50 protein-coding genes, 3 tRNA genes and 1 pseudogene (2 of these 54 cut by a window edge) are annotated in these 57,671 nt (G+C 69.9%); 45 read left to right on the top strand and 9 right to left on the bottom strand.

All coding sequences use genetic code 11. The features are described from left to right. From EUA06_RS19320 to EUA06_RS19270, 11 genes are all read left to right on the top strand, one after another. Positions 1–863, top strand: partial view of a pirin family protein gene (locus EUA06_RS19320; protein ID WP_129478830.1) — the 3' portion only. It extends 79 nt beyond the left edge of the window; the window shows 863 of its 942 coding nt (coding positions 80–942); its start codon lies off the left edge, out of view; it ends in the stop codon at positions 861–863. 62 nt (positions 864–925) lie between these two features. After that, positions 926–2,599, top strand: coding sequence for an MFS transporter (locus EUA06_RS19315; RefSeq protein WP_129478828.1), 1,674 nt, complete (start codon positions 926–928; stop codon positions 2,597–2,599). Between the two features lie 47 nt (positions 2,600–2,646). Next, positions 2,647–3,366 (top strand): DUF2652 domain-containing protein, encoded by a 720-nt coding sequence (locus EUA06_RS19310; RefSeq protein ID WP_129478826.1) that lies wholly within the window; start codon positions 2,647–2,649, stop codon positions 3,364–3,366. 32 nt (positions 3,367–3,398) lie between these two features. Next, positions 3,399–3,998 carry a DNA-3-methyladenine glycosylase I gene (locus tag EUA06_RS19305; protein ID WP_129478824.1) on the top strand — a complete coding sequence of 200 codons (600 nt, stop codon included), beginning with the start codon at positions 3,399–3,401 and terminating at the stop codon, positions 3,996–3,998. Further along, the gene (locus tag EUA06_RS19300; RefSeq protein WP_129478822.1) at positions 3,998–5,440 is read left to right on the top strand and encodes an amidase; all 1,443 of its coding nucleotides are present in this window, start codon (positions 3,998–4,000) and stop codon (positions 5,438–5,440) included. The genes EUA06_RS19305 and EUA06_RS19300 overlap by 1 nt, the downstream gene beginning before the upstream one ends. Positions 5,441–5,487: 47 nt before the next feature. After that, positions 5,488–5,560: transfer RNA gene (locus EUA06_RS19295), tRNA-Thr, on the top strand. 38 nt (positions 5,561–5,598) lie between these two features. Further along, a tRNA-Met gene (locus tag EUA06_RS19290) sits at positions 5,599–5,675 on the top strand. A gap of 40 nt (positions 5,676–5,715) precedes the next feature. Further along, positions 5,716–5,886 carry a 50S ribosomal protein L33 gene (gene rpmG, locus EUA06_RS19285; RefSeq protein WP_090969093.1) on the top strand — a complete coding sequence of 57 codons (171 nt, stop codon included), beginning with the start codon at positions 5,716–5,718 and terminating at the stop codon, positions 5,884–5,886. A 92-nt stretch (positions 5,887–5,978) separates the two neighbouring features. After that, positions 5,979–6,371, top strand: a complete 393-nt coding sequence (locus tag EUA06_RS19280; protein WP_129478820.1) for an FAS1-like dehydratase domain-containing protein — start codon at positions 5,979–5,981, stop codon at positions 6,369–6,371. Beyond that, a complete protein-coding gene (locus EUA06_RS19275) occupies positions 6,368–6,778 on the top strand; it encodes a MaoC/PaaZ C-terminal domain-containing protein (RefSeq protein WP_129478819.1) in 411 nt (136 codons plus the stop codon). Before EUA06_RS19280 ends, EUA06_RS19275 begins: the two co-directional genes overlap by 4 nt. Next, complete coding sequence (locus EUA06_RS19270) at positions 6,765–7,829, top strand: UDP-N-acetylmuramate dehydrogenase (protein WP_129478817.1); 1,065 nt, start codon at positions 6,765–6,767, stop codon at positions 7,827–7,829. Before EUA06_RS19275 ends, EUA06_RS19270 begins: the two co-directional genes overlap by 14 nt. Here the strand turns inward: EUA06_RS19270 and EUA06_RS19265 are convergent. Beyond that, positions 7,826–8,854 carry an adenosine deaminase gene (locus EUA06_RS19265; RefSeq protein ID WP_129478815.1) on the bottom strand — a complete coding sequence of 343 codons (1,029 nt, stop codon included), beginning with the start codon at positions 8,852–8,854 and terminating at the stop codon, positions 7,826–7,828. The genes EUA06_RS19270 and EUA06_RS19265 overlap by 4 nt on opposite strands. Positions 8,855–8,967: 113 nt before the next feature. Between EUA06_RS19265 and EUA06_RS19260 the strand changes: the two genes are divergently transcribed. From EUA06_RS19260 to EUA06_RS19235, 6 genes are all read left to right on the top strand, one after another. Next, positions 8,968–9,040, top strand: a tRNA-Trp gene (locus EUA06_RS19260). A gap of 30 nt (positions 9,041–9,070) precedes the next feature. Beyond that, positions 9,071–9,337, top strand: a complete 267-nt coding sequence (gene secE / locus EUA06_RS19255) for a preprotein translocase subunit SecE (RefSeq protein WP_340640799.1) — start codon at positions 9,071–9,073, stop codon at positions 9,335–9,337. A 101-nt stretch (positions 9,338–9,438) separates the two neighbouring features. Next, entirely contained in the window at positions 9,439–10,245 is an 807-nt protein-coding gene (gene nusG / locus EUA06_RS19250) for a transcription termination/antitermination protein NusG (protein ID WP_422879776.1), read from the top strand. Between the two features lie 107 nt (positions 10,246–10,352). Then, positions 10,353–10,781 (top strand): 50S ribosomal protein L11, encoded by a 429-nt coding sequence (gene rplK, locus EUA06_RS19245; RefSeq protein ID WP_129478813.1) that lies wholly within the window; start codon positions 10,353–10,355, stop codon positions 10,779–10,781. Between the two features lie 63 nt (positions 10,782–10,844). Continuing rightward, a complete protein-coding gene (gene rplA / locus EUA06_RS19240; protein WP_129478811.1) occupies positions 10,845–11,567 on the top strand; it encodes a 50S ribosomal protein L1 in 723 nt (240 codons plus the stop codon). 172 nt (positions 11,568–11,739) lie between these two features. Further along, a complete protein-coding gene (locus EUA06_RS19235; protein ID WP_129478809.1) occupies positions 11,740–12,606 on the top strand; it encodes an SCO4651 family lipoprotein in 867 nt (288 codons plus the stop codon). 78 nt (positions 12,607–12,684) lie between these two features. Here EUA06_RS19235 and EUA06_RS19230 read toward each other — a convergent pair whose 3' ends face one another. Continuing rightward, positions 12,685–13,674, bottom strand: a complete 990-nt coding sequence (locus tag EUA06_RS19230) for a DnaB-like helicase C-terminal domain-containing protein (RefSeq protein ID WP_165354450.1) — start codon at positions 13,672–13,674, stop codon at positions 12,685–12,687. 292 nt (positions 13,675–13,966) lie between these two features. Here EUA06_RS19230 and rplJ point away from each other — a divergent pair, with 292 nt between their 5' ends. The 3 genes from rplJ (at position 13,967) to EUA06_RS19215 (ending at position 16,093) form a co-directional block, all read left to right on the top strand. Beyond that, on the top strand, positions 13,967–14,632 hold the full coding sequence (gene rplJ / locus EUA06_RS19225) for a 50S ribosomal protein L10 (RefSeq protein ID WP_129478805.1): 666 nt from the start codon (positions 13,967–13,969) through the stop codon (positions 14,630–14,632). 77 nt (positions 14,633–14,709) lie between these two features. Next, positions 14,710–15,099, top strand: a complete 390-nt coding sequence (gene rplL, locus EUA06_RS19220; RefSeq protein WP_129478803.1) for a 50S ribosomal protein L7/L12 — start codon at positions 14,710–14,712, stop codon at positions 15,097–15,099. A gap of 145 nt (positions 15,100–15,244) precedes the next feature. Next, positions 15,245–16,093 (top strand): methylenetetrahydrofolate reductase, encoded by an 849-nt coding sequence (locus tag EUA06_RS19215; protein WP_129478802.1) that lies wholly within the window; start codon positions 15,245–15,247, stop codon positions 16,091–16,093. On the opposite strand, the gene EUA06_RS19210 is transcribed toward EUA06_RS19215, so the two are convergent. The 5 genes from EUA06_RS19210 to EUA06_RS19190 all read right to left on the bottom strand — a co-directional run bounded on the left by EUA06_RS19210 (position 16,090) and on the right by EUA06_RS19190 (position 21,025). Further along, on the bottom strand, positions 16,090–16,629 hold the full coding sequence (locus tag EUA06_RS19210) for a DUF1638 domain-containing protein (RefSeq protein WP_207208438.1): 540 nt from the start codon (positions 16,627–16,629) through the stop codon (positions 16,090–16,092). The two genes, EUA06_RS19215 and EUA06_RS19210, sit on opposite strands and share 4 nt — an antisense overlap. Before the next feature lie 61 nt (positions 16,630–16,690). Next, positions 16,691–18,679, bottom strand: a complete 1,989-nt coding sequence (locus tag EUA06_RS19205) for an ASKHA domain-containing protein (protein WP_129478800.1) — start codon at positions 18,677–18,679, stop codon at positions 16,691–16,693. Next, positions 18,676–19,560: a dihydropteroate synthase gene (locus EUA06_RS19200; RefSeq protein WP_129478798.1), complete on the bottom strand. Its 885-nt coding sequence runs from the start codon at positions 19,558–19,560 to the stop codon at positions 18,676–18,678. Before EUA06_RS19200 ends, EUA06_RS19205 begins: the two co-directional genes overlap by 4 nt. After that, entirely contained in the window at positions 19,560–20,225 is a 666-nt protein-coding gene (locus EUA06_RS19195) for a corrinoid protein (RefSeq protein ID WP_129478796.1), read from the bottom strand. The genes EUA06_RS19200 and EUA06_RS19195 overlap by 1 nt, the downstream gene beginning before the upstream one ends. Further along, on the bottom strand, positions 20,222–21,025 hold the full coding sequence (locus EUA06_RS19190) for an IclR family transcriptional regulator (RefSeq protein ID WP_129478794.1): 804 nt from the start codon (positions 21,023–21,025) through the stop codon (positions 20,222–20,224). Before EUA06_RS19190 ends, EUA06_RS19195 begins: the two co-directional genes overlap by 4 nt. Before the next feature lie 116 nt (positions 21,026–21,141). Between EUA06_RS19190 and EUA06_RS19185 the strand changes: the two genes are divergently transcribed. Together EUA06_RS19185 and EUA06_RS19180 are read left to right on the top strand one after the other, a co-directional pair. Beyond that, entirely contained in the window at positions 21,142–22,581 is a 1,440-nt protein-coding gene (locus EUA06_RS19185) for a trimethylamine methyltransferase family protein (RefSeq protein WP_129478792.1), read from the top strand. A gap of 63 nt (positions 22,582–22,644) precedes the next feature. Then, the gene (locus EUA06_RS19180) at positions 22,645–23,664 is read left to right on the top strand and encodes a hypothetical protein (protein WP_129478790.1); all 1,020 of its coding nucleotides are present in this window, start codon (positions 22,645–22,647) and stop codon (positions 23,662–23,664) included. A gap of 10 nt (positions 23,665–23,674) precedes the next feature. Here the strand turns inward: EUA06_RS19180 and EUA06_RS19175 are convergent, their stop codons facing one another. Both EUA06_RS19175 and purU read right to left on the bottom strand, forming a co-directional pair. Beyond that, a complete protein-coding gene (locus EUA06_RS19175; RefSeq protein ID WP_129478788.1) occupies positions 23,675–25,354 on the bottom strand; it encodes a formate--tetrahydrofolate ligase in 1,680 nt (559 codons plus the stop codon). Positions 25,355–25,522: 168 nt separating this feature from the next. Next, positions 25,523–26,302 carry a formyltetrahydrofolate deformylase gene (gene purU / locus EUA06_RS19170; protein ID WP_340640798.1) on the bottom strand — a complete coding sequence of 260 codons (780 nt, stop codon included), beginning with the start codon at positions 26,300–26,302 and terminating at the stop codon, positions 25,523–25,525. An 80-nt stretch (positions 26,303–26,382) separates the two neighbouring features. Here purU and EUA06_RS19165 point away from each other — a divergent pair, with 80 nt between their 5' ends. From EUA06_RS19165 to EUA06_RS19055, 23 genes and pseudogenes are all read left to right on the top strand, one after another. Next, a complete protein-coding gene (locus EUA06_RS19165) occupies positions 26,383–27,198 on the top strand; it encodes an IclR family transcriptional regulator (RefSeq protein WP_129478786.1) in 816 nt (271 codons plus the stop codon). A gap of 126 nt (positions 27,199–27,324) precedes the next feature. Next, positions 27,325–28,659: pseudogene (locus tag EUA06_RS19160) on the top strand (aldehyde dehydrogenase family protein); the annotation flags it as partial. A 151-nt stretch (positions 28,660–28,810) separates the two neighbouring features. Beyond that, positions 28,811–30,562, top strand: a complete 1,752-nt coding sequence (gene betA, locus EUA06_RS19155; RefSeq protein WP_129478784.1) for a choline dehydrogenase — start codon at positions 28,811–28,813, stop codon at positions 30,560–30,562. Then, a complete protein-coding gene (locus EUA06_RS19150; protein WP_129478783.1) occupies positions 30,559–31,584 on the top strand; it encodes a quaternary amine ABC transporter ATP-binding protein in 1,026 nt (341 codons plus the stop codon). The genes betA and EUA06_RS19150 overlap by 4 nt, the downstream gene beginning before the upstream one ends. Beyond that, complete coding sequence (locus tag EUA06_RS19145; RefSeq protein ID WP_129478781.1) at positions 31,581–33,635, top strand: ABC transporter permease; 2,055 nt, start codon at positions 31,581–31,583, stop codon at positions 33,633–33,635. The genes EUA06_RS19150 and EUA06_RS19145 overlap by 4 nt, the downstream gene beginning before the upstream one ends. A gap of 54 nt (positions 33,636–33,689) precedes the next feature. Continuing rightward, on the top strand, positions 33,690–34,682 hold the full coding sequence (locus EUA06_RS19140; protein WP_129478780.1) for an ABC transporter substrate-binding protein: 993 nt from the start codon (positions 33,690–33,692) through the stop codon (positions 34,680–34,682). Positions 34,683–34,842: 160 nt separating this feature from the next. Then, positions 34,843–36,531: a BCCT family transporter gene (locus tag EUA06_RS19135; RefSeq protein ID WP_207208437.1), complete on the top strand. Its 1,689-nt coding sequence runs from the start codon at positions 34,843–34,845 to the stop codon at positions 36,529–36,531. Positions 36,532–36,678: 147 nt separating this feature from the next. After that, positions 36,679–39,204 carry a GcvT family protein gene (locus EUA06_RS19130; protein ID WP_129478778.1) on the top strand — a complete coding sequence of 842 codons (2,526 nt, stop codon included), beginning with the start codon at positions 36,679–36,681 and terminating at the stop codon, positions 39,202–39,204. A gap of 88 nt (positions 39,205–39,292) precedes the next feature. Continuing rightward, positions 39,293–40,069 carry an electron transfer flavoprotein subunit beta/FixA family protein gene (locus EUA06_RS19125; protein ID WP_129478776.1) on the top strand — a complete coding sequence of 259 codons (777 nt, stop codon included), beginning with the start codon at positions 39,293–39,295 and terminating at the stop codon, positions 40,067–40,069. Continuing rightward, positions 40,066–41,046 (top strand): electron transfer flavoprotein subunit alpha/FixB family protein, encoded by a 981-nt coding sequence (locus EUA06_RS19120; protein ID WP_129478774.1) that lies wholly within the window; start codon positions 40,066–40,068, stop codon positions 41,044–41,046. Before EUA06_RS19125 ends, EUA06_RS19120 begins: the two co-directional genes overlap by 4 nt. A 174-nt stretch (positions 41,047–41,220) precedes the next feature. Continuing rightward, complete coding sequence (locus EUA06_RS19115; RefSeq protein WP_129478773.1) at positions 41,221–42,177, top strand: ABC transporter ATP-binding protein; 957 nt, start codon at positions 41,221–41,223, stop codon at positions 42,175–42,177. Positions 42,178–42,183: 6 nt separating this feature from the next. Then, positions 42,184–42,969 (top strand): MlaE family ABC transporter permease, encoded by a 786-nt coding sequence (locus EUA06_RS19110; RefSeq protein WP_129478771.1) that lies wholly within the window; start codon positions 42,184–42,186, stop codon positions 42,967–42,969. Further along, the gene (locus EUA06_RS19105) at positions 42,966–43,781 is read left to right on the top strand and encodes an MlaE family ABC transporter permease (protein WP_129478769.1); all 816 of its coding nucleotides are present in this window, start codon (positions 42,966–42,968) and stop codon (positions 43,779–43,781) included. Before EUA06_RS19110 ends, EUA06_RS19105 begins: the two co-directional genes overlap by 4 nt. 7 nt (positions 43,782–43,788) lie before the next feature. Continuing rightward, entirely contained in the window at positions 43,789–45,063 is a 1,275-nt protein-coding gene (locus EUA06_RS19100; RefSeq protein WP_129478767.1) for an MCE family protein, read from the top strand. After that, positions 45,060–46,097, top strand: coding sequence for an MCE family protein (locus tag EUA06_RS19095; protein WP_129478765.1), 1,038 nt, complete (start codon positions 45,060–45,062; stop codon positions 46,095–46,097). The genes EUA06_RS19100 and EUA06_RS19095 overlap by 4 nt, the downstream gene beginning before the upstream one ends. Next, complete coding sequence (locus tag EUA06_RS19090) at positions 46,094–47,056, top strand: MCE family protein (RefSeq protein WP_129478763.1); 963 nt, start codon at positions 46,094–46,096, stop codon at positions 47,054–47,056. Before EUA06_RS19095 ends, EUA06_RS19090 begins: the two co-directional genes overlap by 4 nt. A gap of 3 nt (positions 47,057–47,059) precedes the next feature. Continuing rightward, complete coding sequence (locus EUA06_RS19085) at positions 47,060–48,229, top strand: MCE family protein (protein ID WP_129478761.1); 1,170 nt, start codon at positions 47,060–47,062, stop codon at positions 48,227–48,229. After that, on the top strand, positions 48,226–49,680 hold the full coding sequence (locus tag EUA06_RS19080) for an MCE family protein (RefSeq protein ID WP_129478759.1): 1,455 nt from the start codon (positions 48,226–48,228) through the stop codon (positions 49,678–49,680). The genes EUA06_RS19085 and EUA06_RS19080 overlap by 4 nt, the downstream gene beginning before the upstream one ends. After that, on the top strand, positions 49,677–50,966 hold the full coding sequence (locus EUA06_RS19075) for an MCE family protein (RefSeq protein ID WP_129478758.1): 1,290 nt from the start codon (positions 49,677–49,679) through the stop codon (positions 50,964–50,966). Before EUA06_RS19080 ends, EUA06_RS19075 begins: the two co-directional genes overlap by 4 nt. Beyond that, positions 50,930–51,559, top strand: a complete 630-nt coding sequence (locus EUA06_RS19070) for a hypothetical protein (RefSeq protein WP_129478756.1) — start codon at positions 50,930–50,932, stop codon at positions 51,557–51,559. Before EUA06_RS19075 ends, EUA06_RS19070 begins: the two co-directional genes overlap by 37 nt. Beyond that, the gene (locus EUA06_RS19065) at positions 51,556–52,341 is read left to right on the top strand and encodes a J domain-containing protein (protein ID WP_129478754.1); all 786 of its coding nucleotides are present in this window, start codon (positions 51,556–51,558) and stop codon (positions 52,339–52,341) included. Before EUA06_RS19070 ends, EUA06_RS19065 begins: the two co-directional genes overlap by 4 nt. A 241-nt stretch (positions 52,342–52,582) precedes the next feature. Next, positions 52,583–56,164, top strand: a complete 3,582-nt coding sequence (gene rpoB / locus EUA06_RS19060) for a DNA-directed RNA polymerase subunit beta (RefSeq protein WP_129478752.1) — start codon at positions 52,583–52,585, stop codon at positions 56,162–56,164. A gap of 106 nt (positions 56,165–56,270) precedes the next feature. Further along, positions 56,271–57,671: the 5' end (the start) of a DNA-directed RNA polymerase subunit beta' gene (locus EUA06_RS19055; protein WP_129478750.1), read on the top strand. Its footprint extends 2,445 nt past the window's final position; 1,401 of the gene's 3,846 nt are visible here — the first part of the coding sequence; its start codon is at positions 56,271–56,273; the stop codon falls past the right edge of the window.

Genomic DNA, 57,671 nt, shown 5'->3' with positions numbered 1-57,671 from the left:
TGCCGCAGCGGCACCGGTCCCTGATCGGCGCCTGGTGCTTCGTCGACCACTACGGGCCCGACGAGGTCGACGAGACCGGCGGCATGGTCCTCCCCGCCCACCCCCACACCGGGCTGCAGACGGTGAGCTGGCTCTTCGACGGCGAGCTCGAGCACCGCGACTCGGTCGGCAGCCTCGCGACCGTGCGTCCCGGCGAGGTCAACCTGATGACGGCCGGCCGCGGGATCAGCCACACCGAGGTCTCCACCCCGGGCACCACGGTCCTGCACGGCGCGCAGCTCTGGGTCGCCCTGCCCGACGCGTCCCGCGACTGCGACCCCGGCTTCGAGCACTTCGCCCCCGAACCGGTCCGCGGGCCCGGCTGGGAGGCGCGCGTCTTCATCGGCTCCGCCTTCGGCACCTCCTCGCCGGTCACCACCCACACGCCGCTGCTCGGCGCCGAGGTGATGCTCGCGACCGGCGGCAGCGTCGACGTCGAGGTCGACGAGTCCTTCGAGCACGGCGTCCTGGTCGACGTCGGACTCGTCGAGGTCGACGGCCAGGAGCTCAAGCCCAGCGAGCTCGCCCACCTCGCCCCCGGACGTACGACGCTCACGGTGACGGCCCACGAGGAGGCCCGCCTGCTGCTGCTCGGCGGACCGCCGTTCGGCGAGCCGATCGTGATGTGGTGGAACTTCATCGGCCGCGACCACGACGAGATCGCCGCCTACCGCCGCGAGTGGCAGGACCAGATCACCGCGGACGGTGCCGTCGTGGAGGACGGCCGCTCGGTCGCCGACGGCCGGTTCGGGAAGGTCGACCTCGACCTCGCGCCCATCCCCGCTCCCGAGCTGCCCAACGTCAGGCTCAAGCAGCGCCGCTGAACCCGGTCATTCTCCGACCGATCTTGACCCAACGCCCCGGCGCCCGGTCCTACAGTCGCAGGATGGGGGAGACTGGGTCGCGACAGCGCCTGGCCGACGCCGCGTCCGCCTTCACCAGCAACGCCCGCAACCCCGACCTGCGTCGGGCCCAGCTGAGCTTCCTCGGTGCCTGGACGGCCGAGTGGGCGTTCACGGTCGCCCTCGGCATCGTGGCCTACCGCGACGGCGGAGCGGTCGCCCTCGGTCTCGTCGGGCTGCTGCGGATGCTGCCGTCGGCGCTGCTCGCCCCGGTCCTCTCGCCGTTCGCCGACCGCGGGCGGCGCGAACGCGTCCTCGTCGTGGTCTCGACGGTCCGCGGCGTCGTCACGGGAGCCGCAGCGGTGGTCGCGGCGCTCGGCCTCGCGCCGGTGGCGATCTACGCACTGGCGGTGCTCTCCACGATCGCCGCCACGCTGTTCCGCCCCGCCCACTCCGCGCTGCTGCCGTCGCTGTGCCACACCGGCCACGAGCTCGCGAGCGCCAACGTCGTGCGCGGCATGCTCGACTCCGTCGCCACCCTGGTCGGACCGCTCGTGGCGGCAGTGCTGCTCGAGGTGGCCGACGTCGACGTGGTGTTCGCCGTCGCCGCGGCCGCGTCGCTGTGGTCGGCGGCGCTGCTCCTGCGCCTGCACTACGACGCCCCGCCGCGCCCCGACGCGGTCCGCACCCCCCACCTGTTGCGCGAGGTGGTCGAGGGGCTCGGTGTCGTCGCCCGCGACCGCGACCTGTCGCTCGTGCTCGGTCTCGCGGCCGCGCAGTCCTTCACCCGCGGAGCCCTCACCGTCTTCTCGGTGCTGGTCTCGATCGAGCTGCTGGGTCGTGGCGAACCCGGGGCCGGCACGCTGATGACCGCGGTCGGGGTGGGCGCGGTGTGCGGGTCGCTCGCCGCGTCGCTCCTCGTCGAGACGCGGCGCCTGGGCGGTTGGTTCGCGCTCGGGGTGACGCTGTGGGGCCTCCCGCTGGTGCTCGTCGGACTGGTGCCGGCGGACGCCGCGGCTCTGGCGTTCATGGCCCTCGTCGGCGTCGGCAACGCGCTCATCGACGTCGCCGGCTTCACGCTCCTGGGCCGGATGGCACCCGACCAGGTCCTGGCGCGGGTCTTCGGCGTGCTCGAGAGCCTCGTCGCGATCTCGATCGGCGCCGGTGCGCTGGCGACGGCCTGGATCGTCGACGCGTGGGGACTGCGACCGGCCCTGGTGGTCGTCGGCCTGGTGTGTCCGGTCCTCGCCGCCGCGTCGTGGTGGCGGCTGCGGGCGCTCGACCGCACGGTGGGCGAGCACGACGAGGTGGTGGGCCTGCTGCAGCGCGTGCCGATGCTGCGCACCCTTCCGCTGCCCTCGGTGGAGCAGCTCGCGCGTGGCCTCGAACCGGTGACGGTGCCTGCCGGAGCCACGGTCTTCCACCGCGGTGACGTCGGCGACCGCTACTACGTGGTCGAGTCGGGCCGGGTGGACGTGCTCGGGGACGACCGCGTCATCGCCTCGCTCGGCCCGGGGGAGGGGTTCGGCGAGATCGCCCTCCTGCGCCGGAGCACCCGCACCGCCAGCGTGGTGGCGACCACCGACCTGAGGTTGCAGGCGCTGGGCTCCGACCACTTCCTCGCCGTCGTCCTCGGCTACACCCCCAGCGCCCGGGAGGCGTCCCTGGGCGTCGACCAGCTGCTCGACCGCTACGACCCCGACCGATCCGACCCCTGACCCCCGCGCCGGCCCCGGACGGCGCGAACCCACTGCGAAGGTGACCCATGGCCCCCACCCACGGACTGCTCCTCATCGCCGACATCGGCGGCTACACGACCTACATGAGCACCCACCGGATGAGCCTGGCGCACGCCGAGGTCAACACCGCGCGGCTGCTCGGCACGGTCATCGACGCGGTGCCCGGCCTCGAGCTGGTCGAGATCGAGGGGGACGCCGCGTTCCTCTACCGCGAGGTCGGCACGAGCGACCCCGACCAGCTCGTCGAGGAGGTGGCGCGTGCCGCGAGCGCCATGCACCGCGCCTTCCACGTCGAGCGGCAGTACGTCGCCAAGAACCTGTGTCCCTGCGCGGGCTGCAAGGAGGTCGCCGACCTCTCGCTCAAGTTCGTGGCCCACGTCGGCGAGGTCGCGACGCAGACGATCCGCGACCGCCTCAAGCTGGTGGGCATCGACGTGATCCTGGTGCACCGCCTGCTCAAGAACACCGTCCCCCTCCGCGAGTACGTCCTGCTCACCGAGCAGCTCTACCGCGAGGGCTCCCCGGCGCTGACCGGCGTGGTCGGGGAGGTCGAGCCCGACCTGGAGGGCTTCGGCCCGGTCAAGGCCTACTACGTCGCCGTCGAGTCCCTCCGGACGACGTCCCCCGAGCCGGTGCCGGCGCCGACCTGGCGCGGTCGCCTCACCCGCACGGCGTACGCCGCCGGGGCGGGACTGCCCTACATGCTCGGTCGCAAGGGCAGGGGCCGCGCGGCTGCCGCCGGCTGAGCGGTGTCGGTGCCGTGCGCGAGGATGCCGTCATGGGTGCGGGCGTCGGAGCAGTCGTGGGCGCGGACGGCATCTCCCGCTGCCCCTGGGGTGCGGGCGACCCGGTCAACACGGCCTACCACGACAGCGAGTGGGGGATGCGCGTCTCCGGTGAGGCCGCCCACCTCGAGCGGCTGACGCTGGAGGCCTTCCAGTCCGGCCTGTCCTGGCTGACGATCCTCAACAAGCGCCCCCACTTCCGCTCGGCCTTCGCCGACTTCGACGCCGACGCCGTCGCCGCGTTCGACGAGACGGACGTCGAGCGGCTGATGGCCGACCCCGGCATCGTGCGCAACCGTCGCAAGGTCGACGCCGCGATCGCCAACGCCCGTGCGACGGTCGCGCTGCGCGAGCGGGGCGGCCTCGAGTCCTTCATCTGGTCCTTCCGCCCCGAGCCGGCCACGGCGCCGCGCACGACGGACGACGTGCCGACCACCTCGCCGGAGTCGGTCGCCCTCGCCAAGGCCCTCAAGAAGGCCGGCTTCGCCCACGTCGGGCCGACCACGATGTACGCGCTGATGGAGGCCATCGGCCTCGTCGACGACCACCTGGAGGGCTGTCACCGGAGGGGCTGCGCCACTACCCTCCCCTGATGACCCGCGTGCACGCCTTCTCCGCCGACGACGCCCTGTCCGACCTCGACGCCACCGGCCTGGTCGAGGCCTACCGCGCCGGCACGGTCTCGATGCCCGAGGTCGTCGACGCGGCCATCGCCCGCACCGAGCAGGTCGACGCGACCCTCGGCGCGGTCGCGCACGCGGCGTACGACCGGGCTCGTGCCGAGGCGCGCGACCCCCGCCCCGGCTGGTTCGCGGGCGTGCCGACCTTCGTCAAGGACAACGTCGACGTCGAGGGGATGCCCACCCAGCACGGTGCCGACGCGTTCCGCGCGCAGCCCGCGAAGGCCGACGGCGACTTCGCCCGGATGTACCTCGCGACCGGCCTCGTCCCGCTCGGCAAGACCCAGCTCTCGGAGTTCGGGTTCTCCGGCGCCGCCGACCACGTGCGCCTCGGCCCGGTGCGGAGCCCGTGGCACACCGACCACTACGCCGGGGCCTCGTCGGCGGGCTCGGCCGCCCTGGTGGCCGCCGGTGCCGTGCCGATCGCGCACGCCAACGACGGCGGCGGCTCGATCCGCATCCCGGCCGCGGTCAACGGCCTCGTCGGCCTCAAACCGACCCGCGGGCGCCTGGCCCAGGACCGGATGATGCGTGAGATGCCGGTGCGGATCGTCTCCGACGGCGTGCTCACGCGCAGCGTCCGCGACACCGCTGCGTTCTACCGCGAGGCGGAGAAGATCTGGCGCAACCCGCTCCTCGCTCCGGTCGGCGACGTCACCCGCCCCGGCAAGGCACGCCTGCGGATCGCCGTCGTCACCCAGGGCATCGGTCGCGACTCGAGCCCCGAGGTGCGCGAGCTGACCCTGAGGACGGCCGCCCTGCTGGAGGGCCTCGGCCACCACGTCGAGGAGATCGACAACCCCGTGCCCGCCACCTTCCCCGAGCACTTCGTGCGGTTCTGGTCGCTGCTGGCCTACGTGATCGCCAAGCGCGGCCACAAGGACTACGGCGACACCTTCGACGCGACCAAGCTCGACAACCTCACCCTCGGCCTCGCCCGGCACGCCGGTCGCAGCCTGCACAAGCAGCCGTTCTCGATCGCCGTCCTCCGCGCCTCGCGCCGCCTCGCGGCCAGGCACCGGGAGTCGTACGACGTCACCCTCACGCCGACGCTCGCGACCGAGACGCCCCGGGTCGGGCACCTGCGCCCGGACCAGGACTACGACGACATCATGTCCCGGCTGATGGACTGGGTGGCGTTCACGCCGCTGCAGAACGCGACCGGCGAGCCGGCCGTCTCGCTGCCCCTCGCGACGACCGCCGCGGGCCTCCCGCACGGCATGATGCTGGCCGCCGGAGCCGGCCGCGAGGCCCGCCTCCTGGGGCTCGCCTACGAGCTCGAGGAGGCCGTCGGATGGCCCCGGATCCAGGGCCCCCGGCAGGCCCTCGAAGAGGGGTCGGAAGCCGTCTCCTGAGCCGATTTCTCATCGCGGCACACGCGTGTGTATCGTTCTCCGTCGTTGCCCCTTTAGCTCAGTCGGCAGAGCGTCTCCATGGTAAGGAGAAGGTCTACGGTTCGATTCCGTAAAGGGGCTCTGGATCGGATTTCCCCCCGGGGTCGTCCGGCCTCCGCGGCGGGGTAGCTCAGGTGGTTAGAGCACACGGCTCATAATCGTGGTGTCGCGGGTTCGAGTCCCGCCCCCGCTACCACCAAGTCACCCTGCATCACCCGCAACGAAAAGGTTCAGCCATGGCCAGCAAGTCTTCTGACGTTCGCCCCAAGATCACGCTCGCGTGCACCGAGTGCAAGGAGCGCAACTACATCACCAAGAAGAACCGGCGCAACGACCCCGACCGCATCGAGCTGAAGAAGTTCTGCCCGCGCTGCCGCAACCACACCGCGCACCGCGAGACCCGCTGACGCTTCTTCGCCGTCACGCCCGACCCGTCCGAGCCCGCTCGGACGGGTTGTCGTGTTTCTGGGGCCGCGGTCGACCCGGCTAGGGTCGTCGCATGCCTGTCGACCTCTCGCTGGTGGGGCGTGAGTTCCCCGCGCCGGCCCCGCTGACCATCACCCCGGAGCGGGTCGGCGCCTTCGCCGCAGCCGTCGGACACCCCGGCACCGGCGTCCCGCCGACCTTCCCGATCGTGCTGGCCTTCGACGCCATGATGGCCTTCCTCGACGCCGAGGAGATCGACCTCCACCGCATCGTCCACGGCGAGCAGCGCTTCGCCTACGCGCGCCCCCTGGCGGTCGGTGACGAGCTCACCGCGACGCTCACCGTCACGGGCCTGCGCCAGATCGGCGGCGCCGACATCATCGCCACCGCCAGCGAGATCACCGACGCCACCGGCGCGGTCGTCTGCACCGGCAAGGCCACCCTCGTCCACGGAGGCGCGTCATGAGCTCGACCTTCACGGCCGGCGACGTCCTCGAGCCGAAGACCTTCACGATCACCCGCGCCGACCTCGTGGCCTACGCCGGTGCGAGCGGGGACCAGAACCCGATCCACCAGGACGAGGAGGTCGCGAGGAGCGTCGGCCTTCCCGGCGTCATCGCGCACGGGATGTACACCCTCGCCCTCGTCGGCCGCGCGGTCGCCGAGTGGACCGATGGCGCGGAGGTCGTAGACCTCGGCGCGAAGTTCACCAGCCCCGTCGTCGTACCCGCCGAGGGCGGTGCGGAGGTCGTCGTCGCCGGCACGGTGAAGTCGGTCGCCGACGGCCTGGCCACGCTCGCGCTCGAGGTCACCTGCGACGGCACGAAGGTGCTCGGCATGCCCCGGGCCGTCGTGAAGGATGCCGGTGCCTGACCCGGTGCTCCTGCGGGACCACACGACGCTGCGGCTGGGCGGTCCGGGCCGGGAGTGGGTCCGAGCGACGACCGAGGACGAGCTCGTCGCGGCGGTGTCCGAGGCGGACGCGGTCGGCACCCCCGTCCTCGTGCTCGGCGGCGGCTCCAACCTGGTCGTGGCCGACCAGGGCTTCGCCGGCCGGGTCGTGGAGGTCGCGACCACCGGGATGACCACGGACGCCGACGACTCGGGCGACCCGACCTGCTCGGGCGCGACCGTCACGGTCGCCGCCGGCGCCGGGTGGGACGACCTCGTCGCGGAGGCCGTCACCCGCGGCTGGGTCGGCGTCGAGGCGCTCTCCGGCATCCCGGGCTCGGTCGGCGCGACCCCGATCCAGAACGTCGGTGCCTACGGCCAGGAGGTCTCGCAGACCATCGCCCGTGTGCGGGTGTGGGACCGCAAGCTCAACGGCGTCCGGTCGTTCGCGGCGTCGGAGTGCCAGTTCGGCTACCGCTCCAGCCGCTTCAAGGCCGACCCCGGCCGCCACGTCGTCCTCGCCGTCACCTTCCAGCTGCGCCAGGGGGCGCTGGGCACGCCGGTCCGCTACGCGGAGCTCGCCCGCACCCTCGGCGTCGCGGAGGGTCAGCGCGCCCCGCTCGCCGACGTACGCGCCGCGGTCCTCGACCTGCGCCGCGGCAAGGGGATGGTGCTCGACGCCGCCGACCACGACACGTGGAGCGCCGGCTCGTTCTTCACCAACCCCTTCCTCACCCCCGACCAGGCCGCGGCCCTCCCCGCCGACGCCCCGCGCTGGGAGCAGCCCGACGGCACGGTGAAGTCGAGTGCCGGGTGGCTCATCGAGCACGCCGGCTTCGGCAAGGGGTGGACCAGTGCGGCCGCGGGGGAGCGGGTGTCGCTGTCGACCAAGCACGCCCTGGCCCTCACCAACCGCGGCGGTGCGACCACCGACGAGCTGCTGACCCTGGCCCGCGAGGTGCGCGACGGCGTCGAGTCCCGCTTCGGGGTCCGCCTGGTCAACGAGCCCGTGACCGTCGGCTGCTCCCTCTAGGAGAGCCAGGCCGCGATGTCGCGCCTCGCGCGCTCGACCACGTCGGAGGGGGCCAGCGACGCCTCGAACGACATCTCGGCCAGCCGGGCCAGCGTCGCGTCGTCGAGCTCGTGGGCGGCGCGCATCGTGGCGTACTGCCCCGCGAGCTGCGAGCCGAACAGCAGCGGGTCGTCCGCGCCGAGCGCGACGGTCGCGCCCGCCGCGAGCAGCTGGGGCAGCGGCACCGAGGTGAGGTCGGAGTAGACGCCGAGCGAGACGTTGGAGACCGGGCACACCTCGAGCGCCACCCCGGCCTGCACGATGCGGTCGAGCAGCTCGGGGTCCTCGGCACTGCGTACGCCGTGCCCGAGCCGTCGCGCGCCGAGGCTGTCCAGGCACTGGCGGACGTGCTCGGGGCCGCGGAGCTCACCGCCGTGCGGCACCAGCAGCAGCCCGGCGCGCTCGGCGATCCGGAACGCCCCGGCGAAGTCGCTCGTGCTGCCGCGTCGCTCGTCGTTGGACAGCCCGAAGCCGACGACGCCGCGCCCGGCGTACTGCCCGGCGAGCCGCGCGAGCGTGCGCGCGTCGAGCGGGTGCCGGGTGCGGTTGGCCGCGATCACGACCGCGATGCCGAGTCCGGTGCGCTCCGAGACGTCCCGCACGCAGTCGAGGACCAGGTCGGTGAACGCGGTGATCCCGCCGAACCGCGCCGCGTAGCCGCTGGGGTCGACCTGGATCTCCAGCCACCGCCCGCCGTCGCGCACGTCGTCCTCGGCCGCCTCGAGCACGAGACGGCGTACGTCGTCGGGCGTGCGCAGCACCGAGCGCGCCACGTCGTAGAGGCGCTGGAAGCGGAACCAGCCCTTCTCGTCGGCAGCGCTCAGCTGCGGTGGCCAGTCCTCGACGAGCGAGTCGGGCAGCGCGATCCCGTCGCGCTCGGCGAGCTCGAGGAGCGTCGCGTGGCGCATGGACCCGGTGAAGTGGAGGTGGAGGTGGGCCTTCGGCAGGGCCGACACGTCGCGGTGCCGCTCGACCCGATCTGCCACGCGTCCAGCCTGCCACGCCTCGGTTCGACGCCGCTGGCCCCCTCCCCGTATGCTTCCCGTTTGGTGGATCCGCCAGATGCTTCGGCATGCCCGCGACGGGTCAGGTCCATCGGAGGGCACTAGCTCAACTGGCAGAGCATCGGTCTCCAAAACCGAAGGTTGGGGGTTCAAGTCCCTCGTGCCCTGCGAGAAGCAACGCACAGCTACAACGAGAAGGTGGAAAACGTGGCCGACGGCAACGCGGTTCAGGACCGGCGCGACTCGCGCGGCGACGACCGTGGGCGCACCAGCCCCGTCACGTTCCTGCGCCAGGTGGTGGCCGAGCTCCGCAAGGTGGTGTGGCCCACCCAGCAGCAGCTGATCACCTACTTCTTCGTCGTGCTCGTCTTCGTGATCGCCGTGATGGCCATCGTGACGGTGCTCGACCTGGCCTTCGGGAAGCTCGTGTTCGAGGTCTTCACCGGTGGCACCTCCACCCAGTGACCACCGGGGAGCGGTGACCACCGCCCCCGTCCCTGCCGGGTCAGCCCGGCTCCGGTCCCGGTGACCGGCCCAGCAGTACCAACGAACGTACGGAGTGAGACGTGTCTGAGAACAGTGACGTGGACCAGGTCGACGGCCCGGTCGACGAGGTGACCACCGAGGACGCCCCGATCGAGGCTGGGGAGCCTGCCGACGACACCGCCACCGACGAGGACGCGTCCGCCGACGAGGCGTCCGAGTCCGACGACGACTCCGACGAGGCGACCGACTCCGACGAGCCCGACGAGAACGACCCGCTCGAGGCCTTCCGCCGCGAGCTGTGGGCCAAGCCGGGTGACTGGTTCGTCGTGCACACCTACTCCGGCATGGAGAAGCGGGTCAAGCACAACCTCGAGAACCGCATCATCTCCCTCAACATGGAGGACTACATCCACGAGATCGTGGTCCCCACCGAGGAGGTCGCGGAGATCAAGAACGGCCAGCGCAAGATGGTCACCCGCACCGTGCTGCCCGGTTACGTCCTCGTCCGCATGGACCTCACCGACGAGTCCTGGTCGGCCGTGCGCCACACGCCGTCCGTGACCGGCTTCGTCGGCCACAGCCACCAGCCCGTCCCGCTCAGCATGAGCGAGGTCGAGGACATGCTGGCCCCCGCCGTCGTGCAGGCCGCCGAGGCCGAGGCCGCCGCCTCGGGCGAGAAGGGCGCCAGCACCACGCCGCGCAAGCCGGTCGAGGTCGCGGACTTCGACGTCTCCGACTCGGTCATGGTCGTCGACGGCCCGTTCGCCACGCTCCACGCGACGATCACCGAGATCAACGCCGAGTCGCAGCGCGTGAAGGCCCTCGTCGAGATCTTCGGCCGCGAGACGCCGGTCGAGCTCAGCTTCAGCCAGATCCAGAAGGTCTGACGATTTCGTCCGGGCCGCGTGTCGGCCCGACAATGCAGTAGCGACAACCCGTGGCAGAGGGCGAAGTGCCCTCGTCGTGACCACATGAGAGAAAGAGAAGGACGGCTATGCCTCCGAAGAAGAAGATCGCCGCACTCGTCAAGGTGCAGCTGCAGGCCGGTTCGGCCACCCCGGCTCCGCCGGTCGGTACGGCGCTCGGCCCGCACGGCGTCAACATCATGGACTTCTGCAAGGCCTACAACGCCCAGACCGAGTCCATGCGCGGCAACGTCATCCCCGTCGAGATCACCATCTACGAGGACCGCACGTTCGACTTCATCACCAAGACCCCGCCGGCCGCCGAGCTCATCAAGAAGGCTGCCGGTCTCTCCAAGGGCTCGGGCGTCCCGCACAAGGAGAAGGTCGGCAAGCTGACCAAGGACCAGGTCCGCGAGATCGCGACCACCAAGCTGCCCGACCTCAACGCCAACGACCTCGATGCGGCCATGAAGATCGTCGAGGGCACTGCGCGCTCGATGGGCGTCACGACCGACTGATTCTGTGGGAGAGCCGCGCTGGCTCGCTAACCACATCCTTCGCACCAGAGAAACGAGAAGACCATGCAGCGCAGCAAGACCTACCGCGCGGCGGCAGAGCAGTTCGACCAGGACGAGCTCTACGCCCCGCTGGCCGCCATCAAGATCGCCAAGGGTGGCTCCAAGAAGAAGTTCGACGAGACCCTCGACGTCGTCATGCGCCTGGGTGTCGACCCGCGCAAGGCCGACCAGATGGTCCGCGGCACCGTCAACCTCCCGCACGGGACCGGCAAGACCGCCCGCGTCCTCGTGTTCGCGAACGGCGACAAGGCCGACGCCGCCCGTGAGGCCGGCGCCGAGTTCGTCGGCAGCGACGAGCTGATCGAGAAGGTCGCCGGCGGCTGGCTCGACTTCGACGCCGTCGTCGCGACGCCCGACATGATGGGCAAGGTCGGTCGTCTCGGCCGCGTCCTCGGCCCGCGCTCCCTCATGCCGAACCCGAAGACGGGCACGGTGACCCCCGACGTCGCCAAGGCCGTCACGGACATCAAGGGCGGCAAGATCGAGTTCCGCGTCGACCGCCACTCGAACCTGCACTTCATCATCGGCAAGGCCTCCTTCACCGAGGTCCAGCTCGCGGAGAACTACGCCGCGGCGCTCGACGAGGTGCTGCGTCTGAAGCCGGCCAGCTCCAAGGGCCGCTACATCCGCAAGATCACCGTCTCGACGACGATGGGCCCCGGTATCCAGGTGGACCCCAACCGCGTCAAGAACGTCGCCTCCGAGGACGAGGCCGTCCAGGCCTGATCTCGGACGCCGCGTCGGCCCGGTCATCCCCCAGGGGTGGCCGGGCCGTCGTGCGTCTCGATCCGGTTCCGAACTGTTACGGATCGGCCCGAACCGGCCGTTTCGGTGTGGAACCATCGGGTAGGAAGCAGGCGACAGCACGCCAACCCGTACGCACCACACAGGAGCACCCATGCGCGTCCAGACACTCTCCCGCCGACTCGGCGCCGCAGCCCTGGTGCTGACCGTCGGAGTGGGCGTCTCCGCCTGTGGCGGCGACTCGGGCTCCGATGAGTCCTCGAGCTCGGCCAGCGACGAGTCGAGCGACACCGGCACCGACGAGACGTCCGACGACGCTTCCAGCGAGGAGTCCGAGGCCGCCGAGGAGTCGTCGCTCACCGAGCTGTCGGCCGACGACTTCTACCCCTCGGTGATGGCCGCGATGGAGGAGGCGGGCAGCTTCACGTTCACCACCACCTCCGACTCGGCCGGCCAGGCCCAGGAGATGACCGGCGAGGCGCGCTTCGGCGACGGCGGCATCGAGATGAAGGCGAGCGGCACGGGCGCACAGGCGATGGACATGATCCTCGTCGACAAGACCATGTACATGAAGTCCGAGGCCTTCGGCACCGGTGACAAGTGGCTCAAGATCGACCTCAGCGACCCGAACTCGCTCTTCGGGATGATCGGCAAGGCGACCGACCCCGAGGTCATGTTCAAGGCGATGGAGTCGCCGAAGAAGCTCGAGCTGATCGGGACCGAGGACGTCGACGGCGTGGAGACCAACCACTACCGGATCACGATGGACCCGTCCACCTACCTCGAGGCGATGGAGTTCCCGCCGGCGATGGCGGACATGCTCCCCAAGGAGCTCGTGACGGACATGTGGGTCGACGCCGACAACCTGCCGCGCAAGTTCGAGCAGACCGTCGAGGTCAAGGCGGCCGGTGGCGGTCCGGCCACGAAGAGCAACACCGAGGGCACCTACTCCGACTTCGGCACCGACGTGGAGATCGAGGTCCCGCCGGCCTCCGAGGTGACCGAGCAGCCGGGCATGTGACCCGGCCCTGAACGCCACGAGGGGCGTACGCACTGGCAGCAGTGCGTACGCCCCTCGTCACGTGGTGGCAGCGAGCGCTTATTCGCGGAAGACCCGCTCGTCGATCAGCTGCTCCTTGACCTCGGTGCCCTCGGACTCGTAGCGGCCCTGGTCGAAGCGGGTCTTGAACTGCATGACGACGCCGTCGCGCCCGAACCGGTTCTTCTCGACGGTGAGGACGGCGAAGTCCTTGAAGCGCTCGGCGTTGCCGAGGTCGTAGGTCAGGTGGTGGCGCGCGACGATGTCGAACTTGTTGTTGAGCACCAGCACGACGTCGGCCTCGTAGGCGAGGGCGCTCGAGCCGCGGAGGTCGTTGGCGCGCATCCGGCGCCCCGACCGGAGCGCCTCCTTGTCGGCCGCGGCGATCGCGAGGACGGGTGCGCTGATGTCGATCGCGATGTCCTTGAGGCCCTCCACGATCTCGGTCGAGCGCGCCTCGTCGTCCTGGTGCGCGGACTTCACCTTCTGCAGGTAGTCCACGACGACGAGCGGGGTGGTGCCGGCGAGCTCGCGGACCGCGTCGATGGCGTTCTGGATCGCGGCCAGGTCGGTGCGCGTGCCCGTCGAGCGGTGCACGAAGAGCATCTCGGAGTAGTGCGAGACCTTGGCCAGCGCCTCGACGCCGGACGGCACGGACTCCAGGCGGTGGTCGAGCGAGCTCACCCAGAGGTCGTCGAAGATCGACCGGATGCTCGTCATCCGCACCATGTCGGAGTCGTCGAGCTCACCCGCCTCCATGGCGAGGAGCTTCTGCGTCATGTCCTCCGCGTCGTGCTCGTAGGAGAAGTAGAGCACCGGGCGGCCGGACGCGGCGTTGTTGCGCGCCACCTGCAGCGCGAACGTCGACTTGCCGAGGCCCTGGGGGCCGGCGAGCAGGATCAGCGACCCGGCCCGCATGCCGCCGCCGATCAGCGGGTCGAGCCCGCCGAAACCGGTCTTCCAGACCCGGCCCGCAGCGTTGCGGCCGGTGAGCATGCGTTCGTCGCTGCGGGCGAGGGAGGCCCCGACGGTCGTGAGCTGTTGGTCCACGCGGACCATTGGACCAGTGTTGGGCTCCCCGCGGGTGCCGAATCCGCCGTTTGCCCGACCGTGGCCCGCGATTTGTCTGGTCCGCCGCACCGTGCGTACAGTTCCCCTCGAAACCCAAGACCGCAGGTTCATCACGGGCTCCAACGCTCGTGGTGCGAAGGTTCGCAGCAGCGAACGGCCGGCGCAGGTGACAGAGCAGCGGCCCACCAGCCGCATCCACGCCCTGAGCCTGCGCTCGGGGCGTTCGTCGTCTGTGGGCCGGACGCCGGTGGTCGACACCGGAAGGAGACCCATGGCGCGGCCAGAGAAGACTGCCGCCGTTGCGGAGATCGTTGATTCCTTCAACGAGTCCGCCGGCGCTGTGCTGACCGAGTACCGCGGTCTCACCGTGAAGCAGCTGCAGGACCTGCGGCGCTCCCTCGGCGAGAACGCCAACTACGCCGTGGTCAAGAACACGCTTGCCAAGATTGCCGCCACCGAGGTGGGAATCGAAGGCTTCGACGACCTGCTCAACGGCCCGACCGCCATCGCCTTCATCAATGGAGACGTGGTCGAGGCCGCCAAGGGTCTGCGTGACTTTGCCAAGGCCAACCCCGCCCTTGTGATCAAGGGTGGAGTCCTGGACGGCAAGCCCCTCGACGCCTCGGAGATCGCCAAGCTGGCGGACCTCGAGTCGCGTGAGGTCCTGCTGGGCAAGCTCGCGGGCGGCATGCTCGCGACGCTCTCCCAGGCCGTCTACCTCCTCAACGCCCCGCTCGCCCAGGTCGCCCGGCTCGCCGGCGCCCTGGAGGCGAAGGCGCAGGAGGACCCCTCGATCCTCGCAGGTGGTGCCGGTACTCCGGCTGCTCCGGCTGCCGAGGACGCCCCGGCGGAGGAGGCCCCCTCTTCGGAGGAGGCCGCCGAGCCCGAGGCGACCGACGAGTCGGCCGACCAGGCCGCCGAGTCCACCGACGCCTGACCGGGCCGACGTACACCACCTGAAACCCGGCACAGTCGCACACCGCGACCGCGCCACACACGGAAGGAAACGCCACCATGGCGAAGCTCAGCACTGACGAGCTCCTTGACGCCTTCAAGGAGATGACCCTGATCGAGCTCTCTGAGTTCGTGAAGAACTTCGAGGACACCTTCGGCGTGACCGCCGCCGCCCCCGTCGCCGCGGCTGCCGCCCCGGCCGCCGGTGGTGCCGCTGGCGCCGAGGCCGCCGAGGAGAAGACCGACTTCGAGGTCGTCCTCGAGGCCGCCGGCGAGAAGAAGATCAACGTCATCAAGGAGGTGCGCGCCCTGACCTCCCTCGGCCTGAAGGAGGCCAAGGACCTCGTCGAGGCCGCGCCCAAGACCATCCTCGAGAACGTCGACAAGGCTGCCGCGGACAAGGCCAAGGAGGCCCTCGAGGCCGCCGGCGCCACCGTCACCGTCAAGTGACGATCCGCTAGTCGCGCTCCGAGGGGCGGCCACCGAGAGGTGGCCGCCCCTCGCTGCATTTCCGGCGCTCTCGATGGCTGTCGCGCGGGCGTGGGACGCACTACGATCAGACCACCCCAGTGCGCATCCCGAAATGAGTTGCTTCATGCGCAACAAGCGACACGCCGCCACGATGATCCGGCTGCTGGAGAACGCCCGCTACGAGGTGCTTCCCACGGCCACCACCGAGGACAAGGTGCTCGAGCACCTGCCCCGCGACCGCACGGTGACGGTCACCGCCTCGCCCTCCAAGGGGCTCGAGGCGACGTTCGACCTCACGGAGCGGCTGGCCGGACACGGCTACACCGCGGTCCCGCACATCGCGGCGCGGATGGTGACCGGCCGCGCGGAGCTCACCGAGATCGTGGAGCGCCTCGTCGGCAAGGGCATCACGAGCGTCTTCGTGCCCGGGGGCGACGCCGAGGCCGCGGGCGACTACCCCGACGCGCTGGCGCTGCTCGAGGACCTCAAGGCACTGGGTTCGCCGTTCTCCCACGTCGGCATCACCGGCTACCCCGAGTCGCACCCGACGATCCACGACGACCTCACGGTGCAGTCGATGTGGGACAAGCGCCACTACGCCACCCACATCGTCAGCAACCTGACCTTCGACCCCGCAGGCGTACGTGACTGGGTGGGGCGGCTGCGCCGGCGCGGAGTGACGATGCCGGTGCTCCTCGGCATGCCCGGCCCGGTCGAGCGCACCAAGCTGCTCGGCATGGCGACCCGGATCGGCGTCGGCGAGTCCACCAAGTTCCTCGCCAAGAACAAGGGTCTCTTCGCCCGCCTCGCCGCTCCCGGCGGCTTCACCGGCGAGAGCTTCCTCGAGAAGTGCGCGCCCGCCCTCGGCGAGGAGGGGGCGCTCGTCGAGGGCCTCCACGTCTTCACCTTCAACCAGATCGGTGAGACCGAGGCCTGGCGCACCGACCTGCTCGACCGCCTGCGCGGCGTCTAGACAACGGGAGCGACGAGGGCCGCCAGGGCCTGCTCGAGGCCGTGGTCGCCGGTGTCGACGACGGTGAGGGGGAGCCCGATCCGGGCCGCCGCCTCCTCCGCGAGCATGCGCAGCTCGTCGTCGGGCTGCTGGGCGAGCCACACGACCCGGGTGTAGTTGCCGAAGTAGGTGTCGCGCAGCTCGGGGTAGCGGTCCAGCCCCATCTCCTGCACCACGGTCCGGGCGAACGACCGCACGAGGAAGTCGGTCAGCAGGTAGGTGCCGGGCTGCTCGTCGAAGAACCTCTCGAGGCGGGACGGGCCGGCGTACACGTCGTAGCAGTGCAGGCCGGGCAGCCGCTCGAGGCCGAGGTCGCGGCACACCTCGTCGAGGGCGCCGTAGGTGCCGCAGTCGGCGTAGCCGATGACGACAGTGTCGTACGCCGGCGCCAGCCGCGCCGCGAGCGTGCGCACCTCGCCGGCGATCTGCTGCGGGTGGTTGTGGAGCAGCGGCGGCAGGGGATGTACGTCGACCGGCCAGCCGTTGCGGTCGACCACGGCCGCGGCCGGCTGGGCGATCGCGCCGCAGGCGATCAGCGCGACCCGGCGAGCGGTTGGGTCAGCTGTGGAACGAGAGCTGCTCGACGAAGGCGTCGTTGAAGTCGGGGCGGTCCGAGAGCTCGACATAGGTCACCTCCTCGAGCAGCGCCAGCGCACCGGCCCGCTCGCGCACCGACAGCAGGGCCATCTTGGCCCCTTCGCCGGCGACGTTGCCGGCCGCGACGATGCGCAGCACCGGAAGCTGGGGGACCAGTCCGATCCGCACCGCGGAGGCGGGGGAGAGGTAGCTGCCGAACGAGCCGGCCAGCAGGACCTGCTGCACGTCGCGGTGCTCGAGGCCGAGCTGCTCGAGCAGCAGCGACCAGCCCGTGGAGATCGCCGCCTTCGCGAACTGGAGCTCGCGGACGTCGCGCTGCGAGAGGTAGACGGTCTCGGCCGGCTCGCTGTCGGGGGTGGGGCGGTGGAGGACGAAGATCCGTTCCTCGCCGATCCGTGTGAGCCGGTCCGCGAGGGCCGGAGCGATCTCCTTGGCGTCCTCGTCGGGCACCAGGCGACCGGTCGAGTCGAGCAGCCTGACGCGCACCAGCTCCGCCACGGCGTCGACCAGGCCGGACCCGCAGAGGCCCTTCGCCTCGACGTCGCCGATCACCCCGAGGGTGACCGCGGGGTCGTCGCCCGCTGCATGGGCGTCGAGCTTGATGACCTCGATGGCTCCGTCGGCGGCGCGCATGCCGCAGCGGATGGCCCCGCCCTCGAACGCCGGACCGGCGGGCGCGGCGGTCGACAGGATCGTCTCGCCGTCGCTGAGCACGATCTCGCAGTTGGTGCCGACGTCGATGAAGAGCCGGGTGCGCTTGTCGCGGTCCATCCCGGTGGCGAGCATGCCGGCGACGATGTCGCCGCCGACGTATGCGCCGAGGGCCGGGAAGAAGTACGCGCGGGCGCGCGGGTGCAGGTCGAGCCCGATGTCGGCGGCGAGGACCGTCGGCGGCTGCGACGACGACATCACGAAGGGCGCGACGCCGAGCGGCTCGGGGTCGATGCCGAGGGCGAGTGCGGTCATCGTCGCGTTGCCGGCGACCGCCACCTCGTAGACGTGCCTGGGGTCGACCCCGGCCTCGCGGCAGACCTGGGCGGCGAGGGAGGCGAGCGTGCTCCCGGCCGCCTGCTGCAGCCGGCCGAGGGCGTCGGGGTCCATCATCGTGGCGCTGATGCGGGTGATGACGTCGCCGCCGAAGGGCTGCTGCGCGTTGAGCATGGAGGTCACGGCCATCGGCGTGCCGGTGCCGACGTCGAGCAGGGTGCCGACCACCGTGGTGGTGCCGAGGTCGAAGGCGATGGCGTAGCGCTCGGCCGTGGTGTCGCCTGGCTCGACGTCGATCAGGTCCTCGTCGACGATCACGGCCGTGACCTTGAAGTCGGCCTGACGCAGCACGGTCGAGAGGCGGCGGAGCACGTGCAGGTCGGCGGTCAGCTCGAGGTCGTCGATCGCGTCGGTCAGCCGGACCAGGTCGGTGCGCTGGTCGGAGAGCGTGGCCTCGTCGAGCTCGACGTACCTCTTCTGCAGGGCGGGTCGCAGGATGACCTGTCGGCCGATGCCGACGGTGGCCGCCTTGGGCCGGGTGGTCAGCGGCGGCACCTCGACACTGAGGTCGCGGGTGGCGTGGACGAGGCAGCCCAGCCGCCAGCCCTCGGCGAGCTGGCCCGCGGTGAACGTGCGCTGGTCGTGCCGGGTGACCGGGACCTCCGCACCGGAGGTGATCTGCACCTTGCACTTGTGGCAGGTGCCGTGGCCGCCACAGGTGGAGTCGATCGCGATGCCGTTCCACGACGCGGCGTCGAACACCGTCACGCCCGGCGGGACGCGTACGCCGCGCTGTGCCGGCGGCTGGGCCACGCCGTCCTCGGCGAGGGTGTGCACGGTGAAGGACAGGTCGACGCGACCCGTGCCGTCGTGCACGGCCGGGTCGACGCCCGGCCTCTCGATCAGGCCCTCCCGCGCGACGTCGGCGAGCGAGAAGTCCGGGGCGTCCGGGGTGTCGTTCACCCTGCTGCCGCCTCCGCTGCCTGCTTGGCCCGGTGCGCGCTGATCCAGGCCATGCCCCAGTCGTCGTGGCCGAGGAACACGTCGGCGGCCTTGACCGCCTCCACGACGTGGGGGGTGCGGGTGTCCATGATCGCGCTGGTGAGGCCGGAGGTCATCGCCATCGGCAGCCAGCTGCCGTTGAGGGTGTGCCGACCGGGCATGCCGAACGAGACGTTGGACGCGCCACAGGTCATGTTGACCCCGAACTCGTCGCGGATGCGCCTCATCACCTCGAACGTCACCAGGGTCGTGCCCGTGTCGGCCCCGATCGGCATGGCCAGCGGGTCGATGACGATGTCGGCCTGGGCGATGCCGTACTCCTCGGTGGCGACGCGGATGATCTTGGCGGTGAGGTCGACGCGCTTGTCGGCCTCCATCGGGATCTCGTCGTGGTCGTTCGGGAGCGCGATGATCGCGGCGTCGTACTTCTTGACGAGCGGGAGGATCGCCGCCATCCGGTCGTCCTCGGCGGTGATGGAGTTCACCAGGGCACGGCCCTGGTAGACCGCGAGCCCGGCCTCGAGCGCCTCGACGACCGAGGAGTCGATGCAGATGGGCAGGTCGGTGAGCCCCTGGACCATCGTGATCGCCTTGGCGAGCAGCTCGGGCTCGTCGGTCAGGGGGACGCCCATGTTGATGTCGAGGACGTCGGCGCCGCCCTCGACCTGTGACTTGACGTCTCGCTCGATCGCGGAGAAGTCGCCGGCGCGCAGCTGCTCCTGGAAGATCCGGCGGCCCGTGGGGTTGATCCGCTCGCCGATGAGGGTGAAGCGGGTGTCGTGGCCGATGACGTGCTCGCGCGTGGCCGAGCGGAGGACGGTCCGGAGGGGCTCGGCAACCATCAGGCAGACACCTTCGTGCGCTTGGCCTCGATCAGGCTCTTGGCGCGCTTCACCGTCTGCGAGGCATCGGCCGCGTAGCCGTCGGCGCCCACTGCGTCGGCGTACTCCTGGGTGACGGGGGCACCCCCGACCATGACGATCACGTCGTTGCGCATGCCGGCCTTCTCGAGCGCGTTCATGTTGGCCTTGAACATCGGCATGGTCGTGGTGAGGAACGCCGAGAAGCCGACGATGTCGGGCTGGTGCTCGTCGATCGCGGCGACGAACTTCTCCGGGGCGACCTGCACACCGAGGTCGATGACCTCGAAGCCGGCGCCCTCGAGCATGATGTTGACGAGGTTCTTGCCGATGTCGTGGACGTCGCCCTTGACCGTGCCCATCAGGAACTTGCCGATGGTCTGCACGCCGGTCTCGGCCAGCAGCGGCCGCAGCCGCTCCATCGCGCCGGACATGGCGCGACCCGCGATGAGCATCTCCGGGACGAAGAAGTCGCCGCGCTCGAACCGCGCCCCGACCTCCTCGAGGGAGGGGATGAGGGCGTCGAAGAGCAGCGTCTGCGGCTCCATGTCGAGCGTCAGACCCTCGTTGGTCAGCTCGAGCACGCGCGGCGCGTTGCCGACCAGTGTCTCGTCGTAGAGCGCTTTCAGGATCTCCTCGGGGGTCATGCGACCACCTCCTCGGTGCGTGTGGAGCGATGGGCTGGACGGGGTGGTGCGGCGTGCGAGCCGCGCAGCAGTGACGACAGCGCGGTGGACTGGTCGAGCAGGTGACGACCGAGCTCGTCGAGCCGCCCCTCCAGGCGTGGTGTCGGCCCCGAGATCCCGAGTGCGGCGATGACGTCGCCACGGACACCGAGCACGGGGACGGCGACGCCGGTGAGCCCGAGCTCGAGCTCGTCGCAGGTCAGTGCCCACCCGCGCTCACGGATGCGTACGCCGTCGCGACGCAGGTCGGCGCGATCGGCCATGGTGGCGGGGGTGCGCCGCTCCAGGTCGCCGGGCGGGAGGTCGAGCGCGTCCCACGCGAGGAAGACCTTGCCGAGGGCGGAGGTGTGGGCCGGGACGTCGACCTCGGTCCAGTCGCGGGTGCCGAGCAGGTAGGTGGAGTCGACCTGTGCGACCTGCACGACGCGGTCGCCGCGGGCGATGCTCAGGTGCACGGTCTCGCCGGTGGTCTCGCCGATCTGCTCCATCACGGGCCGGGCGAGCCGGACGAGCTCCTCCCACGGGTCGTGGCGCGCGGCGTAGAGCCAGAAGAGCCGGCCCGCGACGTAGGACCCGGCAGCGTCGCGCTCGAGCAGCCCGGAGCGCTCCAGCGCGGTGAGCATCCGCGAGGTCGTCGACTTCGCCAGTCCGCTCGCGTCCTGGAGGTCGGCGAACGTCATCGGTTCGTCGGCGTGCACCACCGCGGCGACCAGGTCCGCGGCGCGGTCCAGCGCGCGCGTGCCGGTGGCGGTCTCGCTCACGGCGGGCTCCTCAGCGGTTCGTGCGGGGAGGGGGTTCCCTCTGGTTCCATGATGTGGAACCTTGGTTCCACATCATGAGGCTAAGAGCCCGCCGAGTCGAGGTCAAGGAGGATCCCGTGTTCCGCAACACGATGCCGCGTTACGAGGTGCTGTCCGAGGAGGCCATGGCCACCCTCGACCGGGGCTGGCGACGGCTGATGACCGAGCTCGGCGTGGAGTTCATGGACGACCGCGCCCTCGAGCTCTTCCGCAAGGCGGGCCAGCGGGTGGAGGGCAACACCGTCTTCCTCGACCCCGACTTCGTGCTCGAGCAGGTCGCGAAGGCGCCACGGGAGTTCGACGTGCAGGCGCGCAACCCCGAGCACAACATCCACATCGGCGGCGACTCGATGGCCTTCGGTGCGGTCTACGGACCGCCGTTCGTGCGGCAGGGCGACGTACGCCGCGACGCGACGATGGACGACTTCCGCAACTTCACCAAGCTCGCGCAGTCCTACTCGGCGCTCGACTCCGCCGGCGGCGTGATCTGCGAGCCCAACGACACCCCGCTCGACAGCCGCCACCTCGACATGACCTACGCGCTGCAGACCCTGACCGACAAGGTCTACATGGGCAACGTGGTCTCGGGCGTCAATGCCGCGGACACCATCGCGATGACCTCGATCCTGTTCGGCTCGCGCGAGGCGATCGAGCAGACGCCTGCCACGATCTCGCTGATCAACTGCAACTCGCCGCTGCGCTGGGACGACCGGATGCTCGAGGCGCAGTTCGAGTACTCCGGCGCGGGCCAGCCCGTGGTGCTCACCCCGTTCATCCTGATGGGCGCGATGTCGCCGGTGACGATCCCGGCCGCACTGGTGCAGCAGATCGTGGAGGCGCTGTCGGGCATCGCGCTCTCGCAGCTGATCCGGCCGGGCACCCCGGTGATCTTCGGGTCCTTCCTCTCCAACATCGACATGCAGTCGGGCTCGCCGACGTTCGGCACCCCCGAGTCCGGCATGGGCCTGCTCTGCACCGGCCAGATCGCGCGCCACTTCGGCCTGCCGTTCCGCACCGGCGGCGGCCTCACCTCCTCGCAGGTCGCGGACGCGCAGGCGGGCTACGAGGCGCTGATGACGCTCATGCCGACCTTCCTCGCCGGTGCCAACTGGGTGATGCACTCGGCCGGTTGGCTCGAGGGCGGGCTGGTCGCCGGCTACGAGAAGTTCATCGTCGACATCGAGCTGCTGCAGATGCTGCGCCACGAGTTCACGCCGCTGGAGATCGACGAGGCGTCGATGGCCTTCGACGCGCACCAGGAGGTCGGCCACGGCGGGCACTTCCTCGGCGCGATGCACACGATGGAGCGCTTCCGCACCTGCTTCTACCGTCCGCTCCTGTCGTCGTCGGAGAACTACGAGCGGTGGATGCGCAACGGCGGCAACGACGCCAACGCGCGCGCCACCGTGGCCTACCAGAAGACCTTGGAGGAGTACGAGCAGCCGGCGCTCGACGACGCGGTCCGCGACGAGCTGCAGGACTACGTCATCCGGCGCCGCGCGGAGCTCGGCGACTGAGCCTGCGGAGGTCGTGGTCGGGAAGTGCCCGTGGCCAGCCGGAGATCGCAGTAGCCTGCGCGAATGCTGACTCAGATGGTCGCGCTGGTCCTCGGTCTCGTGTCTGTGTCCGTTCCCGTGCCGCCGACCTACGACGAGCTCCCGATGGGTGCCCCCACGACGCTGCCGTGGTGGCAGGGTGGTCAGCTGCACGTGGGTGGGGCCGTCATCGCGACCGGACGCAGCGACATCGTGTCCCGCGGCGGCACCACCGTGGTCGCCGCCGACGGGGGTCGGAGCACCGGAGGGCCGGCGACGTGGTTCGTGGTCGAGGGCGGCACGCTCGAGCAGCTCCCGATGCGCACCCGCGGGTCGCAGCCGCTCGTCTCGGCCGACGGGCGTTGGCTCGCCTGGGCGGAGGTACGTGCCCCGAGGACCGAGGCGTACCGGCGTGTCCAGCGCTACCGCGTCGTCCTGTACGACGTCGAGAGGCAGGGTGTCGCGAACCTCTTCCGTGACCGACGGTCGGTCGCCCAGGAGGACGGGGACAACGGCATCTGGCTGCGGACCCTCAGCAACCGGGGACGCCTGGTCCTCAGCCAGGGTTCAGCCGGTGTGAAGGTCCTGTCGCCGCGAGGACGACCGGTCCGCTTCGGTGGGCCGCAGGTCGGGAACGGCGTCGACCTCGACGGCTGGCCGGGTGGCACCACGGTGTGGCGCTCGAAGTCCGAAGCGAGTGTGTACGGCACGGTCGGCCGCAACGGGGGCTTCGACCAGGTGGGTCGCTTCACGGTCTCGTGGTCCGGGCTCTGGTCGGCCGACGGCAGCGCCTACGCCTACACGGACTACGGCCCGGACGGGAACGAGTACTGGGTGAGGCGGTTGGACGGGGCATCCGTGCGTCTCACCACGCCGAGCGACGTGAGGGAGCTCCGCATCGTCGGCTGGGAGTCGCCCGACGCCGTGGTCCTGTGGTCCTTCGACGACTACTCGGGCATGCCGTCGTCGAGGCTGGTGCGATGCTCCGCCGCGACTGGCTCCTGCGAGCGCGTGCCCGGTGGTCCACTGCCGGGGTCGCCCGCCACCATGTCGTCCCCGTACTGACGGCGACCCTTCAGGACAGCCCCAGGATCGTTCCGTCGTCGGCGAGGTCGATCCGGGACGCGGACGGGTCGCGGGGGAGGCCGGGCATGGTCATCATGTCGCCGCAGACCACGACGACGAACCCGGCGCCCGCCGAGAGGCGTACCTCCCGCACGTGCAGCTCGTGGCCCGACGGCGCACCCAGAGACGTCGGGTCGGTGGAGAACGAGTACTGCGTCTTGGCGACGCACACCGGCAGCTTCTCGTAGCCGTCGCGCTCGATGCGCTGGAGGCGCCGCCGCGCCTTGGCGTCCCAGGTCACGAGGCCGGCGCCGTAGAGCCGGGTCGCGATCGCCTCGACCTTCTCGGTGAGCGACATCTCGTCGTCGTAGGTGAACGAGAAGTCGTACGCCGACTCGCCCTCGAGCGCGGCCAGCACTCCCTCGGCGAGGTCCTTCGCGCCCGCGCCGCCGTCGGCGAAGTGCGTCGCCGGGAAGGCGCGCACGCCCTCCTCGGCCACGAGCTCGACGACGCGGGCGATCTCGTCGTCGGTGTCGGTGGGGAACCGGTTGACCGCGACGACCGGCTGGATGCCGTAGACGTCGCGGATGTTGGACAGGTGCCGGCGGAGGTTGACCATGCCGGCGTCGACGGCATCGAGGTCCTCGGTGCCGAGGTCGGCCAGGGCCACGCCACCGTGGTACTTCAGCGCGCGGACGGTGGCCACGACGACGGCGACGTCGGGCCGCAGCCCGGACTTGCGGCACTTGATGTCGACGAACTTCTCCGCGCCGAGGTCGGCGCCGAAGCCGGCCTCGGTGACGACGATGTCCGCGAGGCGCAGGCCCGCGCGGGTCGCCATCACCGAGCTGCAGCCGTGGGCGATGTTGGCGAAGGGGCCGCCGTGCACGAAGGCCGGGGCGCCCTCGATGGTCTGGACGAGGTTGGGTGCCAGCGCGTCGCGCAGCAGCGCCGCCATCGCGCCGTGCGCGTCGAGGTCGCGGGCGGTCACCGGCTTGGTCGAGCGGTCGTAGCCGATGACGATGTCGCCGATGCGGTTCTTGAGGTCGGCCCACGACTCGGTGAGGCAGAAGATCGCCATCAGCTCGGAGGCCACGACGATGTCGAAGCCCTCGGAGCGCGGGAAGCCGTTGGCGTGGCCGCCGAGCGCGACGGTCACCTCGCGCAGCGCGCGGTCGTTCATGTCCAGCACGCGCTTCCACGTCACGCTGCGCACGTCGATGTCGAGCTCGTTGCCGTGGTGGACGTGGTTGTCGATCAGCGCGGAGAGCAGGTTGTTGGCCGCCGCGATCGCCGCGAAGTCACCGGTGAAGTGCAGGTTGATGTCCGTCATCGGCACGACCTGGCTCCACCCGCCGCCCGCCGCACCGCCCTTCATGCCGAAGACCGGCCCCATCGAGGGCTCGCGCAGGCAGGCCACCGTGCGGTGGCCGAGGCCGTGGAGCGCGTCGGTCAGGCCGACAGTGGTGGTCGTCTTGCCCTCGCCGGGCGGGGTCGGCGAGAGCGCGGTGACCAGCACGAGCTTGCCGAGGGGGCGGTCGGCCAGGGAGGTCAGGTAGCCGATGTCGACCTTCGCCTTGTAGTGGCCGTAGGGCACCAGGTGCTCCTCGGCGATGCCCAGCGTCTCTGCCGCGACCTCGCGGATGGGTCGCAGGACTGCGGCGTTGGCGATCTCGATGTCGGACTGCATGCCTGCTCCCTCGGGTTGTTCCTGCCACGGGTGGTGCGCTGAAGACTGGGGCGTCGGCTAGCGGAAGACGACGGTGCGGTCGCCGTTGAGCAGGATCCGCGACTGCGCGTGCCAGCGCACGGCCCGCGAGAGCACCTGCGCCTCCACGTCGCGACCTGCAGAGACGAGCTACTCCTGGTCGTAGCCGTGGTCCACACGCAGCACGTCCTGCTCGATGATCGGTCCCTCGTCGAGGTCGCCGGTCACGTAGTGCGCGGTCGCGCCGACGAGCTTCACGCCGCGGTCGAACGCCTGGTGGTAGGGCCTGGCGCCCTTGAAGCTCGGCAGGAACGAGTGGTGGATGTTGATCGCGCGGCCGGTCAGCTGGCGGCACAGGTCGTCGGACAGCACCTGCATGTAGCGGGCGAGCACGACCAGATGGGTACCGGTCTCGTCGACGAGCTCCAACAGCTGCTTCTCGGCGTCCGCCTTCGTGTCGGGGGTCACCGGCACGTGGTGGAACTCGAGGCCGTACGACCGCACCAGCGCGCGCGCGTCGGGGTGGTTGGACACCACGGCGGGGATCTCGATCTGGAGCGAGCCCGTGCTGGCCCGGAAGAGCAGGTCGTTGAGGCAGTGCAGGTGCTTGGACACCATGATCAGCGTGCGCGTCGGCGCCGCGGCCGCCCAGAGCTCGTACTCCATCCCGAACCGCTCCGCCACGGGCACGAACGCACCGCGCAGACCCTCGGCGCCTCCGTCGGCCTCGACCACGAAACCGATGCGCATGAAGAACCGGTCGGTCAGGCGGTCGCCGAACTGCTGGCTCTCGACGATGTTGGCGCCCTGCTCGACGAGGAAGCCCGACACGGCGTGGACGATGCCCGGACGGTCCGGACAGGAGAGGATGAGGACGTACTCGGCTGGGGCGGGGGTGACGTCCGTGGAGGCGTCGGGGACGGGGGGCATGCGGCTCCTGGCTCAAGAACTGTTGCGCTCGACGGAACGCAGTCTGCGATACGCAACAGCGGCTGCGCTAGTCTCAGCCCATGTCGGACGTGGTCGAGCTGCCGGAGGACGGTGTGACGGCGGACCTGAGCCCAGCCGTCACGGGCGCTGGCGTGCAGTCCGTGGACCGGGCGCTCGGCATCCTCGAGGTGCTGGCCCGCACCGGCGAGTCCGGGGTGACCGAGCTCGCTGTCGAGCTCGGCGTCCACAAGAGCACGGCGTTCCGGCTGGTCGCGACGCTGGAGGCGCACCGCCTCGTCGAGCAGACCTCCGACCGCGGCCGCTACCGCCTCGGCATGGGGATCCTGCGCCTGGCCGGCGCCACGACGGCGCGCCTCGACCTGGTCCAGGAGGCGCGGCCGATCTCGCGCCAGCTCGCCGCCGACACCGGCGAGACCGTCAACATCGCGGTGCTCGCGGAGAGCTCGGCGCTCTACCTCGACCAGGTCGCCGGGTCGTCGGCGCTCCAGCCGCACAACTGGGTCGGCCAGCACATCCCCCTGCACGCGACCAGCAACGGCAAGGTCCTGCTGAGTGGTCTGGACGAGTCGGCCCTCGACGCCGCCCTCGGCAAGCTGGCGTCGTACACGCCCCACACGATCACCGGTCGCGCGAAGTTCCGCGACGAGCTGGCACGGGTGCGCGAGCAGGGCTACGCCGTCGCCGTCGACGAGCTCGAGATCGGGCTGACCGCCGTGGCCGCGCCGATCCGCAACGCGCACGGCGACGTGGTCGCCTCGATGAGCGTCTCCGGGCCGTCGTTCCGGCTGCCGGAGGACCGGGTGGGCGAGGTCGTACGCCTCGTGGTGTCGGCCGCCGTGGAGGTCTCGCACCGCCTCGGCTGGGGTCACCGATAGGTCACGCTGTCTCGACCACCCTTGACCGGGAGGGCGTCTCCGCCCCATCCTTCGGGGTGTCTGGCTGGTTGCGCTCGGAGCATCCGGTTGCGAGATACGCAACAAGCAGCTGAGGGCAGGAGACGCGTGCCGGATCTCTACGTCGACGGATCGTGGGTCAGTGCGCGCTCGGGCGAGCGCCGCGAGATCCGCTGCCCTGCCGACGGGTCGCTCGTCGCCGAGGTAGACGAGGCGGGTGAGGCGGACACCGAGGCGGCCATCGCCGCGGCGCACCGTGCGTTCGTCGACGGTCCCTGGCCGAGCACCTCGAGCCGCGAGCGGGGAGACCTGCTGCTCCGGCTCGCCGACCTGCTCGAGCGCGACACCGACGCGGTCGCGCGGATGGAGTCGCTCGACACCGGCAAGCGGCTCGTCGAGTCCGAGTACGACGTCGCGGACGTGGTCTCGGTCTTCCGGCACTACGGCCGGATCGCTGCCGAGGAGTCGGGCCGCATGGTCGACGCCGGCAACGCCGACGTGGTCAGCCGCATCGTCCACGAGCCGATCGGCGTCTGCGGGCTGATCACGCCGTGGAACTACCCGCTCCTCCAGGTGTCGTGGAAGGTCGCGCCGTGCCTGGCCGCCGGCAACACGTTCGTCCTCAAGCCGAGCGAGCTCACGCCGCACACTGCGATCCACCTGATGCGCCTGCTCGAGGAGGCCGGGCTGCCCCCCGGCGTGGGCAACCTCGTCCTCGGTGCGGGTGCGAGCGCCGGGGCGCTGCTCTCGACGGACCCGCGCGTCGACATGGTGTCCTTCACCGGCGGCCTCGAGACGGGCCGCCGGATCGCCGCCGCCGCTGCCGCGACCGTCAAGAAGGTCGCGCTCGAGCTCGGTGGCAAGAACCCCAACATCGTCTTCGCCGACGCCGACCGCGAGGTCGCCCTCGACTACGCGCTGACCGCGGTCTTCCTCCACTCCGGCCAGGTCTGCTCGGCCGGCGCACGGCTGCTCGTTGAGGAGTCGATCCACGACGAGTTCGTCGACGCGCTCGTCGCCCGGGCGCAGGGGATCCGGCTCGGTGGCCCGTTCGACGAGCACGCCGAGACCGGACCGCTGACCAGCGCCGCCCACCGCGACAAGGTGGAGGCGTACGTCGCCCGCGGGCTGGCCGAGGGCGCGGTCCTGCGCTGCGGCGGACAGCGCCCGGACGACCCCGCGCTGGCCGACGGCTTCTACTACCTGCCGACGGTGCTCGACGGTTGCACGACCTCGATGTCGGTGACCCAGGACGAGTCGTTCGGTCCGGTGCTCACCGTCGAGACCTTCCGTGACGAGGACGAGGCCGTGACCATCGCGAACGACAGCATCTACGGCCTCGCCGGCGCGGTGTGGACCCAGGACGCTGGGCGGGCGCAGCGCGTCGCCGGGCGCCTGCGGATGGGCACGGTCTGGATCAACGACTACCACCCCTACGTCCCCCAGGCGGAGTGGGGCGGCTACAAGCAGTCGGGCACCGGGCGCGAGCTGGGCCTGGCCGGGTTTGGAGGAGTACCGCGAGACCAAGCACGTCTGGCACAACATCCGGCCGGCCGTGCAGCACTGGTTCTCGCCCGGGACCACGGAGTAGGCCATGGGTGCGGACCGGTACGACGTCGTCATCGTGGGTGGTGGGTCGGCCGGTTGCGCGCTCGCCAACCGGCTCTCGGCAGATCCGTCGGTCTCGGTGCTGGTGCTCGAGGCGGGTCGCACCGACCGCTTCGACCCGCTCATCCACGCCCCCGCCGCGCTGCCCTTCCCCATCGGCAACTCGCTCTACGACTGGAAGTACGAGAGCGAGCCCGAGCCGGCGATGAACGACCGCCGGGTCTACCACGCGCGCGGCAAGGTGCTCGGCGGCTCGTCGTCGATCAACGGGATGATCTTCCAGCGCGGCAACCCGATGGACTACGAGCGCTGGGCCGCCGACCCGGGCATGGAGGCGTGGGACTACCGCCACTGCCTGCCCTACTTCAAGCGGATGGAGTCGCTGATCCTGCCCGACGGGCAGGTCGGCGCCGATGCCTGGCGTGGCGGGTCCGGTCCGCTGAAGCTCGAGCGGAGCCCGGCGACCAACCCGCTCTTCAGCGCGTTCTTCGAGTCCGCGGAGCAGGCGGGCTACCCGCTCACCGACGACGTCAACGGCTACCGTCAGGAGGGCTTCGGGCGCTTCGACCGCAACATCGTCAAGGGCGTGCGAATGTCCGCCGCGCGCGCCTACCTGCACCCGGTGATGGGCCGCAAGAACCTCACGGTCGAGACGTTCGCGCACGCCACGAAGGTGCGCTTCGAGGGCAAGCGGGCCGTCGGCGTCGAGTACCTCCGTGCCGGCCGCAGGCACCACTACGTCGGCGCCGGCGAGGTCGTCCTCTGCGGCGGCGCGATCAACTCGCCCCAGCTGCTCCAGCTCTCCGGCATCGGCAACGCCGAGCACCTGCGCCCCCTCGGCGTGGAGATGGTCCACCACCTGCCGGGCGTGGGGGAGAACCTCCAGGACCACCTCGAGGTCTACATCCAGTACGCCTCGCTCCAGCCGGTCTCGATCGTCGAGGGCCTCAAGTGGCGCAACCGCCCGCTGGTCGGCCTCGAGTGGCTCTTCAGGCGCACCGGCACCGCGGCCTCCAACCACTTCGAGGGTGGCGGGTTCTGCCGGTCCAACGACGACGTCGACTGGCCGAACCTGATGTTCCACTTCCTGCCCATCGCGATCCGCTACGACGGCTCCCCGCCGGCCGGGCAGGACAAGTACGCCCACGGCTACCAGGTCCACATCGGCCCGATGTACGCCGACACCCGCGGCTGGGTGCGTATCGCGTCGACCGACCCGCGGCAGAAGCCCCGGATGCTCTTCAACTACCTGTCCACGCCCAACGACCGTCGCGAGTGGGTCGAGGCCGTGCGGGTGGCGCGCGACATCCTCAACCAGCCGGCGTTCGCGCCGTTCAACGGCGGCGAGCTCTCGCCCGGCCCGTCGGTGGAGACGGACGAGGAGATCCTCGACTGGGTGCGCAAGGACGCCGAGACCGCGCTGCACCCCTCGTGCACCGCGAAGATGGGCACCGACGACATGTCGGTCGTCGACCCGGCCAGCATGCGCGTCCACGGCACCGAGGGCCTGCGAGTCGTCGACGCGAGCGTCTTCCCCTACGTCACCAACGGCAACATCTACGCCCCCGTGATGATGGTCGCCGAGAAGGCCGCCGACCTCATCGCGGGTCGTACGCCCTTGGCCCCCGCGGACGCGCCGTACTACCGGCACCGCAGCGACAGCCCGCTCTACCCTCCCGGCGACCGTCGCAACGACCTCGTCGACCGCCCGACCCAGCCCGTAGGGGAGCAGCCATGACCGCAGCACTGTCCGTCGACAACCTCTGGAAGATCTTCGGGGCGAGCGCCGACAAGATCATCGGCACCCCCGACGCCGAGCTCTCCCGCGCCGACCTCAAGGCCAAGACCAACTGCGTGGTCGGGGTCAAGGACGTCTCCTTCGAGGTTGCCCCGGGGGAGGTCTTCGTGGTGATGGGGCTGTCCGGGTCGGGGAAGTCGACGCTGGTCCGGCTGCTGACGCGGCTCATCGAGCCGACCAGCGGCACGGTGTCGCTCAACGGTATGGACATCACCTCCGCCTCGGCGAGCCAGCTGCGCGACGTACGCCGCAAGCAGGTGTCGATGGTCTTCCAGCACTTCGGCCTGCTGCCCCACCGCCAGGTGATCGACAACGTGGCGTACGGCCTCGAGGTGCGCGGTGTGGCCAAGAAGGACCGTCGCGCCAAGGCCGCCGAGATCGTCGAGCTGGTGGGGCTGCAGGGCTACGAGAAGTCCTACCCCGACCAGCTCTCCGGTGGCATGCAGCAGCGCGTGGGCCTGGCGCGGGCGCTGGCCGGCGACCCCGAGATGCTGCTGTTCGACGAGCCCTTCTCCGCCCTCGACCCGCTCATCCGGCGCGACATGCAGAACGAGGTCATCCGGCTGCACCGCGAGCTCGGCAAGACGATGGTCTTCATCACCCACGACCTCGCCGAGGCGCTCAAGCTCGGTGACCGGATCATGATCCTGCGCGACGGCGAGATCGTGCAGATCGGCACCCCCGACGAGGTCGTCGCGCAGCCCGCCGACGACTACGTCAAGGACTTCGTCTCCGAGGTGCCCAAGGCCCACGTGCTCACGCTGAAGTGGGTGATGCGGGAGCCGCGCCCGGGGGAGTCGATGGACGGTCCGGCGCTGCCGGTGTCGACGATCGTGCGGCAGGCAGCCCGTGCGGCGATCGCCTCCGACGCGCCGATCCGGGTGATGGACGGCGACACGATGGTCGGTGTCGTCGACGAGGAGGACATCATGCGGGTCGTCGTGGCGGAGGAGGAGTCGTGACCGCAACGATCGCCCCCTCCGCACCCAAGCCGGTCGAGCCGGGCGCTGCGCCGCCGGTCGAGGAACGCAAGAGCCTCAGCCGCTGGATCCCGGCGGTGGCGATCCTGGGTGTCTGGATCGTGCTCTGGTCCTTCACCAACGGCACCAGCACGCTGGCGCTGCCGGGCACGTCGCGCACCGGTCTGCACGACAGCCTCACGGAGTTCCAGAACGACCTGCTGGCCGGGCGCTCGACCAACCCCGTCATGCAGTTCACCAACGCGATCGCCGATGCCTTGCGCAGCGCGGTCGAGTGGCTGCAGCGGATGGTCGTCCTGCCCAACTTCCCGCGCCCGGTGCCGGAGGTCGGCTGGCTGGGCATCGTCGCCTTCGCGACGTATGTCGGGCTGCTCGTCGCGAACTGGCGCATTGCGCTGCTGGTCGCGGCGTCGTTCCTCTCCTTCGGCGTCTTCGGCTACTGGCAGGACTCGCTGGACCTGCTCATCATCACGGGCATCTCCGTCCTGCTCGCCGTGCTCATCGGTCTGCCCCTAGGAGTGCTGATCGGCACCAACCGACGGGCCAACCAGGTCGTCACACCCTTCCTCGACTTCATGCAGACGATGCCGACCTTCGTCTACCTGCTGCCGATCGTGCTGTTCTTCGGCATCGGTCCGAGCGCGGCCGTGGTCTCCACGCTGATCTACGCACTGCCCCCGCTGATCCGCATCGCCGGCTTCGGCATCCGTGAGGTCTCCGCGACGACCGTCGAGGCCACCGACTCCGCCGGACAGACCTACTGGCAGCGGCTGCTGAAGGTCCAGGTCCCGATGGCCCGCAAGACGATCATCGTCGGCCTCAACCAGACCACGCTGGCGGCGCTGTCGATGGCCACCCTGGCCGCGTTCGTCAACGGCCCCGGCCTCGGCAAGCCCGTGCTCGCCGGCCTGCGGATCAACGACGTGGGCACGGCATTCGTGCCGGGTGCGCTCATCGTCGTGATGGCGGTGATGCTCGACCGGACGACGACGGCGGCGAGCGAGCGGGCCGAGAAGGTCGCCCGCGGTGGCGGGGGCAACCCGCGGGTGCGCCAGGGCCTGATCATCGGCGGCGGCGTGGCGACGCTGGTCGCGATCTACCTCTCGCGCACCTACGTCAGCCTCGCGGAGTTCCCGACGTACACCATCGGTGACCGGGTCGCGAGCGCGACCAGTGACGGCGTCGACTGGTTCACCGACACCTTCGGCGGCGCGACGGAGTGGGTCAAGGACCTCATCACCAACCAGTTCCTCAACCGCACGCAGGCGCTGCTCGCGGACTCGCCCTGGTGGCTGGCGTTCGCCGCGATCGCCGCGCTGGCGTTCGTCTTCGGTGGCGTACGTGCCTTCATCAGCACGGTCGTGTGCCTGACCGGCATCTGGTACTTCGACCTGTGGCACGACGCGATGATCACCCTCAACATGACGCTCGTCGCCACGGTCCTGGTGATGATCCTCGCGATCGTCTTCGGCGTCTGGATGGCGCGTGACCGGCGGGTCGACGTCGGCATCCGGCCGATCCTCGACGCCGGCCAGACCATCCCGCCGTTCGTCTATCTCATCCCGGTGCTGGCTCTCTTCGGCCCGTCGCGCTTCACCGCGATCACTGCTGGCATCGTGTACGCCGCGCCCGCCGCCATCAAGCTGGTGGCCGACGGCGTGAAGGCGGTCTCGCCCACGACGATCGAGGCGGGTCGTTCCACCGGCCAGACCACCTGGCAGGAGATCACCAAGGTCCAGCTGCCGATGGCGAAGGGGTCGATCGTGCTGGCCACCAACCAGGGGCTGCTCTACGTGCTCGCCATGACGGTGATCGGCGGCCTGGTGGGCGCCGGCGCCCTGGGCTACGACGTGGTGTACGGCTTCGCGCGCAGCGAGGCGTGGGGCAAGGGGCTCGCCGCGGGCATCACGATCGTGCTGCTCGGGGTGATGCTCGACCGGATCACGCGGGCCGCCGCCGAGGTGCGCCGCGACGACGGCCCGACGACCCGCCGGGCATTCAACGTCCGTCTCCCCATCGGCCCGCCCCGGTAGGGCTCTGAGTTCCGCACTACTCGATCAACCAACGCACCAACGAGGAGAAGCATCATGAGGATTGCCAGAAGTCGAGGGGCCCGGCTGGGCGCCCTTGCCGTGATCGCCAGCGTGGCGCTCTCCGCCTGCGGTGGCGGAGGATCGATCGACGAGGCCACGGAGGCCAACGAGGAGGCAGCCGCCGAGTCCGGAGGCGAGTGTGGCGACCTCAACATGGCCGTCAACCCCTGGGTCGGCTACGAGGCCAGCGCCTACGTCGTGGGCACCGTCGCCCAGGACCAGCTCGGGTGCACAGTCAACTACAAGGAGCTCAAGGAGGACGTCTCCTGGCAGGGCTTCGGCACGGGCGAGGTCGACGTCGTGATCGAGGACTGGGGCCACCCCGACCTCGAGAAGAAGTTCTTCGCCGAGGAGGGTGACGGGACGGCCGAGGACTTCGGCCCGCAGGGCAACGTCGGCATCATCGGCTGGTTCGTGCCGCCGTGGCTCGCCGAGGAGAACCCGGACATCCTCGACTGGGAGAACCTCAACGACTACGCCCAGGAGTTCGCCACCTCGGAGTCGGGCGGCCAGGGCCAGTTCCTGGGCGCCGACCCGTCCTACGTCCAGTTCGACGAGGCGATCGTGAGCAACCTCGACCTCGACTTCAAGGTTGTCTTCTCCGGCTCCGAGGCCGCCTCCATCGAGGCGTTCCGCAAGGCCGAGGAGAACAAGGAGTGGGTCATCGGCTACTGGTACGAGCCGCAGTACTTCAACGCCGAGGTGCCGATGCAGCGCGTGTCGCTGCCGGCCTACGAGGAGGGCTGCCAGGACGACCCGCAGACGGTCGCCTGCGACTACCCCGAGACCGAGCTGAAGAAGATCGTGGGCAGCGAATGGGCGGCCAGCGACTCCACCGCGGTGGGTCTGGTGCAGAACTTCGAGTGGACCAACGAGGACCAGAACGTCGTGGCCGGCTACATCGCCACTGACGGCATGTCGCCCGAGGACGCGGCGGCCAAGTGGATCGAGGAGAACCAGGACAAGGTCGACGCCTGGCTCGGTTGATCCCTGCTGATCCCTGCTGATCAGTTGCACCTGCCCCGCCCCCGGGAGAGCCTTGACACTCGCCCGGGGGCGGAGCAGTATCCGCCATGTTGCAAGGCACGCGCAGCGTTGCGCAAGACGCAACGGGATTGGTAGGCACGCATGGGCCATCAAGGAACCCGTGGGCGAAGCAGTCGTCCCACCGTCGCGCGACCGTGACGGGCACTTCCCGCTCGACAAGGTGACCTTCGGGGTGGCAGCCGGCCTCGCGGTCGCGTTCCTCCTCTGGGGCACCGTGGACTCCACCGGCATGGGGGAGACGACAGGCACCATCCTGGGCAAGCTGACCTCGCTGTTCGGCTGGCTCTTCATCCTCGTCAGCGCCTTGTTCCTGCTGTTCTCGGCCTACCTCGCCGTGACCCGCTACGGCAACATCAAGCTCGGCCCGGACGACTCCGAGCCCGAGTTCTCGACGTTCTCCTGGGTGTCGATGATGTTCGCCACCGGCATGGGCATCGGCCTGATGTTCTGGGGCGTCGCCGAGCCGCTGACCTACCTCACCGCGGAGAGCGCGGGAAGCATCCCGCCGGGCCGCGGTGACCCCAGCACTCCGGACAGCGCGCGCGTCGCGATGGAGTACACGTTCTTCCACTGGGGATTCCACCCCTGGTCGATGTACGCCGTGATCGGCCTCGCCATCGGCTACTTCGCCTACCGCAAGGGCACCGGCAACCTGGTCTCCGGCGCCTTCGGGCCACTGCTCGGCCACCGCGCCACGGAGGGGCCGGGCAAGGCGATCGACATCATCGCCATCTTCGCCACCCTGTTCGGGTCCGCGACCTCGCTCGGCCTCGGTGCCCTGCAGATCAGCGGAGGCCTCGACAACGTGTTCGGCACCGGCCAGTCCAAGTGGCTCACCGTGGCCGTCATCGCCTTCCTGACGCTCTGCTTCGTGCTGTCCGCGGTCACGGGCGTCGAGAAGGGCGTCCAGCTCCTCTCCAACGCCAACGCGGTCGCGGCCCTCGCGCTGGCCTTCTTCCTCTTCGTGGTCGGCCCGACGGTGTTCATCCTCAGCACGTTCACCGAGTCCCTCGGCGGCTACCTCACTCACCTGCCCACGATGTCGTTCCGCACCGGAGCCTTCGGGGGCAGTGAGTTCCTCAACAGCTGGACCATCTTCTACTGGGCCTGGTGGATCTCGTGGACGCCGTTCGTCGGCATGTTCATCGCGCGCATCTCCAAGGGCCGCACGATCCGCCAGTTCGTCGTCTACGTGATCCTGGTGCCGAGCGTCGTGTCGTTCGTCTGGTTCTCGATCATGGCCGGCTCCGCCTTCGACCTGCAGCTCTCCGGCGCCAAGGACCTCGGAGCGGTCCTGGCAGAGGAGGGCAACGAAGGTGCGCTCTTCACCATGTTGCGGGAGTACCCGCTCGCCAGCATCACGGTGGTGCTCGCGGTCTTCCTCGTGGCGATCTTCTTCATCACCGGCGCCGACTCGGCGTCGATCGTGATGGGCATGCTCAGCCAGCACGGCAAGGAGGAGCCGATGCGCTGGCTGGTGGTCTTCTGGGGAGTCGCCCAGGGTGCCGTGGCCGGGGTGCTGCTGTTCTCCGGCGGACTGGGAGCCCTGCAGACACTGGTGATCATCGTGGCCGGGCCGTTCATGCTCGTCATCTGCGCGATGTGCGTCTCGCTGATGAAGTCGCTGCGCGCCGAGCCCTACGAGTCCACGTTGCCCCCGCGCGTACGACGGGCCGTGCTGCACGCCCAGCAGTACGACACGATGGAGCACCACACGGTCGCCCTCGCCGCCTACGGCGCGGAGCCCGAGGAGGTCACCGACGCCGGCGAGGACTCGCCGAGGACCTGACCCTCTGGCACGACCTCACCGCCGCCCCCGAGCCTCCTTGACAGTGCTCGGGGGCGGCGGCGTACATTTGACCCGTCGCACATAGCGCAACATGTTGCGCACTACGCAACATCGCAGGCCCACCCGCACGGCCCAGGAGGCACCCCCATGGCAGAGGTCCCCGCGACCGCCGACGTCGTCGTCATCGGAGCCGGCATCGTCGGCAACAGCCTCGTCCACCACCTCACCCGGCTCGGGTGGAAGAACGTGGTGCAGATCGACAAGGGAGCCCTGCCCAACCCGGGCGGCTCGACCGGTCACGCGTCCAACTTCATCTTCACCGTGGACCACTCCCGCGAGATCACCGACATCACCCTCGACTCGGTCGCGCAGTACAAGGAGATGGGCGTCTTCACCGAGTCCGGCGGCTTCGAGATCGCCCGGACCGAGGAGCGGATGGAGGAGCTGCGGCGGCGGATGTCGAGCGCCAAGGCGTGGGGCATCGAGGCCGAGCTGGTCAGCCCGGAGTTCGTGAAGGAGAAGGTCCCCTTCATCGAGGAGGACCAGTTCATCGGCGCCTTCTGGACGCCGGGCGTCGGCGTCGTCGACTCCCTGCGTGCCGGCACGATCATGCGTGAGCGCGCGCTGGCGACCGGCGAGCTCACCGTCGTACCCACGGTCGAGGTCACCGGCCTCGACACCGAGGACGGTCCCCACGGCACCCGGCGGATCACCCGCGTGCGCACGACCGGCGGCGACATCGAGGCGAAGACGGTCGTCATCGCGGCGGGGGTGTGGAGCCCCAAGCTCGGCGACATGGCGGGCATCAGCATCCCGCTGACCCCGGCTGTGCACCAGATGATCAGTGTCGGCCCCTGCCCGCAGCTGGCCGAGAAGGAGGGGGAGATCTCCTTCCCGATCGTCCGCGACATGGACACCTTCTGCTACGAGCGCCAGCACGGCGCCGACATGGAGGTCGGCTCCTACGCCCACCGCGCGATCCTCCACGAGCCGGAGGACATCCCCTCGATCGAGCAGGCCAAGCTGTCGCCGACCGAGATGCCCTTCACCGAGGACGACTTCGACCCGCAGCTCGAGCAGGCCTACGAGCTGATGCCCGAGCTGCTCGGCGCCGAGGGTGCCGAGATCCGCTACGCCATCAACGGCCTGCTGTCGCTGACCTGCGACGGCAACCCGATCCTCGGCGAGAGCGAGGTGGCCGGACTCTGGACGGCGGCCGCGGTCTGGATCAAGGAGGGCCCGGGCGTCGGTCGCGCGGTCGCGGAGTGGATGACCCACGGCCACTCCGAGATCGACCTGCACCACAGTGACATCGCCCGCTTCCACACCCACCAGAAGCGCCGCGAGCACACCCGGCTGCGCACCACCGAGTCCTTCATCAAGACCTACGGGATCATCCACCCGGCCGAGCAGTACGAGTCCGACCGCGACCAGCGCCTCTCGCCGATGCATGACTCCCAGGCCAAGCTCGGCGCGGTCTTCTTCGAGACCGCCGGCTGGGAGCGTCCGTTCTGGTACGAGTCCAACGCCGGTCTCCTCGAGGAGTACGGCGACGCGGTGATGCCCCGCGAGCACGAGTGGGACTCGCGGTGGTGGAGCCCGATCATCAACGCCGAGCACCTCCGGATGCGTGAGGCCGCCGCGGTCATCGACCTGTCCGCGTTCTGCATCTTCGACATCGAGGGCCCCGAGGCGCTCGACGTCGTCCAGGGGACCTGCGTGGCGCAGTGCGACGTCGCCGTCGGCAAGGTCATCTACACACCCGTCCTCGACGCGAAGGGCGGCTTCCGCTCCGACCTCACCGTGATGCGCCTCGGCGAGGACCACTTCCGGGTCGTCACCGGCGGCGCCCACGGCATGGCCGACCGCGCCTGGTTCTCCGGCCACCTGCCCGAGGCCGGCACCACCACGCTGACCGACCTCACCGACGACGTCTCGACGATCGGCATCTGGGGCCCGCGGGCACGCGACATCGTCGCGTCGTTGACCTCCGACGACGTGTCCGACGCTGGCTTCGGGTTCCTGTCCTGCCGCGAGATCTCGGTCGGCGGCATCACCGTGCTCGCGTCGCGCATCTCGTACGTCGGCGAGCTCGGCTGGGAGCTCTACGTCCCGATGTCGCAGGCGGCGGACCTGTGGGAGGCGCTGCTCGAGGCCGGCGCGCCGCACGGCGCAGTCCCGGCCGGCATCGGCGTCTACGGCACCACGGGCCGGATCGAGAAGGGCTACCGCGCCTACGGCGCCGAGCTCGACGGTGAGCGCAGCATCGTGGAGGCCGGCATGCAGCGGCCCAAGGTCAAGGCGGCCGACTTCGTCGGCAAGGAGGCCTACCTCGCCCAGCGTGACGCAGATCCGCAGACGGTGCTCTGCACCCTGACCGTGGACGACCACACGTCGGCCTCCGGCGTGAAGCGCTACATGCTCGGCGGTGAGCCGATCCTGACCCGCGACGGCGGCTCCCTCACCGACGGCCACGGGCACCACCCCTACGTCACGAGCGCCGGCTCCGCGCCGTCGCTCGGCAAGCACGTGCTGCTCGCCTACCTGCCACCCGAGCAGGCCACGATCGGCAACGAGCTGGCCGTGTCCTACATGGAGGAGCTCTACCCGGTGACCGTCGGCTCCGTCGACGCCACCCCGCTCCTCGACCCGACCAACGACCGGATCCGATGAACACCCCACGACGTTCTTCGCCTCCCCCGCTGCGTTCCTCCGTCGAACAACGCCGCGGGGACCCCGTTCTCCTCCGAGGAGCTTCCTCATGAGTGTCAATCCGCTGGTCTGCGTGAAGCGGGTCGTCGACTCGTCCGGCGAGGTCGTCCTCACCGAGGACGGCCAGGGCGTCGACGGCCGCTACGCGGGTTTCACGATGAGCGCGCACGAGGAGTGCGCGGTCGAGCTCGCGGTCCAGGTCGCCGCCGCCGGCAACGGCTCGGCCACCGTGATGACGCTCGGCGACGCCGATGCGGTCGAGCAGCTGCGGGCCGCCCTCGCCGTGGGCTGCACGGCGGCGACCCACGTCGTCGCCGACTCCCAGGCCTTCGGCCCTGCCGACGTGGCCCGTGAGATCGCCGCAGTCGTCCGCGACCACGAGGCAGCGGGCACGCCCCACGAGCTGGTGCTGCTGGGCAACGACGCCGCCGACAGCGGCGACTTCCAGGTCGGGATCCGACTCGCCTACGAGCTCGGCTGGCCGGTCGTCAACGGCGTCAGCACGGTGTCCGTCGCCGACGGCGAGGTCACCGCGAGCGGCGCCGGGGCCGACGGGCACGAGACCTACCGGCTGCCGCTGCCCGCGGTGGTGACGATCCTCGAGGGCGGTGTCGAGCCGCGCTACCCGACCGTTCCGGGCCGGATGAAGGCCAAGAAGGCGCGGGTCGAGGAGCGCGAGCCGGGCGTGGCGCCCACCGGTGCCTCCCGCCTGCGGCTCGTCCTTCCGCCACCCACCCCGTCGAGCGTCGAGATCCTCGGCGAGGGTCCGTCGGCCGCGCCCGCGGTCGTCGACCTCTTCGAGCGGCTGGGGGTGCTGGCCCGATGATCCTCGTCCTGGTGGAGGTCTCGCTCACCGGCGAGGCTGTCGAGAACTCGCTCGAGGCGATCACGTTCGCGCGTGACCTCGCTGCCGCGGGCGGCGGGATCCCGATCGACGCAGTCGTGGTCGGCGTGCCCGGCGACGACGTCGTGAAGGCGCTCGCCGAGCACGGCGTACGCCGGGTGCACGCCCTCACCGGTCCGGCGTACGACGCCTACTCCGGCGCCGCCTGGGCCGCGGGCCTGATGGCGGTGCGGGAGAAGACCGGCTCGGTGGTCGTGATGGCCTCCGGCACGCCGCGCGGCATGGAGGTGCTCGCGCACGTAGGTGCACGCACGGCGCTGCCGATGGCCGCCAACGTGGTCTCGTTCAGCAGCCTCTCGCCGTTCACCGTGACCCGTCAGGTCGTGGGCGGACAGGCGCGCGAGGAGATGCAGCTGTCGCAGCGCCCCGCCCTCTTCACGATCGCCGGCCACGCGGTGCAGGCGGCCCCGGCAGACGCCCCCGGCACCGGCGAGCTGGTCGAGGAGACCCCGGACGTCGCGGACGCCGACCTGGTCGCCCGGGTCGTCTCGAGCGAGGAGCCCGAGCCCGACCTGTCCGGCAGCCTGAAGTCGGCCCGGGTCGTCGTGGGGGCCGGACGAGGAGCCGGTTCGGCGGACGGCTTCGGCGAGATCCTCGAGCTCGCCGACCTCCTCGACGCCTCCGTCGGCGTCTCGCGGGTCGTCACGTCCCTCGGCTGGCGCCCGCACCACGAGCAGGTCGGGCAGACCGGCAGCCGGATCTCACCCGACCTCTACATCCCGTGCGGCATCAGCGGCGCCATCCAGCACTGGGCCGGGTGCAGCAGCGCCAAGAACATCCTCGCGATCAACACCGACCCCGACGCGCCGATGGTCACCAAGGCCACCCACGCCGTCATCGGTGACCTGCACGAGGTGCTCCCGGCGATCAACGAGGAGATCAGACGCCGGCGAGGGTGAGTCCTGATCCGGTCCCGAGATGCCCGGCAGAGTCCGCCCAGACTGGTGCCGCCTCCCAGCGCCGCCTCACCCCTAGGTTGCGTGACGGTCGTCTCCCCAGGGCGTAACCTCGCGCGCAGTCCGCCGTTGCACTACTGAGCAGTAGCGCTACCGGGGAGGAAGGGGTCCGCGTACATGGGTGTCGAGATCGTGGTCAACGACCTCACCAAGTCGTTCGGCAAGCAGCTGATCTGGGGTGACGTGACCCTCACGATCCCGGCCGGCGAGATCTGCGTGATGCTCGGTCCGTCCGGAACGGGCAAGTCGGTCTTCCTTAAGACCCTCATCGGGCTGCTCAAGCCCGACAAGGGCTCGATCCTCATCGAGGGCACCGACATCGCCAGCTGCTCCGAGCGCGACCTCTACGAGATCCGCAAGCTCTTCGGCGTGCTGTTCCAGGACGGTGCGATGTTCGGCTCGATGAACCTCTACGACAACGTCGCCTTCCCGCTGCGCGAGCACACGAAGAAGAGCGAGTCTGAGATCCGCAGCATCGTGATGGAGAAGATGGACCTCGTCGGTCTCCTCGGTGCCGAGGACAAGCTGCCCGGCGAGATCTCCGGCGGCATGCGCAAGCGCGCCGGCCTCGCCCGGGCCCTCGTGCTCGACCCCGAGATCGTCCTCTTCGACGAGCCCGACTCCGGCCTCGACCCGGTGCGCACGGCCTTCCTCAACCAGCTCATCATCGACCTCAACGCGCAGATCGACGCGACGTTCCTGATCGTGACGCACGACGTGAACACCGCGCGCACCGTCCCCGACAACATCGGGCTGCTCTACCACAAGCACCTGGCGATGTTCGGGCCGCGCGAGCAGCTGCTGAGCTCGGAGGAGCCGGTCGTGCGCCAGTTCCTCAACGCGCAGCGGGTGGGTCCCATCGGCATGTCGGAGGAGAAGGACGCCGACGAGCTCGCCTCCGAGGAGGGTCAGGAGCTGCCGCCCCTGCCGCCCATCCCGCTCCAGCAGGAGCCGTCCAACGGCATCCCGCGACGCAGCCAGCGCCCGCCGGGCGAGTGGTGCAAGGAGCACGGCATCACCCCACCCCCCGGTTCCTTCGAGTCCGCCAACGCCGGCCTGGCGCCGGGGGCCTGACGACCCATGGCCACCTCCATGTCCTCGCGCGCGCTCGCGCCCGTCGCGGTCGCAGGCAATCTCTTCGCCTTCGCCCTCGACGTGTTCCGGGCGCTCTTCCGGCGCCCGTTCCAGCTGCGCGAGTTCATCCAGCAGGCGTGGTTCATCGCCTCGGTGACCATCATCCCCACCGCGCTCGTCGCCATCCCGTTCGGCGCGGTCATCGCGCTCCAGGTCGGCGGGCTCATCAAGCAGTTCGGTGCGCAGTCGTTCACCGGCTCCGCTTCCGTGCTCGCCGTGATCCAGCAGGCGGCGCCCATCGGCACCGCCCTCCTGATCGCCGGCGCCGGCGGCTCGGCGATCGCCGCCGACCTCGGTGCCCGCAAGATCCGCGAGGAGCTCGACGCGATGATGGTGCTGGGCATCGACCCGATCCAGCGCCTCGTGGTCCCGCGCGTGCTGGCCTGCATGATGGTCGCGTTCTTCCTCAACGGCATGGTCAGCGTCGTCGGCGTGACGGGCGGCTACGTCTTCAACGTGATCCTCCAGGACGGCACCCCCGGTGCCTACCTCGCCAGCTTCACCGCCCTCGCGCAGCTGCCCGACCTGTGGATCGGCCTGATCAAGGCGCTCGTCTTCGGGATCATCGCGGCGATCGTGGCCTCCTACAAGGGCATGAACGCCAACGGCGGGCCGAAGGGCGTGGGCGACGCGGTCAATGAGTCGGTGGTCATCACCTTCCTCCTGCTGTTCGTCGCCAACTTCGTGCTGAGCCTCATCTACCTCCAGATCATCCCGCCGAAGGGAGGATGACCGTGGCCATCAAGCCCCTCGCCTCCCTCGAGACCCTCGGCGGGCAGCTCGCCTTCCACCTCGCCGTCCTCAGGGCCATCCCGCGCTCGGTCACCCGCTACCCGCGCGAGATCATGCGGATCCTGGCCGAAGTCACCCTCGGCACGGGTGCCCTCGCCGTCATCGGCGGCACCGTCGGCGTCATCATCGGGATGACCTTCTTCACCGGCGCCCAGGTCGGGCTGTCGGGCTACGCCGCGCTCAACCAGCTCGGCACGGCCGCGTTCTCCGGCTTCGTCTCCGCCTACTTCAACACCCGCGAGATCGCGCCGCTCGTCGCCGGCATCGCGCTGGCCGCCACCGTCGGGTGCGGCTTCACCGCCCAGCTCGGCGCCATGCGCATCTCGGAGGAGGTCGACGCCCTCGAGGTGATGGCGATCCCGTCGATGCCCTTCCTCGTCGCCACCCGCGTGGTCGGCGGCCTGATCGCGATCATCCCGTTGTACGTCGTCGGGCTGCTGTCGTCGTACTTCGCGAGCCGGCTCGTGGTGACGCAGTTCTACGGCCAGTCGTCCGGCACCTACGACCACTACTTCAACGCGTTCCTGCCACCGGGTGACGTGCTCTGGTCCTTCGGCAAGGTCCTCGTCTTCGCGGTCACCGTGATCCTCATCCACTGCTACCACGGCTACAACGCCTCGGGCGGTCCCGCCGGCGTGGGCGTGGCCGTGGGTCGCGCCGTGCGCTCGAGCATCGTGGCCATCAACGTGATCGACCTCCTGCTCTCCATGGCCATCTGGGGCGCGTCCACGACCGTGCGGCTGGCGGGGTGATGCGCAGATGAAGCTCAAGGCACTCGGTGTGGTCTTCGTGGCCCTCATGCTCGCGTCGGTGTGGGCTACCTACGGCGTGTTCACCAACAAGTTCACCGACTACGACGAGGTGACCGTCCAGGCCTCGAAGATCGGGCTGCAGCTGCCCGAGCGCGCCGACGTCAAGATCAAGGGCGTCATCGTCGGCGAGGTGCTCGACTACGAGCCGACCGCCGAGGGCGCCGACATCACGCTGGGGCTCTACCAGGACCGCACCACCGACATCCCGAAGGACGTCACCGCCTCGATCCTGCCCAAGACGCTCTTCGGCGAGAAGTTCGTCTCGCTGATCCCGCCGCAGGGCGGCTCGTCGGCCGGACCGATCGCCGCCGGTGACGTGATCGAGCGGACCAACCTGTCGATCGAGGTCGAGGAGGTCCTCAGCGACCTCTACCCGCTGCTCCGCGCCGTGCAGCCCGCCGACCTCAACACCACCCTCAACGCCGTCGCGACCGCGCTCGAGGGCCGTGGCGAGCAGCTCGGCGAGACCATCGAGACGATGGACGACTACCTCACCCGCTTCAACCCCGAGCTGCCCGCCCTGATCGAGGACCTGCGGCTCACCGCGCAGGTGTCCGACACCTACGCCGACGTGCTTCCCGAGGTCGCGATCATCCTGCGCAACACCATCACCACGACGACCACGCTCGAGGACCGCGAGGAGAAGCTCAAGGCGCTCTTCAACGACGTCTCGAAGTTCTCCGCAGTCGCGGAGCGGTTCACCCGGGCGAACGGCGACAACCTGGTGCGCCTCGGTGACCTGAGCGCCGCGCAGCTCGCGGTCTTCGCGAAGTACGCACCCGAGTACCCCTGCCTGCTGGGGGGCATCGTCGGCGCCGGCAAGCTCCAGGCCGAGGCGTTCCGCGGCTTCACGCTGCACATCGTCCTGGAGACCCTGCCCAACCAGCCGCGCGGCTACGGCCCGCAGGACGTCCCCGTCTACGGCGCCAAGAACGGCCCCTACTGCGGCACCCTGCCGAACCCTCCCTTCACGCAGGCCAACCCCTTCAAGGACCAGCCCGACTTCGTCGACGGGGTCAACTCACCCACCGGCAAGGGCACCAGCCGGGTCGGGCCCGGCTGGTCGGGCACCTCGGCGGGCTACGCCGGCGGGCGGGACGAGTCGGCCCTGCTCAAGGCGCTCCTCGCGCCCGGGCTCGGCGTCGGCTCGGACGACGTACCCGACCTGGGCGTGCTGCTCGTGGGTCCGATGGCGCGTGGGGCGGAGGTGTCGCTGCGATGAGCCCCGTGCTGGACAAGAAGACCTCGGTCGACCTGGTGAAGCTCCTCGTCTTCGTCGTGGTCACCTCCCTCGCGACCGCCGTCCTCGTGGTGACGATCGGCAACCTCAGCTTCGGTGACTCGCGCGAGTACAAGGCCGAGTTCACCGACGCGACCGGCGTCAACAAGGGTGACGACATCCGGGTCGCCGGCGTCCGCGTCGGCACGGTCGACGACGTCGAGATCATCGACCGCACCCGCGCGCTGGTCAGCTTCACCGTCGACGAGCGCACCTCGGTCAACGGTGGGACCAACGCCTCGATCCGCTACCGCAACCTCGTCGGCCAGCGCTACATCTCGCTGACCCAGGAGGTCGGCGACACCCAGCGGCTGCCGGCCGGTACGACGATCCCGGTGCCGCGCACGCGCCCCGCACTCGACCTCACCGTCCTCTTCAACGGGTTCAAGCCGCTCTTTCAGGCCCTCTCGCCCGAGGACGTCAACCAGCTCTCCTTCGAGCTGATCCAGGTCTTCCAGGGTGAGGGCGGCACGCTCGAGGGGCTGCTCGCGCACACCGCGTCGGTCACCAACACGCTGGCCGACCGCGACCAGGTCATCGGTGAGCTGATCGACAACCTCTCCCTCGTGCTCGACCACGTGGCCGACCGCGACAAGCAGCTGACCCGCCTCATCCAGTCGTTCCGGACGCTCGTCGGCGGGCTCAAGCAGGACCGCAACGCGATCCTGGGGTCCCTGGAGGACGTCTCCGCGCTCTCGGTCGAGACTGCGTCGCTCATCGACGGGATCCGCGAGCCCTTCGTCAAGGACATCAAGGAGCTGCGGACGGTCGCGGGCAACATCGACAAGAACAAGGCCGAGCTGGACCGGGCCCTCCAGGTCCTGCCGATCAAGCTCGAGAAGGTCGGGCGCACCGCGATCTACGGCTCGTTCTTCAACTTCTACCTCTGCGAGTTCCAGGGGCGGGTCAACCTGCCCAACAACCTCTCCCTCCCGGTGAAGTACGCCACCGGATCCGACAGGTGTGATCTCGGATGAAGCCCTTCCGCGAACGCAACCCGGTCATCGTGGGTGCCGTCAGCCTCGTCGTGCTGGCGACGCTCCTGGTGGGCGCCCTGCGTGCCGACGACCTGCCGATCATCGGTGGCGGCGACACCTACCACGCGATGTTCACCGAGGCCGGCGGCCTCAAGAAGAACGACGAGGTCCGGATCGCCGGTGTCCGCGTCGGCAAGGTCGACGAGATCGCGCTCGACGACGGCCAGGTCAAGGTGAGCTTCAAGGTCGATGACGCCGCGAGGTTCGGCTCCGAGACCCGGGCGGCAATCAAGGTGAAGACCATCCTCGGCGCGATGTTCCTCGCCCTCGAGCCGGCCGGCGGCGGCCAGCTGGAGGAGGACGGCACGATCCCGGCGGAGCGCACCTCCTCGCCGTTCGACGTCGTCGAGGCCTTCGAGGGCCTGGCCTCCACGTCGGACCAGATCGACACCGACCAGCTGGCCGAGTCGCTCACCACCCTCGCCGACCTCACCCGCAACACCCCGGAGGAGTTCCGGGGCGCGCTGTCGGGGCTGAGCCGGCTCTCGGCCAACGTCGCCGAGAAGGACCAGCAGCTCAACACGCTCCTCGTGAACCTCGAGCGCGTCTCGACCGTCCTCGACGAGCGCGACCAGGACATCATCAAGCTGATGGAGGACAGCGACGTGCTGTTCCGCGCCCTCGTCGCCCGGCGTGACGCGGTGCACCAGCTCCTGGTGTCGACCACGACGCTGTCCAAGGAGCTGTCCGCGCTCATCGACGACTCGCGGGAGGACCTCGCCCCGGCCCTCGCGCACCTGGAGAACGTCGTGGCGGTCCTCAACAAGAACGAGGACAACCTCGACAGCAGCCTGCGGCTGATGGCGCCGTTCTACCGCGTCTTCGCCAACACGCTCGGCACCGGTCCGTGGTTCGACACGTGGATCGCCAACTTCCCTCCCGTCCCGCAGGTGGGCTGACCCATGGACCTCGTGAAGCGATTCCTCGCCCCCCTCATCGTGCTGCTGTTCGTCGTGGCGGCCGCCGTCACCGTCTTCGGCGGCGACACCGGCAAGACGGTCGTCGCGCACTTCCCCCGCGCCATCTCCGTCTACGAGGGCAGCGACGTCCGCGTGCTCGGTGTCCCGGTGGGCACGGTGACCCGGGTCGAGCCCACCGGCACCGACGTGACGGTGACGATGACGTACGACGACGAGGTCAAGCTGCCCGCCGACGCCAAGGCGGTGATCATCGCGCCGTCGGTGGTGGGCGACCGCTACGTCCAGCTGACGCCGGCCTACCCCGGCACCGGGGACGTCCTGACCGACGGCGCTGAGCTGAGCGTCGAGCAGACGTCGCAGCCGCTCGAGCTCGACCAGATCTACGACAGCCTCGACCGCCTCAACGTGGCGCTCGGCCCGCGGGGTGCCAACAAGGACGGAGCCCTGTCCGACCTGCTCTCCGTGACGGCCGACAACTTCGGCGGCCAGGGCACGACCTTCCGCCAGACCATCAAGGACTTCTCGCGGCTCAGCGCCACCCTCGCGGGCAACAAGGAGGAGCTCTTCGGCTCGGTCCGGGCGCTGGAGGGCTTCATCCGGACGCTGGCCGAGAACGACCAGACGGTGCGCCAGTTCAACCAGTCCCTCGCCGATGTCTCGACGATGCTCGCGGGCGAGCGCCAGGAGCTCGTCGCCGCCACGAGGAACCTCTCCACCGCCCTGACCGACGTCAAGGGCTTCGTGGAGGACAACAAGGACTCGTTGAGCCGCAACATCTCCGGGCTCAACCGGGTCTCCAAGGTGCTCGTGCGCCAGCGTGACTCCCTCGACGAGATCCTGCGCGTGGCGCCGGCCGCCCTCAACAACCTCGGCCTGACCTACAACCCGCAGGCCGGCACCCTCGACACCCGAGCGAACCTCGGCGAGGCGATCAACCAGATCCAGTACGACCCCGCGGCGCTGCTGTGCGGCTTCGTCAGCCAGGTCGAGCGGTCCGGCCAGGTCTGCGACACGATCACCCAGCTGCTCCCGAAGAACCGTCCCGGTGCGCTCGGGAAGCCGGACGTGCTCCCGGCGCAGGAGGTCTTCGACCCCACCCTCGGTGGTCTCGTCGCTCCGGCGGCTGCAACGGACGAGGAGGTGTCGCGATGAAGCGCATGAAGGCACTCGTGCTGGCCGTGCTCGTGGTCATGGGCCTGTCCTCGTGCGACGCCAGCGTCTACTCCCTCCCGCTCCCGGGTGGGCCGGACGTCGGTGAGAACCCGATCACGATCAAGGTCGAGTTCGCCGACGTCCTCGACCTCGTGCCGCAGTCGACGGTCAAGGTCAACGACGTGAGCGTCGGCAAGGTGACCGCGATCGACCTCGAGGGCTACCAGGCGCTCGTCACCCTCGAGGTGCGCCGCGACGTGGAGCTGCCGGGCAACGCGGTCGCCGAGCTGCGCCAGACCAGCCTCCTCGGCGAGAAGTTCGTCGAGCTCAGCGCCCCCGACGAGGGCGCGATCGCGACGAAGATGAAGGACGGGGCGGTCATCCCGATCGAGCGGGCCGGCCGCAACCCGGAGGTCGAGGAGGTCCTCGGCGCGCTGAGCCTGCTCCTCAACGGCGGCGGCGTCGCCCAGCTCAAGACGATCACGCAGGAGCTCAACCTCGCGCTCGAGGGACGCGAGGAGTCCGCGCGCTCGGTGCTCGAGCAGCTGCGCGTCTTCACCGGCCAGCTCGACGAGAACAAGGAGGACATCGTCGACGCGATCGAGTCGCTCAACCGGCTCGCCCTCGCCGCCGAGAAGCAGCTCCCGACCATCGACAAGGCCCTCGAGGAGCTGCCCAGCGCCCTCGACTCGATCGACCGCCAGCGCGACGACCTCGTCGAGATGCTCACCGCGCTCGACCAGCTGTCCTCGGTCGCGGTCGACGTGATCGCACAGTCCAAGGACGCCACGATCACCTCGCTGGAGCGGCTCGACCCCGTGCTGACACAGCTCGCGGCGTCGGGCGACGACTTCACCAACGCCTTCAACGTCTTCCTGACCTACCCGTTCGTCGACGAGGTGGTCGGTCGCGACCCGCAGGTCGCCCGCAACCTGCACATGGGTGACTACACCAACCTCTCGATCACCCTCGACATCGACCTGACCGCGATCCCGACCACCATCCCGACGACGCTCCCGACCGAGGCGTGCATCCCGCTCAGCCAGCTCCCACAGGACGGGCCGCTGCCCGACACCAGCCTGCTGTGCCAGGACGCGCTCGACGCGATCAACAAGTGCCTCGAAGGTCTGCGCCGCGGCGACGTCACCGCCTGCATCGGGCTGCCCAACTCGGTGATCTCGGCGGTCTGCAAGCAGTTCCCCGTGCCGGGCCTGTGCGGTGGATCCGGTACGCCGACCCTGCCGCTGCCCACGCCGTCGATCCCGACCAGCCTCCCGCCGCTGCCGACCATCACCCTCCCGAGCCTGCCCGTGATCACGGGGCTGCCTCGACCAGGGACGTACGACACCTCGCCACCGGATCGCGGGCGCGGCCCCACGGTCGCGCAGCTCACCGAGGTCTACGACCCGGCACTCGTCAGCCTGCTGATCCCGGGCGTGGTGAAGCGATGATCACCCGTCGGACCAAGGTCCAGCTCCTCGTCTTCGCCCTGATCACGCTGATCGGCGTGAGCTTCGTCGGCGCCCGCTACGCGCGGCTCGACCGGGTGTTCGTGGACCAGAGCTACACCGTCGTGGCGCACTTCGCCGACTCCGGGGGCGCCTTCGCCGGCGCCGAGGTGTCCTACCGCGGCGTGCGAGTGGGCGAGGTCGACCGCCTCGAGCTGACCAAGGACGGCGTCGACATCGTGCTCGACATCGACAACGAGTTCGACGACATCCCCGCCGATGCCGAGGCACTGGTCGGCAACCGCTCCGCGGTGGGGGAGCAGTACGTCGAGCTCCAGCCGCAGAGCAACGAGGGACCGTTCCTGCGCGACGACTCCGAGATCGCCCGCGACCGCACCGCCATCCCGATCTCGACCGACACCCTGCTCACGCACCTCGACGAGACGGTGCGCAGCGTCGACGAGGACGACCTGCGCACGGTCACCTCCGAGTTCGGCCTGGCCTTCAACGACGCCGGCGACGACCTGCAGACCATCCTCGACAGCAGCAGCTCGTTCATCACCACGGCGCAAGAGAACTTCGACGTCACCGTCGACCTGATCCGCGACGCCAACACGGTGCTCAACGGCCAGATCGACTCCGAGCGGGCGTTCCGCCGCTTCGCGCGCGACCTGTCGACGTTCTCCACGACGGTGGCCAACAACGACAAGGACCTCCGCAGGCTCATCGAGGACGGGTCGCTCGGCGCCAACGAGCTGCGCGTCTTCCTCGAGGACAACGAGGTCGAGCTCGGCGAGCTGATCAACAACCTCGTCACCACCGGCGAGGTCGTGGTCAAGCACCTCGACGGTGTCGAGCAGCTGCTCGTCATCTACCCCTACGTCGTGGAGGGCGGCTACACCGTCGTCTCGAAGTCGCCGGGCACCGGCCTCTACGACGCCCACTTCGGCATGGTCCTCACGACGGAGCCGCACGTCTGCCACGCGGGCTACGAGGGCACCGACCGGCGCTCGCCGCTCGACGGCAGCAACCGGCCGATGAAGGAGGACACCCGGTGCACCGAGCCGGCCTCCCTGAGCAATGCCCGAGGCGCGCAGAACATCCAGGCGCCCCGCCCGGCCACGGGCTGGGGCCCCGCGGACTTCGCCTACGACCCCGCGACCGGCGCGGTGGCGTCCGACCCGGCCGAGGTCGCCCGCCTCGAGCGCGCCGGTAGCGTTGCCCCGAGCAGCCTGGGAGAGGAGACGTGGAAGTGGCTCTACCTCCAGCCCCTGCTGGCCCGCGACTGACCCCCCGGGTCGGGGTCGCGATCGCCGCCGCGCTGGCGCTGGTCGTGGCCGCCTGTGTCGCGCTCCTGATCTGGATGTCCGTGAGCGGTCCCGCAACTGCCGACGGCGGCCTCGACCTGCCCGACGAGCGCGAGCAGGCGATGAGCCTGACCGACCAGTTCGTGAAGCGGCTCGGCACCTACAGCCCCGACATGGTCGACGACTCCGGGCAGATGCCGGACTACCGCGAGCAGGTGCGCGAGGTGATCACGCCCAAGTTCGCCGCCGACTTCGAGAAGCAGGTCGGGACCGCCGAGCAGCTCGTCGCCCAGGGCGGCATCACCCGCACCGCCGACGTCTTCGCGACCGCCGTGTCGTCCATCGACGACGACTCCGCCCGCGTCCTGGTGGCCGGCGCCTTCACCGACAGCTACGAGCAGGGCGAGGGCGACGACGCCACGACCGTCGACCAGGAGCCGCTGCCCTTCCGCTTCCTCGTCGACCTGGTCGTGATCGACGGCGAGTGGCTCGTCGACGACTTCTCACCGGTCACGGGTGCCGACGACGAGGGCGCTCCCGAGCCCGCCCCGCAGGGCGAAGGGAGCACGCCATGAGCGAGAGCCCCACCTGGTACGACGTCCTCGGCGTCCCGCGCGACGCCTCGAGCGACGAGGTCCGCGCCGCGTGGAAGTCCCAGATCGCCGACCTCGAGCCCGGGGACCGGCGCTTCGACTCCCTCAACCGCGCCGCAGAGGTCCTCCTCGACCCCGCTGCGCGGGCGGCGTACGACGTCGAGCACCCCGAGGTCGAGGACGACGAGCCACTCGTCGAGGTCGACGAGCCGGGTCCCGTGACAGGGCTTCGCCCTTCCTCGACCAGCGAAGAGAGCCCCTCGACCGACGGGCGTGGCGGGGTGCCGGGCTGGCTGCTGGCCGGGCTGGGCCTCCTGGCCGCCGGGCTGGTCGCGGCCACTGTCTGGATGTGGGTCGCCGGCGACGACGGGGGAGACGACTCCGCCGCGCGCCAGGCGCAGGTCGCCGCCGAGCGCGCGGTGGTGCCCGTGCTGTCCTACGACTACGAGCACCTCGACGAGGACCAGAAGGCCGCACAGGCGCTGATGACGGGCAGCTACCGCTCGGAGTACGACAAGCTCTTCGCGGTCCTGGAGGAGAACGCGCCGCAGACGCAGACGAAGGTGACCGCGTCGGTGGTGGCGTCCGGGATCGTCCGGGCCTCGGACGGCCGGGTGCAGGTGCTGGTCTTCGTGGACCGGCCCACGACCAACAAGCTGAGCGCGGAGCCGGTCGTCTACAAGGACCAGGTGACGCTGTCGATGCAGCTCGTCGACGGCACGTGGCTGGTCGACGACATGGTCACCTCGCCCGTCCAGGGCTGACGCGCTCCCGGGCCTGCCCCTCCCCAATCGGCGCGTTCTGCTTGACCCGGGGCCCCCGGGCGTTCATAGTCATCGGCAACGCGTGGCGTAATCCTTCCGGGAATTGACCCCGCGTTTGAGGCGTGTCCGCATGTGCGCTATCGTGTCTCCTTGCGCCTGCCCTCAGATGCCCGACGCCCTCCGGACGGCTGTCATGGTGGTCGGCAAGCGCCGATCACTTGCTCATCTGTGAGGACACCTCTTGGCCGCGCGCAGCTCCGCTGGTAAGCACATTCGCACCTCGTTCGCAAAGATCACCGAACCTCTCGAGGTTCCCCCCCTCATCTCGCTCCAGACGAGCAGCTTCGACTGGCTGGTCGGCGGAGAGCGCTGGGAGGCGGAGGTGGCAGCCCGTCGGGCAGCCGGTGAGGACGTCTCCGAGAAGACCGGTCTGCAGGAGATCTTCGAGGAGATCTCCCCGATCGAGGACTTCTCCGAGACCATGATGCTCTCCTTCGACAACCCGGTCTTCCTGGACGAGAAGTACACCGAGGACGAGTGCAAGGAGAAGGACTTCACCTACTCCCGGCCGCTCTACGTCTCGGCCGAGTTCATGAACCACGAGACCGGTGAGATCAAGGGCCAGACGGTCTTCATGGGCGACTTCCCCATGATGACCAAGAAGGGCACCTTCATCATCAACGGCACCGAGCGGGTCGTCGTGTCCCAGCTGGTGCGCTCGCCCGGCGTCTACTTCGAGTCGAGCCCGGACAAGACCTCGGACAAGGACGTCTACACCGCCAAGCTCATCCCGAGCCGTGGTGCGTGGCTGGAGTTCGAGATCGACAAGCGCGACCTGGTCGGCGTACGCCTCGACCGCAAGCGCAAGCAGAACGTCACCGTGCTCCTCAAGGCGCTCGGCTGGACCACCGAGCAGATCCGCGAGGAGTTCGGCCAGTACGAGTCGATGATGCTGACGCTCGAGAAGGACAGCGTCCGCTACGAGGTCGTGCAGGAGGACATGCAGAAGAAGGCGCGGGGCGAGGCCCCGACCGCCGAGCAGATCAACGACGAGGTCACCCGCCTCGCGCTCCTCGACATCTACCGCAAGCTCCGCCCCGGCGAGCCGCCGACGGCCGAGGCTGCGCAGACGCTGTTGAACAACTACTACTTCAACAACAAGCGCTACGACCTCGCGAAGGTCGGCCGATACAAGATCAACAAGAAGCTCGGTCTGCGTGAGGCGTTCGACCAGCAGACGCTGACGATCGACGACGTCGTCGCCGCCATTCGCTACGTCGTCCAGCTGCACGCCGCGGGTGACACGAACGAGGCGCCCGACCTGCTCGACGCCGCGGGTGTCGTGGTGGAGGCGCCTGACGGCTCGCCCGTCAAGGTCCAGCCCGACGACATCGACCACTTCGGCAACCGCCGCATGCGCACGGTCGGCGAGCTCATCCAGAACCAGCTCCGCACGGGCCTGGCCCGCATGGAGCGCGTGGTCCGCGAGCGGATGACGACCCAGGACGTCGAGGCCATCACGCCGCAGTCCCTGATCAACATCCGTCCCGTCGTGGCGGCGCTGAAGGAGTTCTTCGGCACCTCGCAGCTCTCGCAGTTCATGGACCAGACCAACCCGATCGCGGGCTTGACGCACAAGCGTCGCCTGTCCGCGCTCGGTCCCGGTGGTCTGTCCCGTGACCGCGCCGGCATGGAGGTCCGTGACGTCCACCCGTCGCACTACGGCCGCATGTGCCCGATCGAGACCCCGGAAGGCCCCAACATCGGCCTGATCGGCTCGCTCGCGTCCTACGGGCGGATCAACCCGTTCGGCTTCGTCGAGACCCCCTACCGCCGCGTGGTGAAGGGCACCGTCACCGACGAGATCGACTACCTCACGGCCGACGACGAGGACCGCTACGTCATCGCCCAGGCCAACGCGCCGCTCGACTCCAAGATGCGTTTCGTCGAGGAGCGCGTGCTGGTCCGCCAGCAGAAGGGCGAGGTCGACGCGATCCTGCGCGACGAGGTCGACTACATGGACGTCTCGCCGCGCCAGATGGTGTCGGTCGCGACGGCCCTGATCCCGTTCCTCGAGCACGACGACGCCAACCGCGCGCTCATGGGCGCCAACATGCAGCGCCAGGCCGTGCCGCTCGTAGTCAGCGACAGCCCGCTGGTCGGCACCGGCATGGAGTACCGCGCCGCCGTCGACGCCGGCGACGTGGTCGTGGCCGACAACGCCGGAGTGGTGAAGGAGGTGTCCGCCGACGCCATCGAGACGATGAACGACGACGGCACCTACCAGACCTACAAGCTGGCCAAGTTCAAGCGCTCCAACCAGGGCACCTGCATCAACCAGCGCCCGCTGGTGAAGGCCGGGGACCGCCTCGAGGTCGGCACGCCGATCGCTGACGGTCCGTGCACCGACAACGCGGAGATGGCGCTGGGCACCAACCTGCTCGTCGCCTTCATGCCGTGGCAGGGCCACAACTACGAGGACGCGATCATCCTCAGCCAGCGCCTGGTGCAGGAGGACGTCCTCACCTCGATCCACATCGAGGAGCACGAGGTCGACGCCCGCGACACCAAGCTCGGCCCCGAGGAGATCACGCGGGACATCCCCAACGTCTCCGAGGAGGGCCTGGCCGACCTCGACGAGCGCGGCATCATCCGCATCGGCGCCGAGGTCACCACCGGTGACATCCTCGTCGGCAAGGTCACGCCCAAGGGCGAGACCGAGCTCACCCCCGAGGAGCGCCTGCTCCGCGCGATCTTCGGCGAGAAGGCGCGCGAGGTGCGCGACACCTCGATGAAGGTGCCCCACGGTGAGTCCGGCACGGTCATCGGCGTCCGCGTCTTCGACCGCGAGGACGGCGACGACCTGCCCCCCGGCGTGAACCAGCTGGTCCGCGTCTACGTCGCGCAGAAGCGCAAGATCTCGGTCGGCGACAAGCTCGCCGGACGCCACGGCAACAAGGGCGTCATCGCCAAGATCCTGCCGGTCGAGGACATGCCGTTCATGGAGGACGGCACGCCCGTCGACGTCGTGCTCAACCCGCTGGGTGTGCCGCGACGCATGAACATCGGCCAGATCCTCGAGCTCCACCTCGGCTGGCTCGCCAAGCAGGGCTGGGACATCGACCTGCACGCCGACAAGGGATCGTCGGAGTGGAAGGACCGCCTCATCTCCATCCACGCGGAGAAGAGCGAGCCCGGCACCAAGGTCGCGACCCCGGTCTTCGACGGTGCGCGCGAGGACGAGATCACCGGTCTCCTCGGTGCCACGCTGCCCAACCGTGACGGTGAGCGGATGGTCAAGGAGGACGGCAAGGCCGCCCTCTTCGACGGTCGTTCGGGTGAGCCGTTCCCGGAGCCGGTGGCCGTGGGCTACATGTACATCCTCAAGCTGCACCACCTCGTCGACGACAAGATCCACGCTCGCTCGACCGGCCCCTACTCGATGATCACGCAGCAGCCCCTGGGCGGTAAGGCCCAGTTCGGCGGCCAGCGGTTCGGCGAGATGGAGGTCTGGGCGATGGAGGCCTACGGAGCGGCGTACGCCCTTCAGGAGCTCCTGACGATCAAGTCCGACGACGTGCCGGGCCGCGTGAAGGTCTACGAGGCCATCGTGAAGGGCGAGAACATCCCCGACTCGGGCATCCCGGAGTCGTTCAAGGTGCTCGTCAAGGAGATGCAGTCCCTCTGCCTCAACGTGGAGGTGCTGTCGCAGGACGGCTCCGCCATCGCGTTGAAGGACGCCGAGGAGGACGTCTTCCGCGCGGCCGAGGAGCTGGGCATCGACCTGTCGCGGCGCGAGCCCAGCAGCGTCGAAGAAGTCTGAGGTGAGTCCCGGGCGGCGTCCGCGCCGCCCGGGTCCCTCGGTCCCCCCGATAAGGGCAAGCCACCCAGTGGCGTACTGACTCAAACAGCAACCAAAGGAACACACCTTGCTGGACGTGAACTTCTTCGAGCAGATCCAGATCGGCCTGGCCACCGCGGACGAAATCCGCGCGTGGAGCCACGGCGAGGTCAAGAAGCCGGAGACCATCAACTACCGCACGCTCAAGCCCGAGCGTGACGGCCTCTTCTGCGAGAAGATCTTCGGTCCCACCCGGGACTGGGAGTGCTACTGCGGCAAGTACAAGCGCGTGCGCTTCAAGGGCATCATCTGTGAGCGCTGTGGCGTCGAGGTCACCCGCTCCAAGGTGCGTCGCGAGCGGATGGGCCACATCGAGCTCGCCGCGCCCGTGACCCACATCTGGTACTTCAAGGGCGTCCCGTCGCGCCTGGGCTACCTGCTCGACCTGGCGCCGAAGGACCTCGAGAAGGTCATCTACTTCGCCGCCTACATGATCACCTCGGTCGACGAGGACGCGCGCCACCGTGACCAGGACTCCCTGGAGAACAAGGTCGGCCTGGAGCGCGAGCGCCTCGAGAAGCGTCGCGACACCTCCGTGGAGGACCGCGCGAAGAAGCTCGAGGAGGACCTCGCCACCCTCGAGGCCGAGGGTGCCAAGGCCGACGCCAAGCGCAAGGTGCGCGACGGTGCCGACCGCGAGATGAACCAGCTCCGTGACCGCGCCAACCGCGAGATTGCGCGGCTGGAGGAGGTCTGGGACACATTCAAGAACCTCAAGGTGCAGGACCTGCTCGGCGACGAGCTCCTCTACCGCGAGATGAAGAACTGGTTCGGCAAGTACTTCGAGGGCCACATGGGCGCCACGGCGATCCAGAGGCGCCTCCAGGACTTCGACATCGAGGCCGAGGTCGAGTCGCTGCGCGACACGATCGCCAACGGCAAGGGCCAGCGCAAGGTCCGCGCGCTCAAGCGCCTCAAGGTGGTCGACGCCTTCCGCAAGACCGGCAACCAGCCCATCGGCATGGTGCTCGACGCCGTCCCGGTGATCCCGCCGGACCTGCGTCCGATGGTCCAGCTCGACGGTGGCCGCTTCGCCACCTCCGACCTCAACGACCTCTACCGCCGCGTCATCAACCGCAACAACCGCCTCAAGCGACTGCTCGACCTCGGCGCTCCCGAGATCATCGTCAACAACGAGAAGCGGATGCTGCAGGAGGCCGTCGACAGCCTCTTCGACAACGGCCGTCGTGGTCGCCCCGTCACGGGCCCCGGCAACCGTCCGCTCAAGTCGCTGTCCGACATGCTCAAGGGCAAGCAGGGCCGCTTCCGCCAGAACCTCCTCGGCAAGCGCGTCGACTACTCGGGCCGCTCGGTCATCGTGTCGGGCCCGCAGCTCAAGCTGCACCAGTGCGGTCTGCCCAAGCAGATGGCGCTCGAGCTGTTCAAGCCGTTCGTGATGAAGCGCCTCGTCGACCTGTCGCACGCGCAG

It is taken from the genome of Nocardioides glacieisoli (assembly GCF_004137245.1).
Taxonomy (GTDB): domain Bacteria; phylum Actinomycetota; class Actinomycetes; order Propionibacteriales; family Nocardioidaceae; genus Nocardioides; species Nocardioides glacieisoli.
The sequence above is the reverse complement of the archived record's forward strand: the minus strand, read 5'-3'. Positions and strand labels throughout refer to the sequence as shown.

Coding starts and splice junctions, on each gene's coding strand:
- EUA06_RS19315 (WP_129478828.1), top strand. CDS start 926: ATGGGGGAGACTGGGTCGCGACAGCGCCTGGCCGACGCCGCGTCCGCC.
- EUA06_RS19310 (WP_129478826.1), top strand. CDS start 2,647: ATGGCCCCCACCCACGGACTGCTCCTCATCGCCGACATCGGCGGCTAC.
- EUA06_RS19305 (WP_129478824.1), top strand. CDS start 3,399: ATGGGTGCGGGCGTCGGAGCAGTCGTGGGCGCGGACGGCATCTCCCGC.
- EUA06_RS19300 (WP_129478822.1), top strand. CDS start 3,998: ATGACCCGCGTGCACGCCTTCTCCGCCGACGACGCCCTGTCCGACCTC.
- rpmG (WP_090969093.1), top strand. CDS start 5,716: ATGGCCAGCAAGTCTTCTGACGTTCGCCCCAAGATCACGCTCGCGTGC.
- EUA06_RS19280 (WP_129478820.1), top strand. CDS start 5,979: ATGCCTGTCGACCTCTCGCTGGTGGGGCGTGAGTTCCCCGCGCCGGCC.
- EUA06_RS19275 (WP_129478819.1), top strand. CDS start 6,368: ATGAGCTCGACCTTCACGGCCGGCGACGTCCTCGAGCCGAAGACCTTC.
- EUA06_RS19270 (WP_129478817.1), top strand. CDS start 6,765: ATGCCGGTGCCTGACCCGGTGCTCCTGCGGGACCACACGACGCTGCGG.
- rplK (WP_129478813.1), top strand. CDS start 10,353: ATGCCTCCGAAGAAGAAGATCGCCGCACTCGTCAAGGTGCAGCTGCAG.
- rplA (WP_129478811.1), top strand. CDS start 10,845: ATGCAGCGCAGCAAGACCTACCGCGCGGCGGCAGAGCAGTTCGACCAG.
- EUA06_RS19235 (WP_129478809.1), top strand. CDS start 11,740: ATGCGCGTCCAGACACTCTCCCGCCGACTCGGCGCCGCAGCCCTGGTG.
- rplJ (WP_129478805.1), top strand. CDS start 13,967: ATGGCGCGGCCAGAGAAGACTGCCGCCGTTGCGGAGATCGTTGATTCC.
- rplL (WP_129478803.1), top strand. CDS start 14,710: ATGGCGAAGCTCAGCACTGACGAGCTCCTTGACGCCTTCAAGGAGATG.
- EUA06_RS19215 (WP_129478802.1), top strand. CDS start 15,245: ATGCGCAACAAGCGACACGCCGCCACGATGATCCGGCTGCTGGAGAAC.
- EUA06_RS19200 (WP_129478798.1), bottom strand. CDS start 19,560: ATGGTTGCCGAGCCCCTCCGGACCGTCCTCCGCTCGGCCACGCGCGAG.
- EUA06_RS19195 (WP_129478796.1), bottom strand. CDS start 20,225: ATGACCCCCGAGGAGATCCTGAAAGCGCTCTACGACGAGACACTGGTC.
- EUA06_RS19180 (WP_129478790.1), top strand. CDS start 22,645: ATGCTGACTCAGATGGTCGCGCTGGTCCTCGGTCTCGTGTCTGTGTCC.
- EUA06_RS19175 (WP_129478788.1), bottom strand. CDS start 25,354: ATGCAGTCCGACATCGAGATCGCCAACGCCGCAGTCCTGCGACCCATC.
- purU (WP_340640798.1), bottom strand. CDS start 26,302: ATGCCCCCCGTCCCCGACGCCTCCACGGACGTCACCCCCGCCCCAGCC.
- EUA06_RS19165 (WP_129478786.1), top strand. CDS start 26,383: ATGTCGGACGTGGTCGAGCTGCCGGAGGACGGTGTGACGGCGGACCTG.
- betA (WP_129478784.1), top strand. CDS start 28,811: ATGGGTGCGGACCGGTACGACGTCGTCATCGTGGGTGGTGGGTCGGCC.
- EUA06_RS19150 (WP_129478783.1), top strand. CDS start 30,559: ATGACCGCAGCACTGTCCGTCGACAACCTCTGGAAGATCTTCGGGGCG.
- EUA06_RS19140 (WP_129478780.1), top strand. CDS start 33,690: ATGAGGATTGCCAGAAGTCGAGGGGCCCGGCTGGGCGCCCTTGCCGTG.
- EUA06_RS19130 (WP_129478778.1), top strand. CDS start 36,679: ATGGCAGAGGTCCCCGCGACCGCCGACGTCGTCGTCATCGGAGCCGGC.
- EUA06_RS19125 (WP_129478776.1), top strand. CDS start 39,293: ATGAGTGTCAATCCGCTGGTCTGCGTGAAGCGGGTCGTCGACTCGTCC.
- EUA06_RS19120 (WP_129478774.1), top strand. CDS start 40,066: ATGATCCTCGTCCTGGTGGAGGTCTCGCTCACCGGCGAGGCTGTCGAG.
- EUA06_RS19115 (WP_129478773.1), top strand. CDS start 41,221: ATGGGTGTCGAGATCGTGGTCAACGACCTCACCAAGTCGTTCGGCAAG.
- EUA06_RS19110 (WP_129478771.1), top strand. CDS start 42,184: ATGGCCACCTCCATGTCCTCGCGCGCGCTCGCGCCCGTCGCGGTCGCA.
- EUA06_RS19105 (WP_129478769.1), top strand. CDS start 42,966: ATGACCGTGGCCATCAAGCCCCTCGCCTCCCTCGAGACCCTCGGCGGG.
- EUA06_RS19100 (WP_129478767.1), top strand. CDS start 43,789: ATGAAGCTCAAGGCACTCGGTGTGGTCTTCGTGGCCCTCATGCTCGCG.
- EUA06_RS19095 (WP_129478765.1), top strand. CDS start 45,060: ATGAGCCCCGTGCTGGACAAGAAGACCTCGGTCGACCTGGTGAAGCTC.
- EUA06_RS19090 (WP_129478763.1), top strand. CDS start 46,094: ATGAAGCCCTTCCGCGAACGCAACCCGGTCATCGTGGGTGCCGTCAGC.
- EUA06_RS19085 (WP_129478761.1), top strand. CDS start 47,060: ATGGACCTCGTGAAGCGATTCCTCGCCCCCCTCATCGTGCTGCTGTTC.
- EUA06_RS19080 (WP_129478759.1), top strand. CDS start 48,226: ATGAAGCGCATGAAGGCACTCGTGCTGGCCGTGCTCGTGGTCATGGGC.
- EUA06_RS19075 (WP_129478758.1), top strand. CDS start 49,677: ATGATCACCCGTCGGACCAAGGTCCAGCTCCTCGTCTTCGCCCTGATC.
- EUA06_RS19065 (WP_129478754.1), top strand. CDS start 51,556: ATGAGCGAGAGCCCCACCTGGTACGACGTCCTCGGCGTCCCGCGCGAC.